This is a genomic window from Labilibaculum sp. (assembly GCF_041595635.1).
Taxonomy (GTDB): Bacteria; Bacteroidota; Bacteroidia; order Bacteroidales; family Marinifilaceae; genus Labilibaculum.
In genome coordinates this window covers 1-43,624 of the sequence record NZ_JBFHJW010000035.1, presented here as the reverse complement: position 1 = coordinate 43,624, position 43,624 = coordinate 1, and the positions used below count along the sequence as shown (strand labels likewise).

Genomic DNA, 43,624 nt, shown 5'->3' with positions numbered 1-43,624 from the left:
TGTCGTGTCCGAATTTAAAAAGGGCGTGTCCCTACGGGATTTCGTTTTTTGAATTGAAATTGTTCCAATATTATTTTTGATTTCATTTTTTAGGACATGCTACGGTGTGTCTGTAAGGTTCATTAATTACAATTGCATGATCAAACAGGTTTTTCCTTGCAATTTTTTTGCGTAATTTTTCGCCGAATTTAATCCCCAGCATCAATGAAGTTAGTTTCCTCTGTTTGTCCACGAAATTGTTACAGCACCTGCAGCCTAAAAGTGCGGGTCGAAAACAATCGGGTAACGGGTATTGAAGCGCACGGCGAAAATCGGGCCACACCCGAAGGACCTTGCATAAAAGGCTTGGCTTATGTAGAGCGAGCCAATTCGAAAAGCAGAATACTATATCCGCAAAAGCGAGTAGCCGAAGGAAAATACCAGCGCATTTCCTGGGAGGAAGCATTGGATACCATCGTCGCAAAACTAACTGCTTGTAAAGAAAAATTCGGCCCACATTCTGTCTTGTATTTTGCATCGAGTGGAATGTCGGGCTTGCTGAACGGGGTGAGCACGAATTTCTGGAAGCTCTTTGGAGGAGCTACTACCACCTATGGGAATTTGTGTTGGCCTGCAGGCTTGGAGGCTACTCGACTAACCTTGGGAGCCAACAAGCACAATGCTCCTTGGGATGTAGAGCATGCAAAATTGATTGTTTTGTGGGGGAAAAATCCAGTGGAAACCAACATTCAGGAAATGATGCCTATTGAGAAAGCCCAGCAAAAAGGCGCACACTTGGTGGTTATCGATCCCAGAAGAACGCCATCTGCCGAACGTGCCAACAGCTTGTTTCAGATCAAGTCGGGAACCGATGCAGCTTTGGCCTTGGGTTTGGCACGAGAAATTATAGCTAATGATTCGATAGATGAGGAATTCATCGAAAAATATGTGTTGGGATTTGAGCAGTTTAAAGCTCGGGTAGAAGAATATACGCTTGAGAAAGTCTCGGAGATCTGCAGAATTTCGGGTGCAGGCATTAAAGAGCTAGCCAAAGAAATTGGAACAAGCGAAGCCATGACTCTGATTCCTGGTTATGGATTGCAACGTTACGAAAATGGCGGTCAGACTACGCGCTGTATTTTAGCACTATCGGTGATAACCGGAAACATAGGAAAAAAAGGAGCTTGCTGGCATTATGCCAATTTGCAATCTTATGTGTTTGATGATTTGAAGGAACCCGAATCCTACTTTCCAGGATGTGAGCATCCTAGTTTTCGAAGGGAAATTTCGGTTGCCAAATTGGGTGCAGATTTATTGCAGATTATAAATCCAGAAGTGAAATTTATTTGGGTAGAGAGAGGGAACCCGCTTTCTCAGAACCCAGATACCAATGCCATACGTAAGGCATTTCGGAAGGCAGACTTTCGGGTAGTGGTAGAGCAATTCATGACCGATACTGCTTACGAGGCCGATTTGATTTTGCCAGCAAAAAATATGTTTGAGCAATCGGATTTGGTGGGTTCGTATTGGAATCCGTATGTGCAGCTGAAGCAAAAAGTACTGGAACCTGCCGGAGAAGTGAAGCCTGAAAGTGAGATTTACTATTTACTGGCTCAAAAGCTTGGTTTTAGTAAGGAGGAAATTAGAAAAAATATACCAGAGCCAAACGATGAGGCTATTGAAGACTATTTGAATGGATTTCTGGATGAATTTCCGGAATTGAGTTTAGAGAAATTGAAAGAAGGTCCTCAATTGGCTGATTCTTATGAGGAGATTCCTTTTGCCGATTATCAATTCCCAACGCCATCGGGAAAAATAGAATTGTATAGCCAACAAGCCAAAGAATTATGGGGAATCGATTCTTTGCCCAATTATGTGCCATTAGCTGAGCAGAAGGATTTTCCTTTGCAATTGATATCTCCCAACTCTCGAAACCGCATTCATTCTCAGTTTGGAAATTTAGAGGTAATCAAGCAATTTGAACCCGAAGCCTGTTTGTTGGTTCATCCGCTGGATGCAGAGGGGAGAGGAATAGAGAATTTGGAACGCATAAAGCTCTTTAATCACAAAGGAAATGCAGAGGTAAAAGTGCAATTCGATTTGGGTTTGCGACGAGGAAATGTAGTGCTTACTAATGGACATTGGGCTATTAATGGTGCCGCACCCAACCTCTTTACTACCGGCAAAGAAACTGATATTGGGCATGGAACGGCTTTTCATAACACTTGGGTTGATATGAAGAAAATTAAGTAGTAGTAATTGCTAATTTTAAAGAATCGTGACTAAAAATTCATTCATATTCGATACTAATAAATGTGTGGGTTGCATGGCTTGTGTTGCTGGCTGCAGCATAGAAAATGGCACTGGCTTGCAGATGAACTGGCGAGAGGTAAACAGCCACAACAAATTAAAGCATCCCAGCTTGCCAGTTTTCCATTTTTCTTTGGCTTGCAATCATTGCGAGGATGCACCCTGCATGAAAAATTGTCCAGCTTTGGCTTACACGCGCGACGAAAAAACAGGCGCTATTATTCATCATGCCGAAGCCTGTATTGGTTGTACCTATTGTACTTGGGCTTGCCCTTACGATGCACCTAAATTTAATCCGCTTACCCAGATTGTTGAGAAATGCAATTTTTGTGTCGATAGGATTTCTGAGGACAAGCAGCCAGCATGTGTTGCGGCTTGTCCGGTGGGCGCACTGTCTTTCGGGCAGGAAGAAGTTATCGAAGAAAATCATCTGATGCCAGGTTTTGTGAATGTTGGCATTAAACCATCCATACAGCTTATTCCCTTGCGGGATGAGCACACTAGTCCTGCCATTGAAAATTTGGATGCGGAGGCAATCAGCCTTGAAAAACTAGAAACTTATCTGCCCAAGGAAAAATCGAAAGTGAATTTGGATAAGGAATGGACACTAGTGCTTTTCACCTTGGTGGTTGCTGCATTGGTGAGTTGGCAGACATCGCATTTGTTGGCAGGTATGAAAATGTCTTTGCTTCCTTTTGTCGCGATTTCTCTTGTTGCCATTGGCTTAACATCTTTTCATATAGGTAAGAAATTGCGCATGTGGCGATTTATTCTCAATCTAAAAGGCTCCTGGCTGAGTCGTGAAATTTTCTCTTTTTCTGCTTTCCTCGGATTTACGAGTCTGCATATTGTTACCGAAAACCAAATGATTGGCTACTTCTCGTTGGCTTTTGGGATTTTCAGCTTGATTGCTGTAGATAAAGTCTATCAGTTTTTGAAAAGAAAGGACGAATTGCCTTTTCATTCGTCCATGGTGAGCGCAACAGCATTTCTTTTCTTTGCTTTTCTTTCTGATGTTCACATTCTCTTGGAATTGATGATTTTGGCTAAAGGAAGTTTGTACATCTGGCGAAAGCTGGTTCTACAGAAAAAAGAAATTACCTATTTCCCGGTGCTTTCTCTGCTGAGGATTCTCTGTCTATTTGTTGCTTACTTTTTTTACAATTTATCGTGGGAATTTGCCGTCACAATTTCATTCCTGATTATCTTTACAGGAGAAATTATCGATAGAGCTGAATTTTATTACGAATCGGATGTGATAACGCCAGCAAAAGAATTGCAAAATACAAATTATAAGGCGTAATATATTACCACATAAAGAGAGACGCAATGCACTGCGTCTTATTTGTTATGAATGTGGTAAAATATTCGATTTTCAAACTCCTAACTTTCGGGATAAAGGAGAAAAAAAATCTCTATTGAAAGAAAATTAGAATAGATCAAAATGAAAAAAATCAACGCATCGCACACGCCGCTTTATCGCGAAGCTGGCTTTAATCTACAAAATTCAGAACGAGCAAAGGCCGCCTTTGCAGCAGAAGCGGAAAATAATCATGAACCTGAGGATTACATCTATTCCAGATATCGCAACCCGACCGTTGTGGCTACAGAGAAACAAATTATGGAGTTGGAAGGATGCAAATGGGCTATGTTGATGGAAACAGGAATGGCCGCTATTGATGTGGCGGTATCTATTTTTCAAAAAGGAGCCAAAACTCGTCCCTGGTTGTTCTTTCATGAAATTTATGGAGGAACGAATTCTTTTATCGATACAGTACTTATTAAAAGAAGAAATTTAGATGTGCATCGTTTTTATGCCAAGGAAGGTTTGTATGATTTTGAGGAATTGGAGCGAATGTTGAAGGAGATTCAACCCGAATTTCTGTATTTCGAAGCGGTTTCGAATCCTATGTTGATTGTTGCCGATGTAAAACGCATTATGGCTTTGGCTAAACAGTACAAGGCAAAAATTATTGTGGACAACACTTTTGGAACACCTTACCTTTGGAAACCATTGATGGATGGTGCCGATTTGGTGATTCATTCGGTAACTAAATATTTAAGCGGACATGGAAACATTAGCGCTGGTGTTGTTTGTGGTAACGATGAGGAGCTATTGAAAGAAGCTCTGGAATACCGAAAATGGGCCGGTCATTTCTTAAGTCCTGATGACGCCTACCGATTGGGAACACAACTTAAAACTTTCGAATTGCGTTTCGACCAACATTGTAAGAATGCCTTGGAATTGGCTCAATTCATGGAGAAACATCCGAAGATTGAAAGGGTATTGTATCCGGGATTAGAATCGCATCCCACCCGAAAAGAGGCTGTGGCTTTGTTTGGCGATAAAGGCTTTGGTGGCATGATCACCTTCGATATTAAAGGCGATTCCGATGAGGACAAGCGAGAAAAATGCAAGCGTTTTGTGGCGGCTTTGGAAAATCACATTCCCTTGGTGCCTACCTTGGGCGAAGTAGATTCTATTCTTCTACCTGTTGAACCAGTTTGGGGTGCAAAATATCCTTTGCCAGGTGTCATTCGTTTATCTGTAGGAATTGAGAATATCGAGAAATTAAAAGGCTGCATTGGTGATGCTTTGGAAAATATTTAATATACAATGCATAATTTATAGGGTCACCACATGTGGTGACCCTATAAATTATACATTTGCCGTTTATTGAATGGCATCTCTTTCGTTAATTTGGTCGATTAAAGACTGCGGTAATTTCTTTTTTACTTTGGCACCTAATTCTCGTATTTTTTCAGCTCGACCAACTAGGTTACCACTACCATCGTATAGTTTTTTCATGGCATCCTGATAGCTGTTTTTCGAGGTGTCCATTTGTTTGCCAAGTTTTACCATATCATCTACAAAACCAACAAATTTGTCGTAAAGCAAACCACCTTGTTTGGCTATTTCCAGCACATTTCGGTTTTGCAGTTCTTGTTTCCAGATAGAGGCAATGGTGCGCAATGTTGCCAGCAGGGTAGATGGACTTACAATCACAATTTTATTGTCCCAGGCATAATTAAATAGCTCCTGATCGTACTGAACGGCCATGGCAAAAGAGGATTCTATGGGCACAAACATCAGAACAAAGTCGGGAGAATTTAGCGAAGCAGAACTTTGGTAATGCTTATCGGCTAACTCTTTTACATGTGCTTTCATCGACAGAATATGTTCTTTCTGAAATTTTTCGGCATCTGCATCACCCATTGAATTCACATATCGCTCATAGGCAATCAAGGAAACTTTCGAATCTACAATAACATGTTTTTCATCCGGAAGATAGATGATCACATCCGGTCGAATGCTTTTACCTTCACCATTTTGCATCACCACTTCACGTTCGTATTCTTCTCCTTTGGTCAGTCCCGATCGTTCTAAAATTCGTTCCAGAACCACTTCGCCCCAGTTTCCTTGCTTTTTCACATCGCCTTTTAAGGCTTTAGTAAGGTTGTTGGCTTCATCGCTAATTTTAGAATTCAGCTCATACAATTTTTTCACTTCTTCCTTTAAACTGATTTTATCGCGCAGTTCACGATCGTAGGTTTCTTCCACTTTCTTCTCAAACAGCACCAACTTTTCCTTGATAGGCCCCATAATATCACTCATGTTTTTCTGATTCGATGAGGTGAATTCTTTGGTGTTTTCCTTGAGAATTTTGGTAGCAATATTTTCAAATTCAGTAGTGAATTTCTTTTGCAGATCTTCCAACTCTTGTTTCTGCGAAGTCAATCGTTCCTCTAAATTCTTTTGTTCGGTGGCTGATATGGAAACAGCGCGCGTTAGTTCTTCATTTTTTTGACGTTCAGCAACTAAATTTTCGTTCCAGTCCTCTTTCTCACATTGTAAGTTCAACGCACGTTCTTCGAGCATGGATTGTTTGTGCGTCAGCTCATTTTTTTCTTTGATAAAAGCATTTTCCTGTATCAACAATTCCTCGCGGTGAAGAACTGCCTGATGGGTAATCTTTTTTCTAAAAATTAACCAGCCAATGATTAATCCTTTCACAATCCCGATAGCGATGTATACGATATTCATTTTTAATTTTTTTTATCAAAAAGTGCCTTTGTATTTAACAGTAGTTGCCTATTTTATAGTAGAGGTTGGTTTTTCGAAATTTTTCAATTCCATTTTATTTCCATCAAAAACAGCATAGGTAAAGTGAGTTACCCAATCGCCGGTATTAATGTATCTACTTTTTCCATTTAAATCAATATCAGATGGCCAGTGCCTGTGTCCAAAAACGAAGTAGTCGAAATGTTCTTTTTGAAGTTCATCTTTTGCAAACAAAACCAACCATTCTTTGTCCACGCCTCTAAAAGCGGCAGCTTCTACCTGTCCATTGCTAAGTCGGCTGTGTCCCGACCATTTGTGAGCCAGCCAAATTGCAAAGTTAGGGTGAATTCGAGCAAAGGCCCATTGTAAAAAGGAGCTGGTAAAAATTTTCTTTAGAAATTTGTAGCCTTTGTCGTAAGGACCTAAGCCATCGCCGTGAGCGAGAAAAAATTTCTTGCCTTTAAGTTCTGTTTTCACGATGTCGCGATGAACAATTACACCAGTTTCACTAGATAAGTAATCGAAAACCCAAATGTCGTGATTACCCGTAAAAAAGTGAACAGGAATTCCCGAATCGGTAATTTCGGCAATTTTACCCAAAAAGCGAGTAAATCCACGAGGAACAGCTCGTTTGTATTCAAACCAGAAGTCGAATATGTCTCCCATTAAGTAGATTACTTCGGCATCCTCTTTTACCTGATCGAGCCATTTGACAAATAATTTTTCGCGTTCACGATTGTTCTGTAAAGAGGGAGCACCTAGGTGCACATCCGAGGCAAAGTATATTTTTTTATTTTTACTCATTAAAAAAACGAAATTATCAGAATGTAAATGCAGTACGAAAGTTTTAGCTTAATCTTTGGTACCTGTATTGTATATATTTAAAAAGCCTTAAGTTAGCAATAATCATCGATAACTTAAGGCAATCATATATTTTGAGAGAGTTGAAAAATTTATTTCACGTACTCAGCAACTTTTTCTTCCAAGGCTAATCCGTAAAGGTTTTTGCCTACAATTTCACCTGTTTGATCGATTAAGTAATTTGCTGGAACTTTTTGGATATTATAAAGTTGAAGTGCCTTTAAACTTCCTGTTTCTAAATCACAAACATTTATCCAGTTCAATTGATCTTGAGCAATTGCCTTTTTCCATGCATTTTCATTCTGATCAACAGAAATCTGATATATTTCCAATCCTTTTTTGTGGTATTTGTTGTATACTTTTTTTAATGTTTGGTTTTGCTTGCGCGAATTAGCATCCTGTGAAGCCCAATAACTCAAGACAATGAATTTTCCTTTCAAAGAGCTTAGTTTTATTTCTTCTCCTTGGTTGTTTGGCAAAATAATGTCTGGAAAGTTGCTTCCTTTTGCTTCGATTAATTTTGCCATTTTAAGGTTGTTTAATCGTTTCTCAAGTTCCTCATAGTTTCTCAGAATAGCTTTTGTGTATTGGTGATTGGGATAAAGTGCTTTCATCGATGAGGCTACAATTTTCACAAAATTGATATCATCATTTTGATTCAATGTGAAAGTTTTATCGTCTATTTTTTGGTACAAAGCCATATAACTTGCCAATGAAGTTGCATTTTTCATGATGAAATCAATGGAGAAATCTCTTTGACTCTGAAGAGTTTCTATATAGTCGGCTAATAGATTCTGAGAAATACTGGAATAGTCAGCATCATTTTTCTTCTCCTCTAAATTCTTACGTATGCTTTCAAGTTTTGCTTTTGTTTCGTTCAGTTTATTATTTAATTCTTGAACCAATAAAGAGCCTTTTGATCCTTCAACAGTATATTTAGTGCCCATTTCATCAGCTTGACTCTTAACTGTAATTTTTTCGTTGGCCTCTCCCAGTAGAGTAATTAACTTACCATTCGATAATCTAAGCAAATAAAATTCTGGAAGGCTGTCGCTTACTTTAAATGAAAAAGTTCCGTCTTCGTCTAATTTAAGTGAATCCAAAGATTCAATTCCTGAAGTATTTAATCTGTCAAAATAAATTGTTTTGCCTTGGGCATTGTCAATTTCACCTTCCACTTTAACAACATCTTTTTGACTACAAGCCCCTAATAAAAGAATTGGTAGGGCTAATAAAAATTTTTTCATATGAATAGTTTTCTTTGTTTGGGTTTACAATTTATTGAATTTTTACAGGCTAAACTTTCGAATTTATTTACTTAGTGTTTGATCTTCATGTTTTTACATTCTTACAAAGATCAGGTATCATATTCTGACATGAATATTTTCGAAAATTAAACGGGAAATTTACTAATAATTTCCTGTATAATCATTATTATTCGACGTACCAGTTTAATTTGATTTTACCTGATGTGATCTTAGGTAAAAAGTTTGATCCGACTTGTTATTTTGATCCGTTTTTTTAAATTCAATTCGATATTGCCAAGTCGAACTTAGTTCCTGAAATTTTCATATTTTTGCAGCAGTAGATCAAAATTTACCTGCTTTTTACTGGCTTGAAAAATTATAAGTTGTAAGGAGAAAGAGCTGGAGAATAACTTTGATTGAATAATTTCTGATCGCTCATGAAAATATATACAGATTTAAAAAATTTTAAAGCAATAAATCCTGTTGTTACTATTGGTACTTTTGATGGTGTACATTTGGGGCACCGAAAAGTAATTCGTCGTTTGCAGGAGTTAGCCAATAAAGTGAAAGGTGAAACGGTTATTTTTACTTTTTATCCTCATCCACGATTGGTTTTAAATCCAGAGGAGACAGGATTGCGCTTGATCAATACTTTGGAAGAAAAAAAAGTTTTGCTCGAGGATGCGGGTATCGATCATTTAGTGATTTTTCCCTTTACCAAAGAATTTTCGAAATTAACTTACGTAGAATTTGTAGAACAGATTTTAGTGAAACAGTTGGGTATGAAATATCTGGTGGTTGGTTACGATCATCGTTTTGGTCACAACCGGGAAGGAAAATATGAAGATTTAAAGATTTTTGCCGATCAACTAGATTTTAAAATTGAGCGCCAGGAAGTTTTAAACATGAATGCCATAAATGTAAGTTCTACAAAAATTAGGAATTCGATTGCTGATGGTGATATTCAAATGGCAAATAAATATTTGGGGTATCGCTTTTTTATCAAAGGAGATGTGATTGATGGAAAAAAATTAGGACACACCATTGGATTTCCAACTGCGAATATCGATCCTCAGGAAAGTTATAAGCTTGTTCCCAAAGATGGAGTTTATGCTGTTAAAGTAGATGTTGAGGATCAGCGTTACCTGGGAATGCTAAACATTGGCGTTCGTCCTACGGTAAACAATCAGCTCGATAATCGCTCCATAGAAGTCCATATTTTAGATTTTAATAAAGACATTTATTACAAGAACATTACCATACATTTTTATCAACGCATTCGGGATGAGCAGTTTTTTAACTCCATTGATGAATTAAAAGCACAGTTGGCAAAAGATAAAATCGAGGTGACTAATTTGTTGGGATAAACAAGTAAAAATAAAGAAAAAGACCCCGAAGAGATTCTCCGGGGTAGTTATTATCTTCAATTTTTGGATTTACTTGTGGTTTTGTGGCTAACTTTTTCTTGATGATTCGTACCCAGTTGAGCCTTATGTTGGGCACTTGAATGAGAAGTAGCTGTATTTTTCTTGCTTGGAATTCTCATACCATAGAACGATCGGTAGACAAAAATCAAACCAATTACTAAAAAAACGACTCCTATGTAAGGGGCAATATTTGGTTCCCCAGTCTTATCTGCATTTACAATTAACTCTATAGCAATTTCTGCGGCGAGTAATCCAAATAAGGTGGAGAATTTAATAATCGGATTTAAGGCTACCGAAGAGGTGTCTTTGTAAGGATCTCCAACAGTATCACCAATAATTGTTGCATCGTGTAAAGCTGTGTTTTTTTCTTTCAAGTCGACTTCTACTACTTTCTTTGCATTATCCCAAGCACCACCGGCATTGGCCATATACATGGCTTGAAACAGACCAAAAATGGCAATGGATATTAGGTAAGCAACAAAGAAGTTAGGACTAAAAAATGCAAATGCCAAGGTCAGACAAAGAATCACAGCAAAAATGTTCCACATTCCTGTTTGTGCATATTGCGTACAAATTTTCACTACGTTTTTAGAGTCCTGTAAATCGGCTTCCGATTTTTCCAGGTTTATATTTTTTTTGATATATTCTACCGCACGGTATGCTCCTGTGGTTACTGCTTGTATAGAGGCTCCCGAAAACCAATAAATAACAGCTCCGCCAGTAATTAAGCCTAGAATAACCGAAGGATCGGTCAACTGAATTCTTAGTAAGGATTCTCCATTGGAAAGAATAGTGCCTTTAAGTAAGAGAATAATCGCAAAAATCATGGTGGTAGCACCAATTACAGCTGTTCCAATTAAAACGGGTTTAGCAGTGGCTTTAAAAGTGTTTCCAGCAGAATCATTTTCTTCTAAGTTATGTTTTCCGCTTTCAAAATTAGGTTCGAAACCAAATTCCTTATAAATTTCTTCCTTGATGTTCGGAATCTTTTCTATTTGTGACAATTCAAATACTGATTGAGCATTGTCGGTAACAGGTCCGTAGCTATCCACAGCAATGGTAACAGGTCCCATTCCTAGAAAACCAAAGGCAACCAAACCAAAGGCAAATATGCCTGGATAGTCTCCAAAGGCAGAAATATCCTTAACGGTGTAAAAAGCAATGGCCATTAATGCCATCATGACCAATCCTTTCCAAAAGGCCGAAAAATTTCCGGCTACCATTCCTGAAAGAATAGTTAGAGAAGCACCACCTTCGCGAGAAGCAGTTACTATTTCCTGAACGTGACGGGAGCTTGAGCTGGTAAAGGATTTGGTTAGTTCTGGAATAATGGCAGCTGCCAATGTTCCACAGGAAATAATGGTTGAAAGCTTCCACCACAAGCCTTCCGGTAGATTGGCGATTAAAATGTTACTGAGAAGGTAAGTCATCATTATGGAGATGATAGAAGTAATCCATACCAATGAAGTTAGTGGAGCTTCGAAATTAAAATGATCAGCTTGGCTGTATTTTGCTTTTGCGATGATTTGATTGATTAGGTAAGCAAATACAGAGGTGAAAATCATCATTATACGCATGGCAAAAATCCAGACAATTAAAGTCGATGCAAAACCAACATTAGGTATTAAGCCGGTTTCACCAAACATTAAGATGATGAAAGTTATTAAAGCAACACCTGTAACACCATAAGTTTCGAATCCATCGGCAGTAGGACCAACGCTATCACCCGCATTATCACCAGTACAGTCAGCAATTACACCAGGATTTCTAGGATCATCTTCACCAATTTTGAATACAATTTTCATTAAATCAGCTCCGATATCTGCTATTTTAGTGAAAATACCACCTGCAATTCTCAGTGCCGAAGCTCCTAAGGATTCTCCAATGGCAAATCCTACAAAACAGGCTCCTGCACTTTCGCCCGGAATAAAAAGCAAGATGGCAATCATCATGATTAATTCTACACAAATAAGTAGAAGGCCAACACTCATTCCTGCCTGCAAGGGTATGGACATTACATCGAATGGTTTTTGCTTGAGAGCTGCGAATGTTGTACGGCTATTGGCATAGGTGTTAATTCTTATTCCGAACCAAGCAACACCGTAGGATCCTAATATTCCCAAAACAGTCCAGAGCAAAATTAGTAAGGTTTTTGGAATAGAAACATGTGCCAAACCAATAAAATAGTAGGAGATAGCAACACCAATAATCAGAAAGAGAATGATTAAAAATTTACCTTGCTGCAAAAGGTAGGTTTTACAGGTTTCGTAAATAATATTGGAAACCTTTGCCATGGAATGATGCACTGGAAGCTTTTTAATTTTGTTGAATTGAATCAATCCAAACAGTAATCCCAATGCAATTACAACAATACCATAAAATAGCAGGTTCCAACCATTCACACCTCCTAAACCGGTAAAAATACTTTGCCTTAAGTCGGGGACAACTAAATCGGCTTCACTTGCAAAACTTCTTAATGGATTAATTAAACCTCCGAATGCAAGTAAGAATAATGCTTTTTTCATAGGATAGAAATTAATTTAATGAAGTAAATTTCTTATCAAATTATGCATTATTGTACAGTGAAACAAGCGTTTTATCTATTATAATTTCATAAAAAGATTTTTATAAATATTGATCGTGTGTTGATTTTATTATCTTTAGGATGTGTGAAGTAAGTTTAGATCGAAAATCTATAAGTTGTTACTTTTTCAATTAATTTCGAACGGTTAATGTGTTTTTAGATGATGAGTAAGTAGCGGAGTAAGCTTTTAATCCGCAAGTTGCTTCCGAATCATCAAAAGGCCATCCTCCAGTTAAAATACTAAATTTACTGCCACAAGTAGGGCATTCTACATAGGTGCCATAAATTTCAAGATGGTCATCATCTTCGTCGTTATCATTTGTGCAAGAAGCATCATATACCTCAAACTCAGAAGTACTAGTTCGTATAACAATATAGCCATGGCCGTTGTATCCATCTGATGTTCCAATTTCATCGAAGTAAACAGCATTACCTACTGAGTTTAACTCACTGTAGTAGTTCAGATAAATTGTTCCACTCACATAAGAGTAGGGGATGTCACAATCTTCATCTGAAGTGTAAGTGCAGGAATAAAAAGTGAATACCGACAGAAGGAAAAGAAAAAAAATTAGTAAATTTGATTTGTAAGAGTTCATTGTAGATTTAGTTTTTCTAGATAACGCATCTAATTTTGTTTTATTACTTGGCGCATGTAAAACTAAATGTTTTAATCTATTTTATTGCTTTATATGGATGATTCTTGGGGAAATATAATCTACCTGATTGCGATGGCAATTTTTATTGTTTTTGGCGCATTAAAGAAAAAGAAACCATCGGTAGCCGTGCATCCTCCTGATGAAGGTGAGATTCAAGAGCCAGAAAATATTGATCAAAAATCAGGATTTGATTCCGTTTTAGAAACTTTATTGGGGGGCGAAATACCCAAACCATACGTTCAACCAGAGGAAGAGATCCTGCCTGATCGAGAGGAATCGATGATGGAGGAATATGCTAGACTAGAGAAAATAAAAGAGGAAGCGCGTGGGGAGACAAAAAAGGATTCTATTCTGGCAGGTTTAAAAACCATTTATGCCAAAACAGAGGATAGGATGGAGGTAGAAGAAAATGAATTAGACCAAATTGATTGGCGGCAAGCAATAATTTACAGGGAAATATTAGATAAAAAGTATAATTAACACAAAAAAGTTTACTTTTATCCTTTCCCATAAAATAATGAAGGAAAGGATAATTTTATACTGAATTTGTATATTTGCATCCGGAAGAGTTTCGAATAATCGAAATTCTTTTTGTTTTTATAGATCGTTAGTGATCACGAGAATAGAATTGTAAGAATTTAAATAGGAGGATATTATGTCTGGTTATTCATATGTAACAGCTGAAGGACTTAAAAAATTAAGAGCAGAATTGGAAAAACTAGAGACGATTGATCGTCCGAATATTTCCAAACAAATTGGTGAAGCTATCGACAAAGGAGATTTGTCGGAAAATGCAGAATACGATGCTGCCAAAGAAGCGCAAGGTTTACTTGAGGCAAAAATTGCACAATTGCGTGGTATTGTTGCCAATAGTCGGATTATTGATGAAACGAAAATTGATACTTCGAAAGTGCAAATGATGACTAAAGTGACCATCAAAAATCAAAAAAATGGAGCTGTAATGGCTTACACTTTAGTATCTGAAACAGAGGCCGATTTTAAAAAAGGAAAACTATCCATTAACACGCCTATTGCTAAAGGCTTGATCGGTAAGGTGATTGGTGATGTGGTTGAAATACAGGTTCCTAATGGTTTAATTCCATTCGAAATTATTGATATTTCATTGTAAATAAATCAATACTTACTCCTAAATAGTAAATTATGGCTTCAATATTCGCAAAAATCGTAAAGGGCGAAATTCCTTGTCACAAAGTAGCTGAAGATGAAAAATATCTTGCCTTTTTGGATATCAATCCTCTGGCAATGGGGCACACTCTTGTGATCCCCAAACAAGAAGTGGATTATATTTTTGATTTGGATGATGAACTTTTATGTGGCTTGCATCTTTTTGCCAAACGAGTGGCAAAAGCTATTGAGACTGCCATTCCATGTGAACGAATAGGCGTTGCTGTGATTGGTCTTGATGTGCCACACACCCATATTCATTTGGTTCCTATTAATAAGATTGGCGATTTAAATTTTGCGAATCCTAAAGTAGATGTTTCAGCTGATGATTTGGCGGCTATTGCTGCTAAAATTAGTGCTGCATTTCACTAGAATTAATGCCATCTTATAAAATTGGCTACTTGTATAGCGGCTTTTTTTATGCGATAAAGTTTAAGGTAGATCTATTTTACCCGATCAGGGTTTTTCTTTACGAAATCTGCCCAATTGCTTGCCTTGTTTTTTGTTTCTATAGTTTTGCCTTGAAAAAAATGACACATCGCAATGGCGAGAGCATCTGTTTCATCCGTACTTTGAGGAAAATCTTTTAGTTTGAAAAATCGTTGGAGAATGGTTGCTAATTGTTCTTTCGAGGCTGTTCCTGTTCCTGTAATGGCCAGCTTAATTTTTCGTGGAGCATATTCAAAAATAGGAATATTACGATGCAATGCTGCAGATATGGCGACTCCCTGTGCTCGACCTAATTTCAGCATCGATTGTACATTTTTGCCAAAAAATTGGGATTCTATGGCTAATTCATCGGGTTTATATTCGTCGATGACCTGTAAAGTACGTTGGAAAATTTTTTGGAGTTTGAGATAGGGATCGCTAATTTTTTTAAGATCGAGAACACCTGAAACTAAAATTTGTGGTTTTCTGTTAACCACTCGTATTAGTCCATAGCCCATTAAGTTGGTGCCAGGGTCGATTCCCATAATGATTCTATCGTTACTCAATTGAATTTGATTTTTGAATGATTTTTTGCAAAATAATGCCGAAAATGATTAGCACAAGACCAGCTAAAGTGCTAAGGTAAATAGATTCTCCGATAATTAGATGAATAAATAGCAAGGAAAGAAATGGACTCAAAAACACCAGATTTCCTATTTTGTCGGTTGAGCTAGTATATTTGAGAGCTTTTAACCAAAAAATAAAGGCAATACCGCATTCCATCAGCCCAATGTATACTGCTGCGAAAAAACTTTTGTTATCGGGAAGGTTGAATTTCGAAAATACCAGGAGAAAAAGGAGTATATAAACAAAACCAAATGCAAAGTTGAGAAAGAGTTTTACTTTTTCTTCCCTTTGATCGCGAATATTGTAGATCCAAAAAAGAGCCCAAAGTACCGAGCTGGAAAGGGCAAGGACTACACCTAAAGTATTGGGAGTTTCGATGGAAGAAAAGGATCCTTTATTGGCAATGATTACTACACCCGAAAAACTTAGCAATATGCAAATAACACTTTTCCAGCCAATTTTTTGATGTAAAAGAGGAATGGAAAGGAGAACCAAACTGATGGGCCAAATGTAATTCAGGCTCAATGCAATTTGAGCCGGAAGTATTGCATAGGCTTTAAAAAGAACCAGATAGTAAAGAAAAGGATTTAAAAAACCTAGTGTAGCAGATTTTAAATAGTCCTTAGTATTTCCGGCAAAAACAGTTTTAAATTGTGATGTAAAGGCAAGTAAGCTACCTAAAAAAAGCATGGCTACTCCCGAGGATATCAATAAAAGGTGAAGGAAATCCATGCCCTGTAAGGCAATTTTAAAAGCTGTGGCAACGGTCGACCAGCAAATAATTGCCGATAGGGCATAAATGTATGCTTTTTTTTGAGTGTTCATTTTTTAGAGGTTAAGCTTCTTTTAGTAGAGAGGAAAAACTAGGAATGTTATTTTGGTATTTTGCGTTAAAAACAGCCGTGATTCGGGCTTCGAAACTGTTGTGGTATTTTTTAAATTGTTCCTTGTCAGGAAACAGTAATTGAAGTGAATAGGTAATTCCCCTATCTTCGGTAGTTACCATAACTTTGCAAAAATAGCTTGTCGTGAAAGTTTGTGTCTCCTTTAGTAAAGGAATGAATTGTTTCTTCATCCATTCGCAAAAAGAAGTCTCCATAGAATCTTCTATAAGATAACTGGTATTATAAATAATCATTGCAGGTCGATTTTTTGTTTGGGCAAAGGTATTTAAATTTTACCTTCTTAATTGATTTAATTTTTTGAGAGCTTCCACCGAGAATATGCTGTTGGAATATTCTGTCACGATCTTTTTAAAATTGACCATTGCTTTTTCTTTCTTTTTCTCTTCTTCGTAAAGTTCTGCTTGCTTAAATAGTGCTTTTGCAGCTAAGCTTTCGTAAGGATGTTCTTCAATAATTTTTGACAAGCACAAAAGAGCCTGTTCTGTATTATTTCCCTTCCTGTAGATTTCAAATTTTAAGTAGTAAACTTCATCTGTAAGCGAATGTCCAGGATGATTTTTTAGTAACTCATCTAACTTGCTGATGGCTAAAGAATCCTTTTTCTGATAGATTAAAAATTCTGCTTCTGCATAAATTTTCATGGCCGTATAAGTGGTATCTAAACTTGTGTTGTTGCTTATCAATTGAGAAAGAGCAAGAGCGTCGTTGGCAATTAGTTTAGAGGTACTTCCCTTTAGAGCATCTAGCTGAGCTTTTGCCCATTTCAATTCGCCCATATAGTAAGAAACTTTTGCCTTTTTATATTTTGCTTCAAAGCCAATTGGGTTATTTTTATTCGATTTCTCGATCTGAGCATAGAGCAATATTGCATCCCATTTTTCATCTGCAAAGAGCATGATATCTGCCAATTCAAGTTTTAGTTCCGATTCTTTCTGTTGAGGAAGACCTCCAGTGTTCAATGCTTTTTTAAGAATAGCAATTGCTTCGCTTGATTGATTCAGATAAAAGGAATTGATATGAGCATATTGTATAATAGCACTGCTGGTGAGGGAAACATCTTTTTTCTGATCGAGGAACTGTTCATATTTTTTTGAGAGTTCGGTCCAAACCAAAATTGAATCGGCTGATTGTTTTTGAAAAATTAGATATTGTGTTTCTAAATATCCCATTTGGGCAGTCAAATAATTGCGTGAGCTTGGCCCTTTTGCAATAATTTGTTGGTAACATCGAAGGGCAGTTTCAAAGTCATCATTTGTTCGTGCAGCTGTAGCCAAATAAATCAGACGATAGCCATCTTCATTGCCCATTAAATCGATGGCTTTTGCTTGTCTAAAGGCTGCTTTAAATTGCTTTTTCTGCATAAAGTACCATTGCAGTAATTCTTTGTAGGTTATATTGCTGGTTTCGGTTTGTATTTTTTGTAGCAATTGATTTTTCAGGATGGGATCCAAGCTAGAATCAATATCTTGTAAAAGAGCAGATTGCAGATGGTTTTGAATGCTATTTAGCTGCGATGAATCTATAGAAAGGGCGAGTAGGTATTCGGTAACCATTTTTTCAAAATTCCTTTGCGATAAAAATATATTGGCCATTTCGAGATGAAAAAGATTTTCTTCTTGCATCAGAATTCGCCCTTTTTGGTAGGTTCTAATGGCAAAATCATATTCTCGTTTTCGAATAAAGGCATTTGCTGTGTTAGTGATTTCACTTTTGATGGGAGCGAGGTCATCTAAGACTTCATTGTATTGTTGCAAGTTTTCATCATTTCTACCTGCTTTTTGGTACAAATAGCCCAAATCGATTTTAAAACTTTGATCATCTGGATTTTTCTTAATTTCCTTTTTTATGGATCTCTCGGCTTCCTGATAATCTTCCAGCTGAATTAAACAGTCAATGTAGTAGTTAAAATAGGTTCTCGATCGGGTAATTTTGTGCAAATTAAAGAAGAGGGAAGACGCAGGTTTGTATTCTTTATCGCGAAAGAAATTAAAGGCCAGCTGACTTTCTGTTTGGAGGTTATTTTGCGAAAAGGCTGATTGCGATCCAAAAATAGAAAACAGAATTAGAATATGTAAGATGAATTTTTTCAAAGCAGGATTATTTTTTAATGATACTAGATTCAAAAATATAAAAAAAGCCCGGTTGTTGAGAACCAGGCTTTAAAATTCAGTAAATATCTTTTAGTTGATGATCTCGAATCCTGTGTAAGGAATCAAGGCCTTTGGAATTTTAATTCCTTCAGGAGTTTGATTGTTTTCAAGCAAAGCAGCCACAATTCTAGGCAATGCCAAAGCACTTCCATTTAGGGTGTGAGCTAGTTCTGGTTTTTTCATGTCTTTGCCTTTGAATCGTAATTTTAAACGATTCGCCTGGTAAGCTTCAAAATTCGATACCGAACTTACTTCTAACCATTTGTCTTGAGCAGCCGAAAACACTTCAAAATCGAAGGTTAATGCAGCAGTGAAGCTTGTATCGCCACCACACAAACGAAGCAAACGATAAGGAAGTTCTAATTTCATGATGATATTTTCTACGTGAGCTACCATTCCCTCTAAAGCTTCGTATGACCTATCGGGATGTTGTAGTTGTACGATTTCTACTTTGTCGAATTGGTGAAGGCGATTTAAACCACGAACATCTTTTCCGTAGGATCCGGCTTCTCTTCTGAAACAAGCAGAGTAAGCGGTGTTCTTCACGGGAAAATCTTCTTCTTTTAAGATTACATCGCGGTAAATATTGGTGACAGGAACTTCGGCAGTAGGAATTAAGTAAAGGTTGTCTTCAGTAACATGATACATTTGTCCTTCCTTATCTGGCAATTGACCTGTTCCGTATCCTGAAGCTTCGTTCACTACTAATGGAGGAATAACTTCTTCGTATCCAGCTTTTCGGTTTTCATCTAAAAAGAAATTAATTAAAGCTCGTTGAAGAATAGCGCCTTTGCCTCTGTACAAAGGAAAACCTGCTCCAGTAATTTTATTTCCTAATTCAAAATCAATAATGTTGTATTGTTTGGCCAATTCCCAGTGAGGAATCGCCTTAGCGTGAAGTGTTGGAAATTCTCCACAGGTTTTTTCAACAACATTATCTTCTTCACCTTTTCCAGCAGGAACCGATGCATGTGGAGTATTTGGAATTTGTAGTAATAATTCAGTCAATTCTTGAACGGTTGAATTCTGAATTGTCGTCAATTCGGCAATTAGATCTTTCAGTTTTCCCGTGTGAGCTTTAGCAGAATTAGCCTCTTCAGTCTTACCACTTTTAAAAAGTAGTCCAATTTCTTTCGATAAAGCGTTCATTTCAGCCAAAGTAGAATCTAGTTTTACTTGGGTGTCTTTTCTTTGTTCGTCAAGAATAATAATTTTACCGATGATTTCTGTTGCATCGAAATTCTTGATCTTTAATGCCTTAATGGCTTCGTCCTTATTTTCCTGTATGTATTTTAGGCTTAGCATCCGTGTCGTATGTAAATGATTATATCTAAAACTTTCAGGATGTAAAAATAAAAAAATCTCCTGTCTTTATACTGAAATAAAGCAGGAGATTATAATATTATTTAAAGCTAAATAACCTATTCAGCTAAAGGCTCTATAGAAACAAAAGATTTGTGATCTTTTTTCTTTTTGAAAACTACAGTTCCTGGAATAAGTGCGAAAAGAGTGTGATCTTTACCCATACCTACATTTTCACCAGGATTGTGTTTTGTTCCTCTTTGACGAACAAGGATATTTCCAGCTTTGGCTACTTGGCCACCGAAAATTTTAACTCCTAATCGCTTACTTTCCGATTCTCTACCGTTTCTAGAACTACCGGCTCCTTTTTTATGTGCCATTTTGTTATATTTTTAAGGATTAAGCAACAATTTCTTCAATTTGAATTTGTGAAAGGTCCTGACGGTGTCCGTTCAGTTTTCTGTATCCTTTTCTTCTTTTCTTTTTGAATACTTTTACCTTATCACCTCTCATGTGAGATATAACTTTAGCAGTTACTTTAGCTCCTTCAACTGTTGGAGCACCAACTACAACCTCACCATTATTATCCACTAAAAGTACTTTAGGGAATTCAACCTGTCCGCCTTCTTCGGCAGATAGTCTGTGAACGAAAATCTTTTGGTCTTTTTCTACTTTGAATTGCTGACCAGCGATTTCTACAATTACGTACATTATTTCTAATTTTACGGTTTGTTCCAGGGGGTGGGCCATTTTAAACTCTAAATTTACCTCTTGGTGAACCCCCGAAGAATTTTATTTCGGACTGCAAAAATAAAAAAGAATAAGGGATAAACAAAGTTTTCTTGCTATAAATGAATCGTTTTGCTTAATTTTTAGCTTAGTGAAAGTATTTCCACTTGTTTTTAGCTGAAAATTAAATCTGAATTAAAGTTTCCATCTTTAGGTTTGGATTTCTTTAGTGATAATATGTATCTTCATGTGGAAGCTTTAGGAAACTATCTACAAGTTCTTTCATTTCTTAAAGGTAAGAAGGATCTTACTAAGGAAAGTTTGCAAAAAAAATATTTTGTAAGTAGGGGTAAATCAGCTATTCACGCTTATTGTAAGAGTAAGTCTTGACTTGCTTGTAATGATGTAATTAGAACAATTCTTATATTTGTTTATTGTTAGCTGGAAAAAAAGGGATGTTTTTATGGGCAAAATAAAACTCAATGTTTTAGGATTATCGTATAGTCAGACTCAAACAGGAGCTTATGCTTTGGTGTTGTCTGAAGAGAATGGAGATCGTAGAATTCCAATAATAATAGGAGGTGTAGAGGCTCAATCAATTGCTATTCAGTTGGAGGAGCTGGAACCACCGCGTCCCTTGACTCATGATCTTTTTAAAAGTTTTGCAGAAGCATTTGCTGTGGATATTGTAGAAGTAAATATTTATCGTTTGGAAGAAGGAATATTTTATTCAGAGTTAATTTGCGAAAAAGGTCCTAATCGAATCAGGATTGATTCTCGAACTTCCGACGCTGTGGCAATTGCTTTGCGTTTTAGATGTCCGATTTATACAACAGAAGATATTATCGAAAAGGCAGGAATTGTATTGAGCATAGAAGGAGAGGCTCACGAAAAATCAATTGCCTCGCCGCAGGAAACCGAAGAAACGGGTTCTGGTAAAAGAAATCAGTTTAGTGATTATTCTCTCTCTCAACTTTCAGGTATGCTCGAGGATGCCATTCGGGATGAAGATTATGAAAAAGCTTCTCTAATTCGAGATGAAATTCGGAATAGAGGAGAGTCTATAGCGTAGAAAATTACTATATGATAGTAGCAAAAAGAGCAAGTGAAAACTTGCTCTTTTTTTATGAATTTTACTTTCTAAAATAAGTTTTTACTAAAGACTTATTTTAGTGTAATCATGGGAATCATCTAGTGATTTAAATCAGCGATCAGTTTGGGATCGTGTTTGTGTTTAAATAGGATGGCAAAGAAAATGGCAATTACTAAGGAGTAAATTGCGAAAGTATTCCAAATGTCCATCCACATAAAATTTTCATTGCTATCAGTAAAGAAACTTCCTATAATGATACCACTGAGCCAAGAACCTAATATGGCTCCAAATCCATTGGTCATCATCATAAATAAACCTTGAGCACTTGATCTCATGCTGGAATCGCATTGTGTCTCAACGAATAGCGAGCCAGAAATATTGAAGAAATCGAATGCCATCCCGTAAACAATACAAGAAAGAATAATCATCCATAATCCTCCTGCAGGGTCGCCGTATGCAAACAAGGCAAAACGCAGTACCCAAGCTATCATCGAAATTAGCATCACCTTTTTAATTCCAAATCGTTTTAAGAAAAAGGGAATAGCTAGAATAAATAAGGTTTCGGATATTTGGGAAATGGACATGATAATGGTGGAATAACGCACCACAAAGGAATCGGCAAATTCTGGAATTTTCTCGAATTCAGAAAGGAATCGATCGCCATACATATTGGTTAACTGCAGAGCGGCTCCTAAAAACATCGAAAAAATAAAAAACAAGGCCATTTTATAGTTTTTAAATAGCTTAAATGCATTCAAACCAAGCATTTCGCTTATTGATTTATTCTCGTTGTTTTTGCCTTGAGGTTTACACTCTGGCATGGTGAAAGAATAAATTGCTAAAAGAACCGAAACAAAAGCTGCTATGTAAAATTGGTTTTCTGAAGCTTTAAATCCGGCAAGATTGGTTACCCACATGGCGGCAATAAATCCGATGGTTCCCCAAACACGAATAGGAGGAAATACTTTAATAACATCGAAATTATTATTTTTTAGAATGGTGTAGGAAATGGAATTCATTAAAGCGATGGTTGGCATATAACAAATCATTGCAACTAGAATTATGCTGATAAAAAGGGTAGAGTCGTTAATTTGAGGCAAGTAAGCCATGGCGATAGCACCCAATAAATGAAGTATTCCATATAGTTTCTCTGCATTCATCCAACGATCAGCAATAATTCCCGTTAGTGTTGGCATAAATAAAGATGAAATTCCTAAGGTAGAAAATACAGCTCCAAATTCTTCGGGAGACCAATGCATGGTCCCAAACCAATAATTAGCAATTGTTATCAACCATGAACCCCAAATGAAGAATTGCAGGAAATTCATTAATATCAGACGATTTTTTATACCCATAACGAAAATTTTAAAATATTAGGTTAGTACTTGTTATGTTTTATCGATTATTGGTTGTTTGTGTAGTATCGATTTAAAAAATCACAGGAAGAATTATATTTAGGAATGAATTCTTAGGCGGTATGATTTTCAAAATGCTCAAAACTAAGTAAAAAAATAGATTCTTAAAACAATGCAGATCTCTTTTTATCGCAATCAAATAGAGACCTTTTTGTATTCTAATGTATTAGCATGGTTTGTTTCTGAATTTCTTTTGTGAAATTTCAAGCATATTATCCCGAGGAGTGAGAATAAATGATAGAAAAAAGTATTTTTGTAGTTCATTCATTCTGTTTTAAATGGCACAGGCTAATTCAACACGGGCCAAGGGGCAATCAGTAAAAAATAAGTTTATTGAGTCGTTTGGTTATTCCATTCCAAAGGCATTCTCTACATCTAAATGGCTTTTGAGTATTATGATACCTGTATCTTTTGGCGTTCTACTGCTAAACTACACGGGAGTATTAGCTTATGTTTCGGGATATTTAACACCAGCTTTCGAGCTGATGGGTTTACCAGGTGAATCAGCCTTTGTTCTGTTAACCAGTATATTCACAAATATTTATACTGCTATTGCAGTAATCAGCAGCTTGGAATTGGAAGGAAGAGTTGTGACCATTTTAGCGGCTATGTGTTTGGTTTCACATGCTTTTGTAATTGAAACCGCTGTGTTGAAAAAAACAGGTTCAAGCGTGATTCGAATGATTCTTTTGCGTTTAGTAAGTAGTTTTGCACTTGGATTATTTTTAAATTGGATTTTGCCGGCAGAATCATTGCATACTCAGTCTGGTGGTATTGTTCTGCAGGAAAGTTTTCAAATCATGTTCATCGTTTGGTTGAAATCTTCACTTCTTTTGAGTGTAAAAGTGATTATTTTAATCAGTTTACTGATGATTTTGCAACGAATTCTTGAGGTTTTCGGTGTGATTAAATGGCTTTCGAGAATGTTAGCGCCTTTGCAATTAATTATGGGATTGCCTCATTCCACTTCTTTTTCATGGATTGTGGCTAATACTTTAGGCTTATCCTACGGTTCTGCAATTATGATTGAACAGGTTGACAAGGGAAAAATGACCAAACCTGAGGCTGATTTATTAAATCATCACATTGCAGTTTCGCATTCGCAACTGGAAGATCCTTTGCTGTTTGCAGCTATTGGAGTGCCACTTTTTTGGCTGATAATTCCTCGCTTTTTGTTGGGAGTTATTGTTGTTTGGTTGCACCGTTTCGAGCTATGGCTAAGAAATTCTGTAAATAGTTTTTAACTTTAAAAATTAAAATTCTGACAATTTATTATGCAACAATATCTTCAATTATTAGAAAGAGTTCTGGAAGAGGGAAATAAGAAGCAGGACCGTACAGGAACCGGAACGGTAAGTGTATTTGGTCATCAGATGCGTTTCGATTTATCGAAAGGTTTTCCTTTACTAACTACCAAAAAACTTCATTTAAAATCGATTATTCATGAATTGTTATGGTTTTTAAATGGTGATACCAATGTAAAATATCTTCAGGATAACGGAGTTCGAATTTGGAATGAGTGGGCCGATGAAAATGGCGATTTAGGTCATGTTTATGGATATCAATGGAGATCGTGGCCAAAAAGCAATGGCGAATCCTTGGATCAGATAACACAAGTGGTTCACGATATTAAAAATAATCCTAATTCGCGAAGATTGATTGTTAGTGCGTGGAATGCTGGCGATATTGAAAATATGGCTTTGCCTCCTTGTCACGCTTTGTTCCAGTTTTATGTGGCCAATGGTAAATTGTCTTGTCAGTTGTACCAGCGCAGTGCCGATATTTTTCTGGGCGTTCCTTTTAATATTGCTTCCTATGCTATTTTAACTTTAATGATGGCGCAAGTTTGTGATTTGGAGCCAGGGGAATTTGTTCATACATTGGGCGATGCACATATTTATTTGAATCATCTCGATCAGGTGAAACTGCAACTTTCTCGTACGCCAAAAGAACTTCCTACTTTCAGCATTAATCCCGATGTGAAAAATATTTTCGATTTTAAATTCGAGGATTTTAGCTTGACAAACTACGATCCACATCCTCATATAAAAGGAGCAATTTCCATTTAAAACTATAGCTTATGAATGTATCTGTAATTGTTGCGGTTTCACGCAATCAAGTAATTGGAAAAAATAATCAGTTAATTTGGAAACTATCTGCTGACTTAAAACGATTCAAAGCATTAACAACCGGACATACCATTATTATGGGTAGAAAAACCTTTGATTCCATCGGAAAGCCTCTGCCAAATCGTAAGTCGATTGTAATAACTCGTCAAAAATATTATGAAATAGAGGGTTGTGTGGTTGTTAATTCATTGGATGAAGCTCTTGAAAAATCTGTCGACCAGGAGGAAGTTTTCATTATTGGAGGTGGCTCTATTTATCAGGAAGCCTTAGCTAAGGCAAATAAAATTTACTACACAAAAGTTCATAAGGATTTCGAAGGAGATACTTTTTTTCCGGTTTTGGATGTAAAAGAATGGGAATCAGTAAAAAGACAAGATTGCCTTCCAGATGAAAAAAATGAATATCCTTACTCATTTATTGATTACAAAAGAAAAAAATAGCACTTATGCGTAAAATTAGTTTAAGTTTTCTTCTCTTTATTTGTATCCTATTTATAGGAAATTCCTGTTCTACAGGTTCTGACCCTGAGGATGTTATTGATGATGTATTTGCAGAACCCGTTGAAGTCTGTTTGAATCTGCAGAATGTTTTTAACGATCTTTCCATGAATATCAATGGAATTGTGATGCATAATCTCGAATTTGAGGACGATACCATTACCAAAGATGTTGAAGATTGCCTGGATGCTCTGGTTTATCGCGATGAAGAGACTCTAGCTCTCGATTCTATTATTTTAGATTTTGGAAGTTCCGATTGCGATAGTAATGGAGGCAGTTTTGAAGGAGAAGTTGTGGTAGAACCATTAAATGATGCTTTAACGGATTTTGATGTGCGTTTGAGTGATTTTTATGCTGGCGATTACGAGATTACTGGAACAATTGAATTTCAGATTACCGGAGAAACGGCAGGAGATGATTTTGCCATTAGCTTAAGCGATGCGGAATTTATGGATGATGATTCGCTGGTATATTCTGTTTCGAGTTTAATAGGCACTTATACATTTATCGAGGATGAGGAAGATGATGATGATTATACGGATGATATTTTTGATTTTACCGTGAGTATGAGTGGAGAAACATCTGATGGAATTGCCTTTTATCTGGAGAGCGAAAGCGATTTGACTTATGCTTATTCATGTGAGAATATTATAGGTGGCGATGCCGTTTTTACACTAGAAGATGTTAGTGAAGGAGAAGTAGACTACGGAGGAGGAAGTACCGACTACGATTGTGATACAAAAGTGAGTGTCTCCATTGAAGGAGCAACAATTCATGTTTACTTATAAAAACAAAGGCCGGAATTTATATTCCGGCCTTTTCTTTATGCAACTTTTAATCGCTTGAGGTTTACTTTTTCAAGTTTGTCACTTGCGTATTTTTTATCGATACTAATTTTCTTCTTTTCGCTTGTTGGCAGTTCGAACATCGCATCAATCATGATAGCTTCACAAATGGATCTTAATCCACGAGCTCCTAATTTAAACTCAAGAGCCTTATCAACAATATAGTCCAAAGCACTATCCTTAAAAGTCAATTCAATATCGTCTATCTTAAATAACTTGGTATATTGTTTGATGATTGCGTTTTTCGGTTCGGTAAGAATATTTCTAAGAGCATCTCGATTCAAAGGTTCCAAATAGGTAAGAACTGGCAAACGACCAATAATCTCAGGAATTAAGCCGAATGATTTCAGATCTTGAGGAGCAATGTATTGCAACAGATTACTCTGGTCGATTTGTTCTTTCTCCTTATTGGCATTAAAACCAACAATCTGGGTATTTAAACGTTGAGCAATTTTTCTCTGAATTCCATCAAAAGCGCCACCACAAACAAATAGAATGTTTTTGGTGTTTACTGGAATCATTTTCTGATCTGGATGTTTTCGTCCTCCTTGTGGTGGAACATTTACAACTGCACCTTCTAATAGTTTCAGAAGTCCTTGTTGTACACCTTCACCCGAAACATCTCTAGTGATGGAAGGATTATCACTTTTTCTAGCAATTTTATCTATTTCATCAATAAATACAATTCCTTTTTCGGCTGCAGCAATATCATAATCCGATGCTTGAAGAAGCCTTGTTAAAATTGATTCAATATCTTCACCTACATAACCTGCTTCAGTTAAAACGGTAGCATCAACAATGGTAAAAGGAACATGAAGCATTCGCGCAATTGTTCTAGCTAGTAATGTTTTTCCGGTACCAGTTTCACCCACAAGAATAATATTCGATTTTTCAATTTCAATATCTTCCTCGTCTTTTTCCTGAAGTAATCTTTTGTAATGGTTGTAAACAGCAACAGCAAGGTATTTTTTTGCATCATCCTGACCGATAACATACTGGTCAAGAAATGTTTTAATCTCTGTTGGTTTTAGTAATTGAATCTCTTTTAGGTTGAGATCGGTACTGTTCTTCAATTCTTCCTGTACAATTGTATAGGCTTGTTCGATACAGCTATCACAAATGTGACCACTAATTCCGGCAATTAGAAGATTGGTATCCTTTTTTTCTCTCCCACAAAACGAGCATTTATCCATGTTTGTTAATTTGTTATACTAAAAATGCAAAGTTAAGAATTTTAAGCTTAACTCTGCATTTTACTATTCTGATTTCTATTTGGTTTGTCTATTGCTCTCTCATAAGTACTTCATCAATCATTCCGTACTCCTTTGCTTCTGCGGCAGTCATCCAATAATCACGATCGGAGTTTTTCTCCACTTTTTCGTAAGTATTTCCTGAATGATCGGCAATAATGGTATACAATTCTTTCTTAAGCTTAAGAATTTCGCGAGCGGTAATTTCAATGTCCGAAGCTTGTCCTTGTGCGCCACCCATTGGTTGGTGAATCATCACACGTGAATGTTTAAGAGCTGAACGTTTCCCTTTGGTTCCAGCAGTAAGTAACACAGCACCCATTGATGCAGCCATACCGGTACAAATTGTTGCCACATCGCATTTGATGTATTGCATGGTATCGTATATTCCCAATCCTGCATGCACCGAACCTCCAGGAGTGTTAAAGTAGATCTGTATGTCTTTTGTTGGATCTGTTGATTCTAAAAAGAGTAGTTGTGCCATAATTATATTGGCAACGTAATCATCAATTGGAATCCCCAAAAAGATGATTCTATCCATCATCAGTCTTGAGAATACATCCATTGAGGCCACATTTAACTGTCTTTCCTCGATAATGGTTGGAGAAATATAGCTATTGCTAATTGATGTGTATCTATCTAAATTTAGGCTGCTGATGCCCATGTGCTTCGTAGCAAATTTATTGAATTCGTCTTTTGGTACCATAGCGAAGTATTTTTATTTTTTTGTAGACCTAAATTAATTAAATTTTCTCCATTTGAAAAGAATAGCTTAACAAAATCGGAACTTTGGTCTTAAAAAGAAAACCACGCTTTTTAAAAGCGTGGTTTTACTATTATATCGAAGTGTGTTGATTTACTCAAAAAGTTTATTGAAGTCTTCTGTAGAAATTTCGATTTCTTCAAGTTTTACTTTTCCTTTAAGGAATTCAACTACTTTGTCGTCGGCTTTACGTTCGTAAATTTTTCTTTGCTCGTCCTGATTTTCCATCATTTGCTTCGCATAGTTTTCTAGATATTCCTCAGGGACATCCATCATTCCGTATTGTTGGAATTGCATTAAAGCCTGCTTTTTAGCAAATTCCATCACTTCTTCCTGACTTACTTTTAGGTCATTCTCTTGGATTAATCTATTTTTGATTAGTTGCCATTTGAATTCATCAGAATAGTTTGCGAAATCTGTTTCAACTTGCTCAGCAGTCATTTCTTTGTTTGTAGCAACAATCCAACGTTTCAAGAAAGTTTCTGGAAGTACAATTTTTGATTTTTTAACCAATTTTGCTTTGGCATCGATCAAGAATTTGTAGTCGCTATCGTTCTCCAATTGTTTCTCGATATCTTCCTTGATTTTTGCTTTGAATTCTTCTTCAGAAGAAACAGTTCCTTCGCCAAATACTTTGTCGAATAATTCCTGATTCAATTCTGCATTCACAAATTTAGTAATCTCAGTAATGGTGAATTGAAAATCAGAATCTAAAGTCTCAACTTCTTCTTTTGAGATGTTTAGCATTGAAGAGATGTCAGTTTTGTTTTCAAATGCCTTAGTAGGGTTGAATACAACAACATCATCTTTTTTCGCTCCAACGAATTTTTTCTTAGCGTCTTCGTCTTTCATGTACTCAAGAGACATGGCTACATTTTCGCTAGCAATTCCACCTTCAACAACCTGACCTTCTGCGTCAACTTGAGCAAAGTTTCCTTTTAAAAGTTCTTTTTCTTCAACTTTTTCAGCAGGATTGTTTGATCCGAAACGACGAGCGTGCATTTCAACACCGTTCTCGATCATTTTTTCATCAACAATAATTTTGTGGAAGTTGATTTTATCTTTTTTGCTTAGGTTAAGCGTGTATTCAGGAGATAAACCAATATCGAATGAAAATTCGAATTCAGTATCTTTTTCCCAGTTGATTGCTTTCTGATCGGTTTCGTTTGGAAGAGGTTCGCCCATGATATTTAAATCATTTTCACGAATGTACTTCATCAATTCCTCGCTAAGAATTTTATTGATTTCATCAGCTAAAACAGGAGTTCCGTACATTTTTTTAATCACTCCCATAGGTACTTTACCTGCGCGGAAACCATTGATATTTGCTTTTTTACGATAGTTTTTCAAAATATCATTTACTCGGCTCTCATAATCCTCCTTAACGATCTGTAATTTGATTACAGCGTTTAAATCATCAATATTGGTTTTTGTAATGTTCATTTTTTAGCTATTATAGATAAAACCTTTATAATTGAAAAAAAACCGCCTCACGATCGATACATATTTGTATCGTAAAGTACGGGCGGTTTAAGGTTATTCTTTTTAGTTGTGCGGATGAAGGGACTCGAACCCCCACGCCTCTCGGCACTAGATCCTAAGTCTAGCGCGGCTACCAATTACGCCACATCCGCGGGTTAATTGCGGTGCAAATATAGAGCTGTTTTTTATTATTTGCAATAGCTTTTCAAAAAAAAATGAAGTTTTTTTTAGGAAAAAACACCCTTAGATTTGAATTGCCTCAGAGAATGGAATGAATCTACTTAAAAATCAGCTATTTTACCGGTTTTCGGAGTTCGAAATTTTTTCCTAAATAAACTCTACGTACATCTTCGTCGGCAGCTAATTCTTCTGCAGTTCCTGATTTTAGGATATTGCCTTCGAATAAAAGGTAAGCTCTTTCGGTAATAGAAAGGGTTTCTTGTACGTTGTGATCTGTAATAAGTATTCCAATGTTTTTATCTTTTAGGTGGCGTACGATATCCTGTATGTCTTCCACTGCAATTGGATCAACTCCGGCAAAGGGTTCATCTAAAAGGATGAATTTTGGTTTGATGGATAAGGCACGAGCAATTTCGGTTCTTCTCCTTTCACCACCGGAGAGCTGAATTCCCAGACTTTTCCTGATTTTTTGCAAGCTAAACTCATTCAGCATTTCTTCTAAGCGCTGTTTTTGATATTCTTTTGAAAAATCAGACATTTCCAAAACAGCTTTAATGTTGTCTTCGACACTTAGTTTTCGAAAAACAGAAGCTTCCTGTGCCAAGTAGCCAACACCTAATTGGGCTCGTTTGTAAACGGGCTCATTGGTTATCTCTCTATCGTCGAGGAATATTTTACCACCGTTGGGTTGAATTAATCCAACAATCATGTAAAAAGAGGTTGTTTTTCCAGCACCATTTGGTCCTAGTAATCCAACAATTTCACCTTGTTTCACTTCAACCGATACATCTTTTACAACGGTTCGGTTTTTGTATTTTTTGATTAAATTTTCGGCTCTTAAAATCATCGTGCTTTAATAGTTTTAACGATCAGAATGATGCAAATATAAAAAAAGATCTGTGAGAAGTTAGTTTTGCGGCCTGTTTCCCCATGAACAGATTTTTGGGTTTGGGTGTTAAAAAGTGAATTGGAACATGGCTCGAATTCCAAACTCTTCAAAATCTTGATATTCATTATATTCCAAATGATTCAATCGCCACATGGCATCGATTCTGATAAATTTAAATATGTTTTCGATTCCTACACTTGCCTCAAAGTATGGCTTGCTAACATCCGATAATCCGTCAGGAAAATATAATTCAACTTCGGTATTGCTTAAGGATCCATTGTTTTTATCGCTAAGTGAGCCAATTAAGCCTTTCCCGGAAATTACCGTTCTCCACTTTAGCTTTCTGAACAATGGAATTCGGTTAAGAATGAGTCCGTTGAAGTGATGTTCTAAAAATAGACTTACGTATTGATCACTGGCAAACTCATAGTAATTCATCATGTTAAACGCGTATGGATCGAACGCATAGGTTTCATTCCCTTCGTGCAGGTGAAGCAGGGGAAAAGGAACCTTACCGAATAACTTTCCTCCAGTTAGCAAAAAGTAAAGATTACCAATTGGCGGTAACTCTAGAGTGTGTTCAATGCTCAAGTCGATTTTTTGGTAGTTGTAATCCGATCCGAATGCATTTTTCATTCCTGCAGTTAGGTAGAGGTTGAAAATAGGGAAGGGACCGCCAAGAGGAACACGTTCGAATTCACCCATCAGAACACGTTCGTTTTTGGTGAATCGTGTTCTTAGTTCGAGTTCTGAAGTTTTTATGTTCGTAACGGCAGATCCATCATTAGTCGAATAAAAGGGAACGTATTCGGTAGGTGTAATTTTTCGATATCGAAATTTTAAAGTGTTCGATAATCCTTGAAACCATTCTTTTTCGTAATGAGTTTCAAGTTGATTCACCATGGTTAACTTGTTGTTCGGATTTCTTTTGAGTAGCGATGATAGGATGTTTCCTTCGGTAAATGCATTGGGACTTTTTCCCAATTGCTGTATGTCGTGTTTGTATTGCAATCCAAATGTTTCCCTCGGAAGTTTATCAATCATGTAAAGGAATCCGAGTCCATATTTCAATTTATTATCCTTATCGCCGTAAGCTAAATGTCCGTTAAACATCACTTTCGTGCTGAATGCATTGGATGTTCTACCTCCAAACATGAAGCGATTTCCCTCAATTTCGTTAAAGCTGTAGAGTTTGTAGTAAGGACCATATTCAAAGTTTCCTTTTACCCAATAGCCAGTAACAAAGGTTTGGATGATATCAATAATGTTTTTGTAAAGCGGAACATTTTGAATGGAATCAACCATAGAATATATACCAGATTCTCTTTCTGACAATATAAAGGGCCGAGCATCATCCCAGTAGGCTTTGGGTTGTTGTAGTGCTGTTTCTTCGACAATAACATTGTTGTCGAGTTTTAAGATTTCGTCCTGAATGGGTTCGTTTAACTTGATGTTTTTATAGGAAATGGTTTTTCGTCCAAAAAAGCCCATTTGCTTGGTTGAATCTTTTTCACTAATCATGAAATCAACAAAAAGATTCTGCTTTTTTAAGAACCAGGTTGTATCATTTAACTTTTGAAATTCATTGCTACTCACCAAATCTTTCACCCAGTTTAAATTTACATCCTTGGCAATACGCATTTGCATGGTTTGGATGGCAAAGGTAGTGTCGGCTACCCAAAAATCACCAATAAAAGTTGGCTCCTGTTTTCTTTTGGGTTTAAAAGACATGTGATAGCACCAGTTTCCATCGCGATAGGCACTATCGGTTAGGTAGTATTTGTAGTATCGAAGTCCTCCGTCGGCAATAGGGCTCACAAAACCTTTCTCGAAAAGATCGATGAAATTGTCGTAGATATTTACATCCTGATGAAGTCGGCCTGTAAACTGAGCGATACTTGCATTGTTGTTAATGCCCGACATTTGTGAGGCTTTAATAATTTCTCGTTCAATTTTAGGTTTTTTCTGAAAATAGTAGTCCGAAAGAGATTCGGTAATGAATACAGGGAGATAAGGTTTTCCTGTAACCACAGAAGTGTCCATATAATCAAAGACAAACTGAAATTGTTTCATGATTTTTTTGTTCTTAAAATCATCTTTCACGTTGTTCAAGTCCATCTCCATTTTTGTGTAGGATTCGTATTGATAAGAATCAAATCGGGATGGATTGTTGTCCTCTTTTTTTGCGATAATTTTGCGAAGAAGGATGTGTGCTGGGTTTTCTCCAGGGGTAATTACAATTTCGTCTAGGTTGAAGGCTTCAGAGGTTAATTCTACATTTACGGTCTGAAAACTCGCTTTCTGAATTTTAAAAATTTGCGGCTTGTATCCAACAAAAGAAATGTGGAGTGAGTCGGTAGGAGTTCTAGTCTCGAGAAAATACTGCCCATCAAAATCGGATGTGGTTCCGATGGTTGTTCCCTTAAACGAGATATTCACAAAAGGGAGAGGTTCTTTTGTTTCCGAATCGATTATTTGGCCTCTTACTTTTGTGGTTTGTGCCAAACTGCTTAAAGAGAGTGCCCCAAAGAGAAGAACGCTAAATAACAAAAACCCTTTTTTTATATTTTGCATGATAATAGTAACAATGTGATGAATTGATTGTTGGCTCTGTTTTTTTGAAAATGTAAATAATTTCTTGTCTGCTTAGTTTAAATCAGACTGTTGGTTTTTTTGAACTTTTTTGGATATTCTAATGCCAATTTCATACAGTAACATCAAAGGCAGGCAAACTAGAATCTGGCTAAAGATATCAGGAGGAGTGATGATAGCTGAAAGAATAAGAATTAAAACCACAGAATGTTTCCGGTATTTCTTTAAAAATTCGGGAGATACCAAGCCTATTTTGCTTAAAAAGAAAATTAACACGGGAAGTTCAAAAATAACTCCACCTGCAAGTACAATTGAAGTGATGGAAGAAATATAAGAAGTTAGGTTTATTTGATTTAGAATTTGATCACTAATATGATAAGAACCAAGAAAATGTACCGATAAGGGAGTTATTATGTAGTATCCAAAAAGAACACCCAATCCAAATAAAAAGGAGGTGTAAAAAATAGATCCCCGGGCATGTTTTTTCTCATTATCGTATAAAGCTGGTTTAAGAAAACTCCAAAACTCGTAAAATATATAGGGAAAGCTGGCAATAACTCCAATCACTAAAGAAACGCTGATGTGAGTTGCAAATTGCCCAGCCATGTTGATGTTTATGATCTGGAATGGTTGGGTGTTGATTTTTAAGGATTCTACACCTGTGAATTCAGACAGTTTGAAAAACATTCGATTGGTAAAAAAGTCAGGATTTTTAGGGGCAAGAATAAGAACATTGAAAATAAAATCGTAAAAGATAAAAGCCGCGATTGCAAAAATCATAACGGCAATTACGGAACGCATTAGGTGCCATCTTAGTTCTTCAAGATGCTCTAGAAAACTCATTTGGCCTTCGTTTGTAGTTGCTTCCTTATCTGACATGTATCTTTATTTTTCTATTTGTTTTGACTAAACAATTCCTTCTTTTAGGATGTCGTGTAAATGTACCATTCCTACATACTTTTTATTCTGAACAACAGCAAGCTGTGTAATATTATTGGCTTCCATTAATTGAAAGGCTTTAATTGCAAGAGAGTCAGGAGAAATTGTTTTCGGCATTGGCGACATGATATTGTGAGCAAGCAATTGGCTTACATCCTCATTTTGTTCCAGCATTCGTCTAAGATCACCATCGGTGATTATTCCAAGCAGTTCATTTTTTTGGTTCACAACTGCCGTAGCTCCCATTCTTTTGGATGATATTTCGAGGATGATAGGACGGATGTGTTCATTTTCTAAAACTTTTGGAGGTAAATCGTTTTTGTACAGATCACTAACTCGTAAGTACAATTTTTTTCCTAAAGCTCCTCCAGGATGGTATTTGGCGAAATCCTGACTGGTGAATTGTCTGCATTCTAGTAAAGAAACTGCTAAGGCATCACCAATAACAAGTTGGGCCGTTGTAGAATTTGTTGGAGCTAGGTTGTTAGGATCGGCTTCTTTTTCAACCACGGCTTTCAAAACAAAGTCAGCCTCCTTTGCAAGAAAAGAATCTAATCCAGATACCATTGCAATTAGCTTATTTCCCATGTTTTTGATGAGAGGTACCAAAACTTTGATTTCAGGAGTACTTCCACTTTTTGATAAGCAAATGATAATATCATCAGGACGAATCATCCCTAAATCACCATGAATGGCGTCTGCAGCGTGCATAAATAAGGCTGGTGTGCCTGTTGAATTTAAGGTTGCAACAATTTTATTGGCGATGTTAGCACTTTTGCCAATTCCTGTGAGAACAACCCTTCCTTTGCTCTCTAGGATTAATTCAACAGTATTTACGAAATCTCCATCAATATGCTCTTTTAGCTGACTAATGGTTTTTTCTTCTTCGGCAATTGTATTGATTGCAATTTGTTTGATATTGTATGTAGGCTTCAAATCTTCTGTGTTTTATTGTGTGTGCAAAGCTAATCAAACTCAAATTAATGAATCTTTATTTCGCAGTTAAAATCTGTTAAAAGCCAATTCCGTTTTGAATTGTACTAGTCTTTCTCTAAATTTAAAATACAAAAGTATTGAAATTTGTTACACGGGAATGAATGGTGAAGTGAATTTTACCATTTAAAAATTTTAGCTTACTAAGTAAAACATTAATTTAGCAGGCTGCGTATATTTTTGGGAAAAGCATATCAATTATAAGTATGGGAACAAACTTTGAATTATCAAGTAATTTAAAGAAGTATTTTGGATTTGAGAATTTTAAGGGGAATCAAGAACCAGTAATTCAAAATATTTTGAGTGGTAGGGACACATTTGTGTTAATGCCCACCGGTGGAGGAAAGTCATTGTGTTATCAATTGCCTTCATTAATGTTAGAGGGAACTGCAATCGTCATTTCTCCATTGATCGCTTTGATGAAAAATCAGGTGGATGCAATGAGAAATTTCGGTGAAGATGATGGGGTGGCCCATTATCTAAATTCATCTCTTTCTAAATCAGCAACTCTGAAAGTGAAAGAGGATGTTTTGACCGGCCGAACAAAGCTTCTTTATGTTGCGCCAGAATCCTTAACAAAGGAAAGTAATATTGAGTTTTTGAAACAGGTTAAAATCTCTTTTTATGCCGTTGATGAAGCTCACTGTATTTCAGAATGGGGGCACGATTTTAGACCGGAATATAGGAAAATACGATCCATAGTAAACGAAATTGGATCGGCTCCAATTATTGCACTTACCGCAACAGCAACCCCGAAAGTTCAGCACGATATTCAAAAGAATTTAGGTATGTTGGATGCTTTGGTCTTTAAATCTTCATTTAATCGGCCAAATTTATACTACGAGGTGCGTCCTAAAGTGAACGCAACCAGAGATATCATCAAATTTATTCGTGAAAATTCGGGAAAATCAGGGATTATCTATTGCTTGAGTCGTAAAAAGGTTGAGGAATTGGCTGAAACGCTTCAGGTAAATGGAATTAAGGCTGTTCCCTATCATGCGGGAATGGATTCAGCAACTCGTTCGGGAAATCAAGATAAATTTCTGATGGAAGATGTAGATGTTGTTGTGGCTACAATTGCATTTGGAATGGGAATTGATAAGCCTGATGTTCGTTTTGTGATTCATTACGATATACCAAAAAGTTTAGAAGGTTACTATCAGGAAACAGGAAGAGCTGGGAGAGATGGAGGTGAAGGGAAGTGTCTTACTTTTTATAGCTATAAGGATATTCAAAAGCTCGAAAAGTTTATGCAGGGAAAACCAGTTGCCGAGCAGGAAATAGGCAGACAGCTATTGTTAGAAACGGTTTCTTTTGCTGAAACGGCAATTTGTCGTCGCACTATTTTGCTGCATTATTTTGGCGAAAAGGTTGATGATGGCAATTGTGGTCATTGCGATAATTGTTTGCATCCTAAAAAGGAATTTCGGGGGGAAGAATTTGTAGTTAAAGCATTGCAGTTGGTTAAAGATGTTAAGGAGCGTTTTAAGATCGACCATATGGTAAATATTCTTACCGGCGTATCGAATTCCTCTATTAAATCGTACCGACATGATGAACTGGAATTGTATGGTTCTGGTAGTGATCGTGATCAGCACTTCTGGAATATGGTGTTCCGAAGGGCTTTGATTCACTCTTTTATAGAGAAAGATATTGAGCAATATGGAGTTATTAAATTTCTACCAGAGGGACTTGAATTTTTAGAAAATCCAAAGCCTTTTATGTTGACTGATGATCACGATTACAACGAGGTTGATTTAGAAGCTGAAAAAGCGGCTAGTACTGCTGTGGTAGATGAATCTTTGCTGCAAATGCTGAAAGATTTAAGAAAGAAAGTTGCGAAGAAAAAAGAGGTGCCTCCTTACGTTGTGTTTCAAGATCCTTCTCTTGAGGAAATGGCGATTAATTATCCGGTCACCATTGATGAATTATCGCATATACAAGGTGTTGGTGCTGGAAAAGCAAGGCGATTTGGAAAGGACTTTGTAAAACTAATTAGTCAGCATGTAGAGGAAAACGATATTGAAAGACCACAAGATATGGTTGTTCGTTCGGTGGTTGATAAATCTAAATTTAAGGTTTACATCATTCAAAGTGTCGATCGTAAAATGGATTTGGAGGATATTGCCGAAGCAAAAGGTATGGACTTCCCTGATTTACTCAGCGAAATGGAGGCTATTGTGTATTCCGGAACAAAATTAAGTTTAGACTACTATGTAGAAGAGACAATTGATGAGGATCGTCAGGAGGAAATTCTTGAATATTTTGATGAAGCCGAGACAGATAATATTGAGTTGGCGCTGGAGGAATTGGGAGAAGAAGATTACAGCGAGTCCGATATTCGATTAATGCGAATATTATATCACTCCGAAAATGGATTGTAAAGAATATTAAAAATAGAATAGGTAGGCTACTCGGTTTGGGTAGCCTTTTTATTTAATAATTTCTGAGCGTTTGAATTCTTTGTTTTCGTCGAATAGTTTTCGATACGTATAATGAGTTTTATAGACTTTTGCACCAATGTGTTCCATTAAATGACTCATGCGGGGGTTAAAGTCACCAATCCAATTCATTTCTAAATGTAAAAATGGAAAATTAGCATCAAATCCCGATCGTGAAAACTCATAGATCATTGCTGCTTCGATTCCTCTTTTTTGAAATTCGGGAATCACACCAAATATCAAACCCAAAGCATTTTTATTTTTTTGTAGGTGCTTGTAGTATAAGAATCGAAGTTTGGCATACAAGTTCATTTTACCATTTAAATGCTGCAAAAGCTCATTTAAATCGGGGATCATGATAAAAAAGCCAATGGGTTCGTTCTTGTAATAGGCGAACCACATTAATTTTTCATGCATAATAGGTTTTAAGGAGGTGAACAGCTCCTCGGCCTGTTGCTTTGAAATTCCGTCGATTCCTGGAATTTCTTTTACCCAGGCTCCGTTGTAAATGTATACAAAATCGTTGATTAGCTTATCAGCATTTTTTTTGGTTAAATGAATAACCTGATAGTCGTCGTTATTAAGAAGTCGGTTGGCTTTCCATTTTATAATTTCACTTAAGCTTTCGAGGGCAAATTTAGTACGGTAAGTGAACTGTTTAAAGAAAATTTGAAAACCGTAAGATTCGAAAAACTCTTGGTAGTAATCCAGATGATATGGCATGCAATATACCGGTTTGTGATCACCGGCCACATGAAGTCCCCACCATTGATGCCTCTCTCCGAAATTAATGGGACCATCCATAGCCTCTATCTGTCTTTCTTTTAGCCATTGTTTGCAGTGGTCGAATAGGGTGAAAGCTGCTTTTTTGTTGTTGATGCATTCGAAAAATCCTAAGCCTCCGGTTGGTTGTTCGTTTACGTCTTTTGTTTTGTAATCGATAAAGGCAGCAACGCGACCTATTGTGTTTTTGTTTTGGTCTTGAAGAATCCAGCGAATGCATTCCCCATGAGTAAACATTTTATTTTGTTTCGGATCAAAAATTTTCTCAATGTCCGAATCTAAAGGTCGAATCCAATTTTTTTTGTTTTTGTAAAGCCTTATTGGAAGTTTGATGAATTCCCGGATCGAATAAGGATTTGTAACTTCGATAATGTTGTATTCGATATTCATCTTTATATTATGCCTTAGTGAGTTTAGTTTGTTTGCGATTTGCTATAGGAAGTGCAATGACTGATAGGGAACCTAGAATGATAATCATGGCTGTTTGTGAACCATGCACAACCAATGCAAAGCTTTTAGACATGTTTTCGATATTTGAAACTTCTGGTAGGTAAACCAAAAGTGTTCCGATAACCATAAAATGCCAGGCTCCAATTCCACCCTGAACCGGAGCAACCATTCCAAAGGCTCCCATTACAAAAACGGTTAACCCAGCAATGGCAGGAAGGTTGGATGTAAATCCGAAGCTAAAGAAACAAATGTAGGTCATTAAATAGTACATGATCCAAATAAATACCGTGTGTAGGATGAAATAGATTTTATGATCTAGTGCTTTTATAGCGCGAAACCCTGCCATAAAATTAGAAATGGTTTGGTCTATTTTTATAAAGATACTTGTGTTTTTGAATTTTTTACGAAGAAACCAAATTGCTATTAGTATTGTTGCCACAACATATAAGGTATTGGTAGATGCGAAAATTTTGGATAACTTCGTACTGACTTCGGGATTGTTTGAAAAAAAATGTGATATGACCGAAAACTGAGTGCTTAAGGCAATCAGTAAAAAAACAATGAGCATCATAATATCTAAAACTCTTTCCAAAACAACAGTTCCAACTAGTTTTGTGAATGAAATGTTTTCGTACTTACTGATTAAACCACATCTGGAAATTTCGCCCATTCGGGGAAGTGCCAGGTTGGCAAAGTAACCAACCATTACTGCCAAAAAAGTGTTTATAGTTCTGGGTTTTTTGCCTAATGATTCAATGAGCATGTTCCATCGGATTGTGCGGCTAATATGGCTTAAGAGTCCGCAAAATAAGGAAAGAAAAATCCAATAATAGTTAACTTCGTTTTTTAAAGTGAAAAGAATCTCTGTTGTATTTTGACCGCGATAAACGTACCAAAATAAAAAGGAGCTAATCGAAAAGAAGATTAAAAATTTGATAATATTGATGAGATTTTTTTTCAATTCTAATAAATTTAGAGTCGGTATTTACGCTAAATACCAAGATTGGTTAAATTTTTCGGCAAGGATAAGCAATGATTCAAGTATTAAGTCCTAAATTTGCCCTGCAGTAAATCAGCTACAAAAATAAGTAAATGTTTGAAATCTCCTTTGAAAAGCTTCTGTTTTTAATGTTTGTTAACTAGTAGAGGCATATATAAAGGGATTAATTGGAAGGATATGGGATACGTTCGGGCGAAAAAAAATTTAGGACAGCATTTTTTAAAGGATCAAAACATTGCCAAAAAAATTGTTGCAAGTATGAAAGCCGAAGAGGTTTCAAAGGTGCTCGAAATTGGCCCAGGAATGGGTGTGTTAACCCAATATTTGCTTAAGGAAAAGGCTTTCGAAACGCATGTGGTTGAGATTGATAGGGAATCGGTGGCGTATTTAAATGAAAATTACCCTGAGTTATCGGGACGAATTATTGGTCATGATTTTTTAAAATATGATCTGTCGCGCTTGTTTGCCGAGCCATTTGCCATTATTGGTAATTTTCCCTACAATATTTCTTCTCAGATTTTTTTTAAGGTTTTAGATTATAGAGATCAAATTCCTGAAGTTGTTGGCATGATTCAGAAAGAGGTTGCTGAAAGAATGGCAGCAGTTCCCGGGAATAAAACATATGGAATTTTAAGTGTGCTTATGCAGGCTTTTTATAATATCGAATATTTATTTACGGTTAGTGAAACGGTATTCGATCCTCCCCCAAAAGTCAAATCAGCAGTAATTCGTATGGTTCGAAATACGACCGATAATTTGGCTTGTGATGAAAGACTTTTTTTCCGAGTCGTTAAATCCGGTTTTAATCAACGCCGGAAAACCTTGCGTAATTCTTTAAAATCGGTATTGGGCGATGCAAAATTAGATGATGAGTTGATGGCACAAAGGCCAGAGCAATTGTCTGTTGATCAGTTTGTTTATCTTACCAATAAAATTGAAGAATTGATAAACACGGAATTAAGAGAATAAAATCACACTAAAAATACTTTGTTATGCAATTTGAGTTGACCCGCGAATACATCGATCAATTAAAACAAATTATTGACGACAAAAATGAGGCGGAGGCAGTTAGCCAGATGAAAGAATTGCACCCTGCTGACATTGCTGAGATATACGATGAACTAGATATTGAAGAGGCTAAGTTTTTGTATCTGCTTCTCGATGGCGATACGGCTGCTAATGTGTTGGCCGAGTTGGAGGATGATGATAGAGATCGTTTTTTAAAGGCTCTTCCTGTTGAAGTAATTGCAAAGCAGTTTATCGATCGAATGAATTCGGATGATGCTGCCGATGTGATTGGAGGATTGTCGGATGAACAACAAGAAAGAATCCTTTTCCATATAAATGACATTGAGCAAGCTGGTGATATTGTTGACTTGCTTCATTACGACGATGATACGGCCGGGGGATTAATGGCTAAAGAGTTGGTGAAGGTTAATGAAAATTGGACTGTTCTAACTTGTTTGCGAGAGTTAAGTCGCCAAGCAGAAGATATCGATGAAATCTACTATGTGTATGTGGTAGATGATGATGATATATTAAAAGGAACCATTTCTTTGAAGAAAATGATTTTGAGTTCCACATCTGCAAGAATCAGTAATATTTACCTTCCCGATGCAATGGCTGTTCATACCGATGCCAAAGATGAGGATGTTGCGCGTATCATGGAGAAATATGATTTGGTAGCGATTCCGGTTATTGATAGTATAGGACGCTTAATGGGGCGAATTACCATCGATGATGTTGTTGATGTGATTCGTGATGAAGCCGAAAAAGATTATCAAATGGCATCTGGTCTTACCGAAGATGTAGAGTCAAATGACTCGGTTTGGATTCAAACGCGTGCTCGTCTTCCCTGGTTATTGATTGGAATGTTGGGCGGACTAATTAGTGCATTTGTTATATCAACGCACGAGAATGATTTGGGAATTAATCCTGCAATGGCATTTTTCATCCCACTAATTACAGCTATGGGAGGAAATGTAGGGGTTCAGTCTGCTGCGATTATTGTTCAGGGCTTGGCTAATAATTCTTTGGGATTTGAAAGTACATTTAGTCGGCTGATGCGTGAATTAACAGGTGCTCTTGTTAACGGAATTATTTGCTCAGGGATTGTTTTTATAGTGAATACCATTACAGGTAACTCACAGGACTTAACCATCAGTGTTTCTGCAGCTTTGTTTTCTGTGATTATTTTTGCATCCTTGTTTGGAACCTTAATTCCATTAACTTTAAATAAACTTAAAGTTGATCCTGCTTTAGCAACAGGACCTTTTGTAACTACTTTGAATGATATCGTTGGCCTTTTTATTTACCTATCGATTGGAGCTTATTTTTTAGGATTAGTATAATAGCTAGAGGAGTAGAGGTTATTAGTTGAAAAATAAGGGTTTGAAAGTCTAATTTGTGAATGAATTGCTTGATATATTATGATTAAATGAAAAAGTTGAATAAAAAACTTTTTCAGGTCGTAGTTTTTTTTAGGTTTTTCTTAACTTTGCATGAGGTTTTTGCTATTGCCATAAATCTTTGTTTATTAAGTACTTAGGCTTTGGTTGAAGCATTTCTGTTTTTTTACGAAAATGGAATGATGCCATTTTATAAAATTATCCAAAAAAAAGAATCATGAAGAGAGCGCTGATCAGTGTGTTTGATAAAACAAATGTTGTTGAATTTGCCAGAGAGCTAAGCAATTTAGGTTGGGAGATTATTTCTACTGGAGGTACATCTGCCAAGTTTAAGGCTGAAGGAATTTCTGTGATGGATATTTCTGATCTTACAAATTTTCCAGAATGTTTTGATGGACGAGTGAAAACTTTGCATCCAAATGTGGAAGGCGGTATTTTAGCCATTCGAGATAATGAAACCCATATTGCTCAAATGAATGAGTTGGGAATTGATCCAATTGATATTGTTGTTTGCAATCTTTATCCGTTTAAAGACACAATTTTGAAGCCTGATGCAGGACACGAAGAAATAATTGAAAATATTGATATAGGTGGACCAACTATGTTGCGAGCTGCAGCAAAAAACTATAAATTTGTTTCGGTAATTACCGATCCTGATGATTACTCAAAAGTAATTGAGGAATTAAAACAGGGGAACGATACCAGTGCTGAAACAAAAGAGTATTTAGCAGCGAAGGTTTTTGAACATACAGCTCATTACGATGCTCTGATTTCGGGTTATTTTAATAAAAAATTAGGCGTTACATCTCCTAAAATATTAACATTAACTTACGAGAAAAAGCAAGATCTTCGTTACGGTGAAAATCCTCATCAGAAGGCAACTTTTTACAGTCAAATTCAAGAAACAGAAGGAACTTTAACTTCAGCGAAGAAAATTCACGGTAAAGAACTATCTTACAACAATATTGGAGATACTGATGGAGCCTTGGAAACATTAAAAGAATTTCAAGAGCCTACCATT

General features: G+C 36.5%; 37 protein-coding genes, 1 tRNA gene and 1 pseudogene. 16 read left to right on the top strand and 23 right to left on the bottom strand.

Features of this window, described 5'->3' with window-relative positions; translation table 11 throughout:
• Nucleotides 1-204 precede the first annotated feature (204 nt).
• From ABYT26_RS11145 to ABYT26_RS11135, 3 genes are all read left to right on the top strand, one after another.
• Nucleotides 205-2,232: a molybdopterin-dependent oxidoreductase gene (locus tag ABYT26_RS11145; protein WP_372753857.1), complete on the top strand. Its 2,028-nt coding sequence runs from the start codon at nucleotides 205-207 to the stop codon at nucleotides 2,230-2,232.
• A gap of 25 nt (nucleotides 2,233-2,257) precedes the next feature.
• Nucleotides 2,258-3,592 carry a 4Fe-4S dicluster domain-containing protein gene (locus tag ABYT26_RS11140; protein ID WP_372753855.1) on the top strand — a complete coding sequence of 445 codons (1,335 nt, stop codon included), beginning with the start codon at nucleotides 2,258-2,260 and terminating at the stop codon, nucleotides 3,590-3,592.
• A 141-nt stretch (nucleotides 3,593-3,733) separates the two neighbouring features.
• Nucleotides 3,734-4,900: a PLP-dependent aspartate aminotransferase family protein gene (locus ABYT26_RS11135; protein ID WP_372753853.1), complete on the top strand. Its 1,167-nt coding sequence runs from the start codon at nucleotides 3,734-3,736 to the stop codon at nucleotides 4,898-4,900.
• A gap of 63 nt (nucleotides 4,901-4,963) precedes the next feature.
• Here the strand turns inward: ABYT26_RS11135 and rmuC are convergent, their stop codons facing one another.
• From rmuC to ABYT26_RS11120, 3 genes are all read right to left on the bottom strand, one after another.
• Entirely contained in the window at nucleotides 4,964-6,334 is a 1,371-nt protein-coding gene (gene rmuC, locus ABYT26_RS11130; RefSeq protein WP_372753851.1) for a DNA recombination protein RmuC, read from the bottom strand.
• Nucleotides 6,335-6,382: 48 nt separating this feature from the next.
• A complete protein-coding gene (locus ABYT26_RS11125) occupies nucleotides 6,383-7,156 on the bottom strand; it encodes a UDP-2,3-diacylglucosamine diphosphatase (protein ID WP_372753849.1) in 774 nt (257 codons plus the stop codon).
• A gap of 149 nt (nucleotides 7,157-7,305) precedes the next feature.
• A complete protein-coding gene (locus ABYT26_RS11120) occupies nucleotides 7,306-8,460 on the bottom strand; it encodes a redoxin domain-containing protein (RefSeq protein WP_372753847.1) in 1,155 nt (384 codons plus the stop codon).
• A gap of 437 nt (nucleotides 8,461-8,897) precedes the next feature.
• Here ABYT26_RS11120 and ABYT26_RS11115 point away from each other — a divergent pair, with 437 nt between their 5' ends.
• The gene (locus tag ABYT26_RS11115) at nucleotides 8,898-9,827 is read left to right on the top strand and encodes a bifunctional riboflavin kinase/FAD synthetase (protein WP_372753845.1); all 930 of its coding nucleotides are present in this window, start codon (nucleotides 8,898-8,900) and stop codon (nucleotides 9,825-9,827) included.
• A gap of 56 nt (nucleotides 9,828-9,883) precedes the next feature.
• Here ABYT26_RS11115 and ABYT26_RS11110 read toward each other — a convergent pair whose 3' ends face one another.
• Both ABYT26_RS11110 and ABYT26_RS11105 read right to left on the bottom strand, forming a co-directional pair.
• Complete coding sequence (locus ABYT26_RS11110; RefSeq protein WP_372753843.1) at nucleotides 9,884-12,412, bottom strand: sodium-translocating pyrophosphatase; 2,529 nt, start codon at nucleotides 12,410-12,412, stop codon at nucleotides 9,884-9,886.
• A gap of 190 nt (nucleotides 12,413-12,602) precedes the next feature.
• On the bottom strand, nucleotides 12,603-13,067 hold the full coding sequence (locus ABYT26_RS11105) for a hypothetical protein (protein WP_372753841.1): 465 nt from the start codon (nucleotides 13,065-13,067) through the stop codon (nucleotides 12,603-12,605).
• 93 nt (nucleotides 13,068-13,160) lie between these two features.
• On the opposite strand from ABYT26_RS11105, the gene ABYT26_RS11100 reads away from it, so the two are divergent.
• From ABYT26_RS11100 to ABYT26_RS11090, 3 genes are all read left to right on the top strand, one after another.
• The gene (locus tag ABYT26_RS11100) at nucleotides 13,161-13,607 is read left to right on the top strand and encodes a hypothetical protein (RefSeq protein WP_372753839.1); all 447 of its coding nucleotides are present in this window, start codon (nucleotides 13,161-13,163) and stop codon (nucleotides 13,605-13,607) included.
• A 175-nt stretch (nucleotides 13,608-13,782) separates the two neighbouring features.
• Nucleotides 13,783-14,256: a transcription elongation factor GreA gene (gene greA, locus ABYT26_RS11095; RefSeq protein WP_372753837.1), complete on the top strand. Its 474-nt coding sequence runs from the start codon at nucleotides 13,783-13,785 to the stop codon at nucleotides 14,254-14,256.
• A 32-nt stretch (nucleotides 14,257-14,288) separates the two neighbouring features.
• Nucleotides 14,289-14,684: an HIT family protein gene (locus ABYT26_RS11090; protein WP_372753835.1), complete on the top strand. Its 396-nt coding sequence runs from the start codon at nucleotides 14,289-14,291 to the stop codon at nucleotides 14,682-14,684.
• A 71-nt stretch (nucleotides 14,685-14,755) separates the two neighbouring features.
• On the opposite strand, the gene ruvC is transcribed toward ABYT26_RS11090, so the two are convergent.
• From ruvC to rplU, 7 genes are all read right to left on the bottom strand, one after another.
• Entirely contained in the window at nucleotides 14,756-15,307 is a 552-nt protein-coding gene (gene ruvC / locus ABYT26_RS11085; RefSeq protein ID WP_372753833.1) for a crossover junction endodeoxyribonuclease RuvC, read from the bottom strand.
• Nucleotides 15,300-16,193 (bottom strand): DMT family transporter, encoded by an 894-nt coding sequence (locus tag ABYT26_RS11080; RefSeq protein ID WP_372753831.1) that lies wholly within the window; start codon nucleotides 16,191-16,193, stop codon nucleotides 15,300-15,302. Before ABYT26_RS11080 ends, ruvC begins: the two co-directional genes overlap by 8 nt.
• A 10-nt stretch (nucleotides 16,194-16,203) precedes the next feature.
• A complete protein-coding gene (locus tag ABYT26_RS11075) occupies nucleotides 16,204-16,506 on the bottom strand; it encodes a DUF4286 family protein (RefSeq protein WP_372753829.1) in 303 nt (100 codons plus the stop codon).
• Between the two features lie 39 nt (nucleotides 16,507-16,545).
• Nucleotides 16,546-18,363: a tetratricopeptide repeat protein gene (locus ABYT26_RS11070; protein ID WP_372753827.1), complete on the bottom strand. Its 1,818-nt coding sequence runs from the start codon at nucleotides 18,361-18,363 to the stop codon at nucleotides 16,546-16,548.
• 90 nt (nucleotides 18,364-18,453) lie between these two features.
• Nucleotides 18,454-19,728, bottom strand: a complete 1,275-nt coding sequence (serS, locus tag ABYT26_RS11065) for a serine--tRNA ligase (protein WP_372753825.1) — start codon at nucleotides 19,726-19,728, stop codon at nucleotides 18,454-18,456.
• A 116-nt stretch (nucleotides 19,729-19,844) separates the two neighbouring features.
• Nucleotides 19,845-20,105, bottom strand: a complete 261-nt coding sequence (gene rpmA / locus ABYT26_RS11060) for a 50S ribosomal protein L27 (protein ID WP_372753823.1) — start codon at nucleotides 20,103-20,105, stop codon at nucleotides 19,845-19,847.
• Nucleotides 20,106-20,124: 19 nt separating this feature from the next.
• Complete coding sequence (gene rplU, locus ABYT26_RS11055; protein ID WP_372753821.1) at nucleotides 20,125-20,436, bottom strand: 50S ribosomal protein L21; 312 nt, start codon at nucleotides 20,434-20,436, stop codon at nucleotides 20,125-20,127.
• A 481-nt stretch (nucleotides 20,437-20,917) separates the two neighbouring features.
• Between rplU and ABYT26_RS11050 the strand changes: the two genes are divergently transcribed.
• Complete coding sequence (locus ABYT26_RS11050) at nucleotides 20,918-21,526, top strand: bifunctional nuclease domain-containing protein (RefSeq protein ID WP_372753819.1); 609 nt, start codon at nucleotides 20,918-20,920, stop codon at nucleotides 21,524-21,526.
• Between the two features lie 119 nt (nucleotides 21,527-21,645).
• Here ABYT26_RS11050 and ABYT26_RS11045 read toward each other — a convergent pair whose 3' ends face one another.
• On the bottom strand, nucleotides 21,646-22,902 hold the full coding sequence (locus ABYT26_RS11045) for a nucleoside permease (protein WP_372753818.1): 1,257 nt from the start codon (nucleotides 22,900-22,902) through the stop codon (nucleotides 21,646-21,648).
• 338 nt (nucleotides 22,903-23,240) lie between these two features.
• Here ABYT26_RS11045 and ABYT26_RS11040 point away from each other — a divergent pair, with 338 nt between their 5' ends.
• The 4 genes from ABYT26_RS11040 to ABYT26_RS11025 are packed head-to-tail and all read left to right on the top strand — an operon-like array spanning nucleotide 23,241 to nucleotide 26,376.
• Entirely contained in the window at nucleotides 23,241-24,206 is a 966-nt protein-coding gene (locus tag ABYT26_RS11040; RefSeq protein ID WP_372753816.1) for a nucleoside recognition domain-containing protein, read from the top strand.
• A gap of 30 nt (nucleotides 24,207-24,236) precedes the next feature.
• Entirely contained in the window at nucleotides 24,237-25,031 is a 795-nt protein-coding gene (locus ABYT26_RS11035; protein WP_372753814.1) for a thymidylate synthase, read from the top strand.
• Nucleotides 25,032-25,042: 11 nt separating this feature from the next.
• Nucleotides 25,043-25,531 carry a dihydrofolate reductase gene (locus ABYT26_RS11030; protein ID WP_372753812.1) on the top strand — a complete coding sequence of 163 codons (489 nt, stop codon included), beginning with the start codon at nucleotides 25,043-25,045 and terminating at the stop codon, nucleotides 25,529-25,531.
• A gap of 5 nt (nucleotides 25,532-25,536) precedes the next feature.
• Complete coding sequence (locus tag ABYT26_RS11025; RefSeq protein WP_372753810.1) at nucleotides 25,537-26,376, top strand: hypothetical protein; 840 nt, start codon at nucleotides 25,537-25,539, stop codon at nucleotides 26,374-26,376.
• A 35-nt stretch (nucleotides 26,377-26,411) separates the two neighbouring features.
• Here the strand turns inward: ABYT26_RS11025 and clpX are convergent, their stop codons facing one another.
• The 8 genes from clpX to ABYT26_RS10985 all read right to left on the bottom strand — a co-directional run bounded on the left by clpX (nucleotide 26,412) and on the right by ABYT26_RS10985 (nucleotide 35,464).
• Nucleotides 26,412-27,626 carry an ATP-dependent Clp protease ATP-binding subunit ClpX gene (gene clpX, locus ABYT26_RS11020; protein WP_372753808.1) on the bottom strand — a complete coding sequence of 405 codons (1,215 nt, stop codon included), beginning with the start codon at nucleotides 27,624-27,626 and terminating at the stop codon, nucleotides 26,412-26,414.
• 88 nt (nucleotides 27,627-27,714) lie between these two features.
• Complete coding sequence (gene clpP, locus ABYT26_RS11015) at nucleotides 27,715-28,389, bottom strand: ATP-dependent Clp endopeptidase proteolytic subunit ClpP (RefSeq protein ID WP_372753806.1); 675 nt, start codon at nucleotides 28,387-28,389, stop codon at nucleotides 27,715-27,717.
• A gap of 150 nt (nucleotides 28,390-28,539) precedes the next feature.
• The gene (tig, locus tag ABYT26_RS11010; protein WP_372753804.1) at nucleotides 28,540-29,889 is read right to left on the bottom strand and encodes a trigger factor; all 1,350 of its coding nucleotides are present in this window, start codon (nucleotides 29,887-29,889) and stop codon (nucleotides 28,540-28,542) included.
• Nucleotides 29,890-29,998: 109 nt separating this feature from the next.
• Nucleotides 29,999-30,080, bottom strand: a tRNA-Leu gene (locus ABYT26_RS11005).
• 140 nt (nucleotides 30,081-30,220) lie between these two features.
• Nucleotides 30,221-30,955: an LPS export ABC transporter ATP-binding protein gene (gene lptB / locus ABYT26_RS11000; RefSeq protein ID WP_372753802.1), complete on the bottom strand. Its 735-nt coding sequence runs from the start codon at nucleotides 30,953-30,955 to the stop codon at nucleotides 30,221-30,223.
• 108 nt (nucleotides 30,956-31,063) lie between these two features.
• The gene (locus ABYT26_RS10995; protein ID WP_372753800.1) at nucleotides 31,064-33,571 is read right to left on the bottom strand and encodes a DUF5686 family protein; all 2,508 of its coding nucleotides are present in this window, start codon (nucleotides 33,569-33,571) and stop codon (nucleotides 31,064-31,066) included.
• A 72-nt stretch (nucleotides 33,572-33,643) separates the two neighbouring features.
• Nucleotides 33,644-34,468 carry a twin-arginine translocase subunit TatC gene (gene tatC / locus ABYT26_RS10990; RefSeq protein WP_372753798.1) on the bottom strand — a complete coding sequence of 275 codons (825 nt, stop codon included), beginning with the start codon at nucleotides 34,466-34,468 and terminating at the stop codon, nucleotides 33,644-33,646.
• A 27-nt stretch (nucleotides 34,469-34,495) separates the two neighbouring features.
• Entirely contained in the window at nucleotides 34,496-35,464 is a 969-nt protein-coding gene (locus tag ABYT26_RS10985) for an SIS domain-containing protein (protein ID WP_372753796.1), read from the bottom strand.
• Nucleotides 35,465-35,727: 263 nt separating this feature from the next.
• Between ABYT26_RS10985 and recQ the strand changes: the two genes are divergently transcribed.
• The gene (gene recQ / locus ABYT26_RS10980) at nucleotides 35,728-37,905 is read left to right on the top strand and encodes a DNA helicase RecQ (RefSeq protein ID WP_372753794.1); all 2,178 of its coding nucleotides are present in this window, start codon (nucleotides 35,728-35,730) and stop codon (nucleotides 37,903-37,905) included.
• 48 nt (nucleotides 37,906-37,953) lie between these two features.
• On the opposite strand, the gene ABYT26_RS10975 is transcribed toward recQ, so the two are convergent.
• Both ABYT26_RS10975 and ABYT26_RS10970 read right to left on the bottom strand, forming a co-directional pair.
• Nucleotides 37,954-39,135 (bottom strand): hypothetical protein, encoded by a 1,182-nt coding sequence (locus ABYT26_RS10975; RefSeq protein WP_372753792.1) that lies wholly within the window; start codon nucleotides 39,133-39,135, stop codon nucleotides 37,954-37,956.
• A gap of 7 nt (nucleotides 39,136-39,142) precedes the next feature.
• On the bottom strand, nucleotides 39,143-40,156 hold the full coding sequence (locus ABYT26_RS10970; RefSeq protein WP_372753790.1) for a lysylphosphatidylglycerol synthase transmembrane domain-containing protein: 1,014 nt from the start codon (nucleotides 40,154-40,156) through the stop codon (nucleotides 39,143-39,145).
• Between the two features lie 216 nt (nucleotides 40,157-40,372).
• Between ABYT26_RS10970 and rsmA the strand changes: the two genes are divergently transcribed.
• From rsmA to purH, 3 genes and pseudogenes are all read left to right on the top strand, one after another.
• The gene (gene rsmA, locus ABYT26_RS10965; protein WP_372753788.1) at nucleotides 40,373-41,164 is read left to right on the top strand and encodes a 16S rRNA (adenine(1518)-N(6)/adenine(1519)-N(6))-dimethyltransferase RsmA; all 792 of its coding nucleotides are present in this window, start codon (nucleotides 40,373-40,375) and stop codon (nucleotides 41,162-41,164) included.
• Nucleotides 41,165-41,187: 23 nt separating this feature from the next.
• Complete coding sequence (gene mgtE, locus ABYT26_RS10960; protein ID WP_372753786.1) at nucleotides 41,188-42,546, top strand: magnesium transporter; 1,359 nt, start codon at nucleotides 41,188-41,190, stop codon at nucleotides 42,544-42,546.
• Between the two features lie 274 nt (nucleotides 42,547-42,820).
• Nucleotides 42,821-43,624: pseudogene (gene purH, locus ABYT26_RS10955) on the top strand (bifunctional phosphoribosylaminoimidazolecarboxamide formyltransferase/IMP cyclohydrolase); the annotation flags it as partial.

What these genes read in the sequence shown, in the direction of transcription:
- ABYT26_RS11145 (WP_372753857.1), top strand. Translation starts at nt 205, where the DNA reads ATGAAGTTAGTTTCCTCTGTTTGTCCACGAAATTGTTACAGCACCTGC.
- ABYT26_RS11135 (WP_372753853.1), top strand. Translation starts at nt 3,734, where the DNA reads ATGAAAAAAATCAACGCATCGCACACGCCGCTTTATCGCGAAGCTGGC.
- rmuC (WP_372753851.1), bottom strand. Translation starts at nt 6,334, where the DNA reads ATGAATATCGTATACATCGCTATCGGGATTGTGAAAGGATTAATCATT.
- ABYT26_RS11125 (WP_372753849.1), bottom strand. Translation starts at nt 7,156, where the DNA reads ATGAGTAAAAATAAAAAAATATACTTTGCCTCGGATGTGCACCTAGGT.
- ABYT26_RS11120 (WP_372753847.1), bottom strand. Translation starts at nt 8,460, where the DNA reads ATGAAAAAATTTTTATTAGCCCTACCAATTCTTTTATTAGGGGCTTGT.
- ABYT26_RS11115 (WP_372753845.1), top strand. Translation starts at nt 8,898, where the DNA reads ATGAAAATATATACAGATTTAAAAAATTTTAAAGCAATAAATCCTGTT.
- ABYT26_RS11110 (WP_372753843.1), bottom strand. Translation starts at nt 12,412, where the DNA reads ATGAAAAAAGCATTATTCTTACTTGCATTCGGAGGTTTAATTAATCCA.
- ABYT26_RS11105 (WP_372753841.1), bottom strand. Translation starts at nt 13,067, where the DNA reads ATGAACTCTTACAAATCAAATTTACTAATTTTTTTTCTTTTCCTTCTG.
- ABYT26_RS11100 (WP_372753839.1), top strand. Translation starts at nt 13,161, where the DNA reads ATGGATGATTCTTGGGGAAATATAATCTACCTGATTGCGATGGCAATT.
- greA (WP_372753837.1), top strand. Translation starts at nt 13,783, where the DNA reads ATGTCTGGTTATTCATATGTAACAGCTGAAGGACTTAAAAAATTAAGA.
- ABYT26_RS11090 (WP_372753835.1), top strand. Translation starts at nt 14,289, where the DNA reads ATGGCTTCAATATTCGCAAAAATCGTAAAGGGCGAAATTCCTTGTCAC.
- ABYT26_RS11080 (WP_372753831.1), bottom strand. Translation starts at nt 16,193, where the DNA reads ATGAACACTCAAAAAAAAGCATACATTTATGCCCTATCGGCAATTATT.
- ABYT26_RS11075 (WP_372753829.1), bottom strand. Translation starts at nt 16,506, where the DNA reads ATGATTATTTATAATACCAGTTATCTTATAGAAGATTCTATGGAGACT.
- serS (WP_372753825.1), bottom strand. Translation starts at nt 19,728, where the DNA reads ATGCTAAGCCTAAAATACATACAGGAAAATAAGGACGAAGCCATTAAG.
- rpmA (WP_372753823.1), bottom strand. Translation starts at nt 20,105, where the DNA reads ATGGCACATAAAAAAGGAGCCGGTAGTTCTAGAAACGGTAGAGAATCG.
- rplU (WP_372753821.1), bottom strand. Translation starts at nt 20,436, where the DNA reads ATGTACGTAATTGTAGAAATCGCTGGTCAGCAATTCAAAGTAGAAAAA.
- ABYT26_RS11050 (WP_372753819.1), top strand. Translation starts at nt 20,918, where the DNA reads ATGGGCAAAATAAAACTCAATGTTTTAGGATTATCGTATAGTCAGACT.
- ABYT26_RS11045 (WP_372753818.1), bottom strand. Translation starts at nt 22,902, where the DNA reads ATGGGTATAAAAAATCGTCTGATATTAATGAATTTCCTGCAATTCTTC.
- ABYT26_RS11040 (WP_372753816.1), top strand. Translation starts at nt 23,241, where the DNA reads ATGGCACAGGCTAATTCAACACGGGCCAAGGGGCAATCAGTAAAAAAT.
- ABYT26_RS11035 (WP_372753814.1), top strand. Translation starts at nt 24,237, where the DNA reads ATGCAACAATATCTTCAATTATTAGAAAGAGTTCTGGAAGAGGGAAAT.
- ABYT26_RS11030 (WP_372753812.1), top strand. Translation starts at nt 25,043, where the DNA reads ATGAATGTATCTGTAATTGTTGCGGTTTCACGCAATCAAGTAATTGGA.
- ABYT26_RS11025 (WP_372753810.1), top strand. Translation starts at nt 25,537, where the DNA reads ATGCGTAAAATTAGTTTAAGTTTTCTTCTCTTTATTTGTATCCTATTT.
- clpX (WP_372753808.1), bottom strand. Translation starts at nt 27,626, where the DNA reads ATGGATAAATGCTCGTTTTGTGGGAGAGAAAAAAAGGATACCAATCTT.
- clpP (WP_372753806.1), bottom strand. Translation starts at nt 28,389, where the DNA reads ATGGTACCAAAAGACGAATTCAATAAATTTGCTACGAAGCACATGGGC.
- tig (WP_372753804.1), bottom strand. Translation starts at nt 29,889, where the DNA reads ATGAACATTACAAAAACCAATATTGATGATTTAAACGCTGTAATCAAA.
- lptB (WP_372753802.1), bottom strand. Translation starts at nt 30,955, where the DNA reads ATGATTTTAAGAGCCGAAAATTTAATCAAAAAATACAAAAACCGAACC.
- ABYT26_RS10995 (WP_372753800.1), bottom strand. Translation starts at nt 33,571, where the DNA reads ATGCAAAATATAAAAAAAGGGTTTTTGTTATTTAGCGTTCTTCTCTTT.
- tatC (WP_372753798.1), bottom strand. Translation starts at nt 34,468, where the DNA reads ATGTCAGATAAGGAAGCAACTACAAACGAAGGCCAAATGAGTTTTCTA.
- recQ (WP_372753794.1), top strand. Translation starts at nt 35,728, where the DNA reads ATGGGAACAAACTTTGAATTATCAAGTAATTTAAAGAAGTATTTTGGA.
- ABYT26_RS10975 (WP_372753792.1), bottom strand. Translation starts at nt 39,135, where the DNA reads ATGAATATCGAATACAACATTATCGAAGTTACAAATCCTTATTCGATC.
- rsmA (WP_372753788.1), top strand. Translation starts at nt 40,373, where the DNA reads ATGGGATACGTTCGGGCGAAAAAAAATTTAGGACAGCATTTTTTAAAG.
- mgtE (WP_372753786.1), top strand. Translation starts at nt 41,188, where the DNA reads ATGCAATTTGAGTTGACCCGCGAATACATCGATCAATTAAAACAAATT.